Here is a 56520-nt window from a genome sequence, read left to right on the forward strand (position 1 = left end):
TTACGACTTCGAAAAACCGAAGATCCTGCCCGAAGGCGCGGTCAAGTCCGCGTTCATGCCGGATCTGGAAGACTACGACTACCCCGGCCGCTTCACCACCCGCGAGCGCGGCAAGCTGCTGTCGACCCGCGCCCTGGAGCGCCATCGCAGCGACTACACGCTGGTCGAGGGCAAGGGCGACGAGCCGACCCTGACCAGCGGCCACTTCATGACCCTGGCCGAACACCCGCGCGCCGAATGGAATGACCTGTGGCTGCTGCTCGAAGTCCTGCACGAAGGCAAGCAGCCGCAGGTGCTCGGCGAAAACGTCACCAGCGACGTCACCGACAACAAAAGCGACTTCCATCAGGGCTACCGCAACAGCTTCCTCGCCACCCCGTGGGATGCGCACTACCGCCCTGCCCTCGAACACCCGAAACCGAAAGTCCTCGGCAGTCAGACCGCCATCGTCACCGGCCCGGCCGGTGAAGAAATCCACTGCGACCAGTACGGCCGCATCAAAGTGCAGTTCCACTGGGACCGAGACGGCCAGGCCAACGACCAGACCACCTGCTGGCTGCGCGTCGCCAGCGGCTGGGCCGGCAGCGCCTACGGCGGCATCGCGATTCCGCGCATCGGCATGGAAGTCCTCGTCACCTTCCTCGAAGGCGACCCCGACCAGCCGCTGGTCACCGGCTGCCTGTACCACAAGGAAAACGTCGTCCCCTACGACCTTCCGGCAAACAAGACCCGCAGCACCTTCAAGACCCTGAGTTCACCGGGCGGCAAGGGCTACAACGAGTTCCGCATCGAGGACAGAAAAGGCGCGGAGCAGATCTACCTCCACGCCCAGCGCGACTGGGATGAAAACATCGAGCACGACCAGAAGATCCGCGTCGGCAACGAACGGCATGACACGGTCGAGGCCAATGTGCTCAGCGAATTCAAGGTGGAAGAACACCGGATTACCTACCTGGATCGCAAAAGCGAAATGCGCGCGGACGACCACCTGACGGTGGGCGTGACCCAGCATGTGAAGGTGGGGACGGCGCAGTTTGTCGAGGCCGGGACGGAGATTCATTACCACGCGGGCGAGAAGGTGGTGGTTGAGGGGGCCATGGAGCTGACGGCCAAGGCTGGTGGCAGCTTTGTGAAGGTTGATGCGGGTGGTGTGACCATCAGCGGGGCTGACGTCAAGATCAACACGGGCGGCGCCCCTGGCGTAGGTACAGGAATCGGCATTCTGCCGCCGGTGATTCCGTGGCTCGCCGCCAATGACAAGGCAGGCGCCGTCCTTGTCCCGGCTGCCGTACAAATGGCCATGGCCAAAGCGGCTCGTGCAACTGGCAATACTCGTTGCCCAATCTGTGAAGCCTGTCGTGAGGGCAAATGCGACATTGGAGCAACGGCATGAGCGATGCACTCAATAACTGGCTGGGCGAGCAATCACGCCTCAACCGCGTCCTGATCCTGGCCCTCGACAGCCTCGCCGAACCGAACCCGGTCACCTCGCTGTACAGCGCAGGCGTGATGCAACGCTCCGTGCAGCTCTACCGACGCACCGAATTCGTCCAGTTCGCCGCCATCAGCCCCTGGCTGACTGAACTACAAAACCCGGGCAATGACGCCTTCCGCCAACTGCTCGATGATCCACAGCGCAACTGGGGCTGGATCGGCAGCATGGACAAGGCCGACCTCGATAGCCTGACCCAACACTGGATCGACCGCATGGTCATCGACGAAGACGGCGACCGTTCCCTGTTCCGCTTCCAGGACAACCGCGTACTCGCCCGCTGCCTGGGCAACCTGAAGGAAACCGAGTGGCCATTGTTGCTTGGGCCGATCAGCAGCGTGCTGTATTGGGACGAAGAACAGTGGAAGAGCGCGGATAACAGCCGGCCAGGAATGTATCAAGTACCTACTCCTGAACCGTGGTTGCGCAATCCCGAGTCTGGCGAACAGGCCCGAAGCATTTTGCGTGAAAACCTGAAACGGTGGTTATTGACTTACCACCTTGAGGCAGCTGCTGTACTGGCTGAGACACGGACAGTCAGTGAGTGGCTGGAGGAGCAGCTCGATCTGCTTGATTCCTGGGGTTGGCAATTACCCGAACATAGAGAGTTGATGCTGAGTCGACGACTGTCAGAACAATGTATGCGGGAAGTCGCGTGGACTCCTTTAACAGGAGAAACACCTCAGGAGCATTTTGCAAGATGCCAGCAAGTGTTCGGTTGAGCCGAAGAGTTTTTATCAATTAAGTTAAGAATATTCTCTCAGGAAGCAATAAATGAGCAAGTTCAAGCTTTCACCCCACACAAAGCCATTATTGCTTCTAACGTTGTCTTTGCTGGGAGCCTGCACTTCAGCTGACCAAATCGTAAAAAGCAGCGTAGAAAGCGTGACCAACCATTACGGGGCTGACTCTTTCAATTTGATAGCGACTGCCCCTGCCAACTTTGGATTGACCTCTAAATCACAATACTCGCCACAGGCTGGGCAACAATGTAAAACCTACCTCGCAGGTCTGGGAGGTGAGGTCACAAGCCAGCATCAAAAAACAGATAGTATTGATGTGAAGAGCATAGAACAAACTGCCAAATTCAATATCCCGCTCAATTACCACGTAGCCGGATGCACTATGGAATTGACCCGGGTAGACGTCGCTATCGATGGTCACTATGGGACATCCCCATTGGATATTGGAGGCGATGTCGGCGGAATATCTGTTATAGCCGATACACTTACGGGGGGATTGACATCTTCTTCGTCTGCCAGCTCCGAATTTAGAGGCCTATGCACATGGATGTTTCAACTCAGCGTCGCACGCATCCAACAAGATGGAATCTCAAAAATATTATCATGCAACGCAGCTGATTCAGATTGGAGTGTGTCGTCTGACTACTTCGAGCGCAATAAACCCGGCGGGACAATTCCACGATCAAGCCTTAAAAACAAAGACGTAAAATTCACTTTTCGCCTATCAAAAGATGAAGAACCAAGTATGGACAATCGGTGGATTAAAACCGATAAAGGGTGGAAACCGTGTCAGGGAAGCGCAACATCTAATAGATGCCAAACACCTCCAGTTTTCAAGAAATTCAAAATGAACGGCCGCGAGTGCACGGTATATCCAACTTGCACTGAATAAGGATATTTCCTATGACGGACCCATACCTGTGTGATAAAAGCGTCTGCCCCGCCAGGGGTAGCTGGATAAGTTTTAGATTGGTGGATGAGTTCGGTGACGGCAAGCCATACGCTGGCTTGAGCTATGAGTTGACCGACGCTGAGGGCCAAAAATACGACGGCAGCCTGGACGGTGATGGCTATGCCAAAGTCACCAATAATTACAAAGGCCCGGTGACGTTGACGTTAGCAAAACCTTATGCAGGCGGAGATGCTTGGTATGAAAACCTGGTCGACCGAAAAGATTACCGAATACCCCTGACTGAGTTCCAGGTTGCTGCCGAAAAAACGCTACATCGCCCGATCGGCAGTACAGCTAAAAGTGGTGCTTATAGAGCATCTTCAGAAAAAGCTGAATATTACAATGTAGAAGTCGGACAGTTTGTGAAGTACAAGCGCCACTTGCCCTTTCCAGCAAAACTATCCAAACCCGTTCCTTATGGCTGGACAAAGCTTGCCTGTGACTTTGGCAAGGGGAAAATTCCAGACTATGGTACAGCGCTTCTACCAGATAAACATTACGTTCTAGAAGTACGTGCTTTAAGGGCGTTCAGACCATTAATCTCTCTGGCACCTTCGTTCAGCGCTGTAAACCTTTATAATCTTTCGCTATTTGCTACGCTGAGTTATGGTGAATTTGGTCAAACACCTGAAGATCCAAACGCCCCAAAAAAACCCGAAGATCCGAAATCGCCGGAACCTGGAGGCGAACTAAAATTCCCTATAGTAGGGACTATCGGTCATGTGATTCAAACTTGCCTGGCCTGCTACCAAGAACCCATGCGTTATGCAGATGCTAAAACCATAAACTATCCAGTTGTTGAAGACGTACCGTATTCAAGACGATTAGAAATAATTCCTTACGATCCTAAATCCTATAAAAACTCAAGCGAGCAGGAGACTCCATCGCAAGTTCACTTCTTTAATGATGAGCGTGGATATTCGTTAGACTCGAAGAAAACCGATACGCAAGCGTATGCAACTCACGACGATCGAATGATCCTGATTGCAATACGTGGAACGGCGGAAAAATGGGACGCCTTGCGTGACGGAGATGCGGAACAAGTCCCAATTAAAGACGGAACGGGGAAGGCTCACCAAGGATTTCACGATGCTTATGTAGTGTTACAACCTTTCATAATCAAATACCTCGAAAGATTTCGTACAAACAACCAGAGAGTTGTGGTTTGTGGCCACAGTCTGGGAGGCGCGATTGCACTGTTATTAGCTGAATGGATACGTCAAAACTATGATGATCAAGTAATTCTTTACACCTTCGGCTCCCCACGAGCAGGTGACGCGGACTTTGTCGAAAAAGCCAAACCTCTCGTTCATCATCGAATTGTGAACAACAATGATCCCGTACCTAGCGTACCCGCAGCCTGGATGGATACCAAAAAGGCAGTTTGGGTCACTGGTGTTGCCGCCACTGTCACTGGTGGGGTCGCTCCGATTGTAGGCGGAATTGTTTTCGGGGCCGGATTGAATCGATTCGGTGGAAAGCCATACCGTCATCACGGCATACAGCGTTATTTCACCCCGTTAAGGCTTCCAGGTAATCAGATGTCATCGGTTCTGTGGACTCCAGGTTGTGAAGGATATGAAGAGTCGGCAATGACACAGCTCTGTTATGCCAATGTCAAAAATAATGACACGCCGGAACGGAGCGGTTTCGGAGTACAAGTAATGAACGGAGCCGATCATACAATGCTCGGCGGATACATTCCTGCGTGCTGGGCGACATTACGTCGTTGGCAAGATACTCAAACTAGTGGTGGAAAAATCATTACTGCGCGCGAAGCGCTCAACTTACGGACTCAACTGAAATTCTACCGCTCTGAACTGGAAAAATGGCAGAGCAAACAACAAGTTGAATTTCCAGGCGGAACAATTGAAGGCAGACCTCAGGATCGCGCAACAGCTATTCAGAGAAGATCGACCATGTCTGATCTGCAATCCCGCCAGAAAGAAATCGACCTCGCAGTGAGCCACAATAAAAAAGAACTCGAAAGCATCGAGTCCACCCTGAGAAATATTGATTTATTGGAGCAAACCACCGTGGAGCTTTCCGATGTTTACGGCGATCGTGCCGAGTTGCCAGAACTGAAAGCTCAAATTGAACGATGGGCCAGTCACAAAGAAAACCAAGCCATTGTTCGAGTCGCCCAAATTCCACAAGGTGCGATGACGAGCACGGTGTGAGCGCTCCCGGTTCGAGCCTAGACCAAGAGCCATGGGTAGATTCTCTACCCTCGGCCACCTCTACTAATGAGGTCTGATCAAACCGGTGATCGATGATTTTGCAGCGACCGCCAAACAACCTTCACCAACCACCGAATGCAGACAAGGCATTCGCTGCCCCGCATCCCGAAGAAAACCACCCCGCTCCCTGACAGCCGGCGTTCAGTCTGCTTAACCATCGCTTAACGCCGCAGTCAAAGACTCTACTGAACCGCACGCCCTCAGCCCGTTGCTGACGCCCAGTGCGGCAGGTCTGGCGTGTTTCACGCCGGACTTTCTTTCCGTCGCACGGGAGTCACTCAATGAACATTCGCCCATTCCTGCTCACCATCGCCATCATCTGCACCGCGTTCACCGGACTGGCCCAGGCCAACGACAGCACAACCACCTCCAAAGCCGTGCCTTACGAGTACGGCATGCCGCTGCACGTGGCCAAGGTCATTTCGATGAGCGAACCACAAACGCAACAGTGCAAAGTGATTACCGCCGACATGAAGTACATCGACAACACCGGCAAACCCGAGGAAATCAGTTACCGGAAAATGTCTGACGCCTGTGACTTCCAGAACTGACAGAAAGCTCTGATTTGCGTGTTGGCGGTAGTCGTGTGAGGAGTGTCGGAGTTATTCTCAAGACCCTCCTCACTGCCGCAAGGATTCGCCATGCAGTTGTCGTTTCGCACGTTGTCGGGCATCACTTCTTCGCTGTGTTTTCTACTGGCCCTGATCTGGGGCTTTTTACCGGATGGGTTGCTGGCGATCTGGAGCATTGAATACTCCGAGGGGACAGGTTTCGTCGCGCGGCGCAGTGCGGTGCTGTTCGCGGCGCTGGGAGTGATGTTTTATCTGGTGCGCAACGCACCGCCGTCGATGGCGCGCAATGCGCTGAGCAGCGGTTTCATCGTCGGTTGCCTGGGCTTGGCCGTGCTGGGTTTCGGCGAATGGCTCAATGGCCACGCCGGACCGGGGATTCTGCTGGCGGTGGTGGTCGAGCTCGCGCTGGGTCTTGGTTTCGTGCAGGCCCGGCGCGTGACGGTCGAACTGAGTGAAACGGTCGGTTAAACGGCTTTAGATCGCGGTGTGAAATGATGCGACGCGGTATGTTGCGCCAGATCGGTACGCAGCCCGGCGATCAGATCGTTGATTTCGCGGCAGCCATTGAGCTGGCTCGCATCGATACCGCTGACCAGCAGATCAACCTGATCGGTCTGGTGATCGCCGAAAACCTTGACGGTCATCGACAGATCCGGGGACAGCGTGCATTGGCAGCGTTTCGGCAGAAAACTGCTTTCAATGATGTTACGAAGTTCCAAGGCAGACAAAAACATGGCGAATCCTCTCCTTTTTGTAAGACTGCCAATCAAGTATTCACATCGACCGCTTTAACTGACCCGCTACGGGTGTATCCCCGCTGTTCCCTGGGTGCGAAAAGTGGCTGTACTGCGAAATGCCCATTGGAGTGTAGGCGCCCAAACCCGGTGCGCCGCACCAAATAGACGCATAAAGCATGCCTTTCATCGGGTAGTTTCGGGCCTCATGAAATCAAGCACTTGGCGGCATGGCCAGTATTTGGCCAGTTGCAAAATGCAAGAATCGGCCGCTGTGGCACTGCATTCTGCAACCCGCCGCCGGTTTGCATTCGACGCCCACGACAGTAAGAATGCCCACTGACCACCCTACACCCGCCAGGAGGCTTTCATGGGTTCTTTACGCGTTTATGCGACCACCGGGCTGATGCTCGCCAGCCTCTGCACCCTCGCCAACGCGGCCAGGCTCGAAGACACCGCGCCTTATCCGAAGGCCGAAGCCGGTTTCACCCGCCAGGTCATTCACCTGCCGCAACAGGCTGAGGAAGAAAACTTCAAAGTCGAAATCCTCGCCGGCAAAACCCTTGAAGTCGATTGCAATCGCCAGCACCTGGGCGGAACGCTGGAAGAGAAAAACCTCGAAGGCTGGGGCTATCCGTTCTACCGACTGGAGAAAGTCAGCGGTCCGGTGAGCACGATGATGGCCTGCCCAGGCAACAAGAAAATCCGCAAATTCGTCCCCGTGACCGGCGACGGCTTCACGTTGCGCTACAACAGCAAACTGCCGGTGGTGATTTACGCGCCGCAGGACGTCGAAGTCCGCTACCGCATCTGGTCGGCTTCGGACAAGGTCGGCACCGCCATTACCGAGTAGTCGAACCACTTACGGCGCTTTTTTCAAAGCGCCGTTTCTTTTGCTGTTTCACGCCGGGACGCCGCACGCAGCGGCGCGCTCGGCGACATGGCGCAGGCTGTCGAAGTTGATATTCGCGCCTGAGTCGATTGCCACCAGGGTCTGCCCACGGACGCCGCTTCTCGCCACGTAGCGCCTGATGCCAGCAACCGCCAATGCCCCGGAAGGCTCGGTGATCGAGCGGGTATCGTCGTAGATATTCTTGATCGCGGCGCAGAGTTCGTCGTTGCTGACCGTGATCACTTCATCCACACAGAAGCGGCAGATTTCAAAACCGTACTCGCCGATCTGCGCCACCGCCACACCATCGGCGAACGTTCCGACGTCAGCCAATACCACGCGCTGTTCGGCCTGGATCGCGGCTTGAAGACAGGCCGAATGCTCCGATTCCACACCGATGATCCGCACTTCCGGCCGCAGGTATTTGACGTACGCCGCGATGCCGGCGATCAATCCGCCACCGCCCACCGGAACGAAAATCGCATCCAGCGCGCCTTGGTGCTGGCGCAGAATTTCCATCGCCACCGTACCCTGCCCGGCGATCACGTCCGGGTCATCGAATGGCGATACGAAGGTACGCCCGGTCTGTTCGGCCAGTTGCAGCGCATGGGCCAGGGCGAAGGGAAAACTGGCGCCGTGCAGCAGCGCCTCGCCCCCGCGACTTCGCACACCCAGCACCTTCAACTCCGGGGTGGTGGCGGGCATGACGATGGTCGCCGAGATCCCCAACTCGCGCGCCGCCAAGGCCACCCCTTGGGCATGATTGCCCGCCGATGCGGTGATCACCCCGCGTTCCTTTTGTGCGTCGCTCAGTTGCACCAGTTTGTTGTAGGCGCCACGGATCTTGAAGGAGAAGGTCGGTTGCAGGTCTTCGCGCTTGAGCAGAATCCGGCTGCCCAGCGCTTCGGACAGCGCCGGGGCCGACTGCAACGGCGTGCGCACCGCCAGGTCGTAGACCGGCGCGGCAAGAATCCTTTTCACGTATTGCTCAAGCAGGGCTTGCTGGTCGGGGCTGTACGGCATGATCGTCTCCTTGGCTTTGATCAAAACCCCGGAGACAGAAAGTGAAAACCCGCCTCTAGGGCGGGTTGGGTGCTGCAGTCGTGAGCTAGCCCGCCAAATGAGGAATGGCGGTAATAATGCTTGGCTGGCAGCGCAATACGGTGGAAGTCATGGGCTGGAAGTTAGCCCGGAGGTCAGGGGCAAGTCAATGGCGAATTTTGCGCCAGGTCTGTAGGCTGGCCATTCGCTCATCTGACCAAGGAAGGAATGCATGATGTCCATTGCCCTGCCCCTCACCGCGTTGATCGCATTCAGCGGCTACACCGCTGCCGTAATGCTTCAAGCCGAGCAATCACTGGTCGACTTCGGCATCAGTCTTATGTCGCGCCCTGATACCGCGCAGGTGGTGATCGATCTTTACCTGCTGGCGACTTTGGCCGGCATCTGGATGTACAAGGACGCACGCAAACGCGGGCAGTCAGGCTGGTCGGTGGTGCCGTATCTGTTGCTGACAGCAGTGTTTGTGTCCGTCGGGCCGTTGTTGTATCTGGTGACCCGAGGCCTGCAGGAGCGCAAACGCCCCGCGTCCGTCATTTCGCCAGACGCCTGAGCCCGAACAACATCCCCCCTGCCCCCAGCATCATTGCCGCCAGAAACAGCGGATACGACACCCACCACGGCGTGCCGGCGGTCATCATGCTGAATTCGGACATGCCGCCAATGCTCGCAATCAGGTTGAGCGGCAGAAACACCACGTTGATCAGCGTCAGTTTGCGCAGCAGGTTGTTCATGCTGTTGTTCATCAGGTTGCCGCGTGCGTCGATCAGGCCCGAGAACACCGTGGAATAGATTTCCGCCTGCTTGTAGCACTGGTTGTTTTCGATGATCAGGTCATCGATCTGCCCCAGCACCTCACCGCCAAAGCCCTGCTTTTGCGCGTGGTTGCGCAGTCGCGTGAGTACCGCGCCGTTGCTGTGCAGGGCGTTGATGTAATAGATCAGGCTTTCACTGAGGTTGAACATCTGCACCAGATGCTGGTTCTGCATCGAGGCGTTGAATTTTTGCTGCAACTCCCGGGCGACCAGTTTGATCACCTTCAAATGCCCGAGGTAGTGATGAATGTTGTGGAACAGCAGGTCGAGCAGCACATCCAGCGGTGTGTTCAGCGGCTGGCGGGTGCCGAGGCCGTGCAGCGGCGTGTCGTCGGTGGCGATCACCAGCAACTGCCCCGGTGAGAACAGCAGCCCGCAGGACGCCACTTCGAACGCCAGGTTGCCACCGCCGGAATAGTTTTCCGGACGTTTCCAGATCAGAAACAGGTGGTCGGGGTGGAATTCGATGCGCGACACCTCGTCCGGATCGAGCGCCGAGGCCAGCGCATGCTCATCGACCTTGAAATGGCTGTGCAGCACGTCGCGCTCGGCGACATCGGGATTGCTGAACAACATCACCTGCGCGTCGAGCCGCTCGACCCGCTGCAACCCGCCATCATTCAATGCAAAGCTGTGGATCATCGGCGCCTCACCAGGCCTGGCCGCGACGCTTGAGTTCCAGACGCCGCACGAACTCTTCCAGCACCAGCGAATACAGATCGTCCTGCAAGTACGCGTCTTCGATCCCGGCGTCGAGGTTCGGGTTGTCGTTGACTTCGATGACCACCACTTTGTCGCCCGCCTGCTTCAGGTCCACGCCGTAGAGGCCGTCGCCGATCAGGTTGGCGGTCTTCACCGCCAGTTCCACCACCGCGCGCGGCGCCTCGTGAACCGCCAGCGTGCGGCACTCGCCGTTGACATCCTGGCCTTTGGCCTTGTGGTTGTAGATCTGCCAATGGCCCTTGGACATGAAGTACTGGCAGGCGAAGATCGGTTTGCGGTTGAGCACGCCGATGCGCCAGTCGTAGTCGGTGTAGAAGAACTCCTGGGCCAGCAACAGCACCGAATGTTCGAACAGTTCGGCGGTGGCTTCGAGCAGCGCCTGCTGGCTTTCGACCTTGATGACCCCACGGGAAAAACAGCCATCGGGAATCTTCAGCACCAGCGGAAACCCGAGGCGCTCGCCGACGCGCTCGAAGTCTTCCGGTCGCTCCTTGTAGAGGATTTCGGTGGCGGGCATACCCAGTTGATGGCTGTTGAGCAGGTCGGTCAGGTAGACCTTGTTGGTGCAACGCAGGATCGACGCCGGGTCGTCCATCACCACCAGCCCTTCGCTTTCGGCCTTCTTGGCGAAGCGGTAGGTGTGGTTGTCGACGCTGGTGGTTTCGCGGATCAGCAAACCGTCGTACTCGGCCAGTCGCGCGTAATCCTTGCGCTCGATCAGTTCCACCTCGATGCCCATGCCTCTGCCGACCCGGATGAAGTTTTCCAGCGCCTGCGCGTTGGAGGGCGGCAGCGCTTCCTGCGGATCGTGGAGGATCGCCAGGTCGTAGCGCGCCATTCGCCGGGATCGCGGGACGCGCCAGACTTTACGGCTGAAACTGTCCAGGGCATTGGCGAACTGATCTTCCTGATCGTCGCGCAACTTGTGCAAGGCACCGGACTTGATGCCTTCGATGTGCCAGCCGTTAGTTCGACGAAACTCAACTAACAGGATCGGGCAGGGAAACACTTCAAACAACTGCCGTGCCAGATCCTGAAGCGGCTCTATATGGGTCTTGCCGAAATAAAGGGTCAGCGTGAAGCCTTCGGTATCGTTGTAAAGATGATGACTGAGGGCTTTTTCCAGGGTCTTGTCGAGGTCATCCAGCGCAAGACCGTAAAGTGCCTTGCGCGTCAGTTCGCTGATGGTGCGCACCGACGGAATCACCTTGTGCCCCCGTGCCTCGGCCAGCAGCGAACAATAGTAGCCATGGCCCAGATACTTGTAGCTGCGGCACAGATTGATCACCTGCACCCGCTTGCCCGACTCGCCGTCGCGGGTCTGTTCCAGGTATTCCTGGGCGCTGACGATGTCCTCGCTGGGAAAGTATGAGGCCCAATCTTCCTTGCGTTCGACGATGATCAAGACTTGACTGGAAGTGATTGCAACCGGGCTCAAACAGGTTGCTGCCGGTAAACTTTGTTTGGATACTTCGCGCCAATGACCCTGTACCGCTGACATAGAAATCGATCCGTTGGAGAACAAGACCTTTTCTATTAAGCACGGGATTTTCCAAAAGTCCCGTTTCGTTACGTAACTTTTACGGCGGTCATATGGATACTGTTTTTCGCTTGGCGGTAATGGATGATTTGCCGGCACTGCTCGCGCTGGAACTGCGTTGTTTCGCTACGGATCGCCTTAGCCGACGCAGCTTTCGCAGGATGATCGAGCGAGCGCACGGGCAGTTGCGGGTGATCGAAAGCGAGGGCCAATTGCTCGGTTATGCGCTGGTGCTGTTTCGACGCGGCACGTCATCGGCACGGCTGTATTCGATCGCGATTGCCGGCACGGCCCGTGGTGGTGGATGGGGAAAGCGGCTGCTGCAACACGTCGAGGCCTGTGCGGCCGAGCATGGCTGCACCCATCTGCGACTGGAGGTTCGCATCGACAACCCCGTCGCTATTGCCTTGTACGAGCGCAACGGCTATCGGCGCTTCGGGTTGATTCACGATTACTACGAAGACCACACCGATGCGTTGCGCATGCAGAAACCTCTTCCTTGAGAGGAGCGCGAGGGAGGCTGCCTCCCTCGCCCCCCGGCTATTTCAAGCCAACCTTGTACAACGAGCCATTGGACTCGTCCGTCAGCACATACAGATAGCCGTCCGGCCCCTGCCGTACGTCACGGATCCGCTGCTTGAGTTCGCCCAACAGACGTTCTTCATGCACGACCTTGTCGCCCTCGAACTGCAAGCGGATCAGCTCCTGACTCACCAGCGCGCCGATGAATACGTTGTGCTGCCAGGGCTTGAACCGGTCCGCATCGTAGAACGCCATGCCGCTGACGCCCGGTGATTTTTCCCACACATGATGGGGGCCGACAGTGCCCTCGGCGGTCTTGCCCTTGGCTTCCGGAATCGGCAGCAGGTTGTAGTTGATGCCATGAGTCGCCAGCGGCCAACCGTAGTTCTTGCCGCGTTCGATGATGTTCACCTCATCACCGCCGCGCGGGCCGTGTTCGTTTTCCCAGAGGGTGCCGGTCCACGGGTTGAGCGCCGCGCCCTGCGGGTTGCGATGGCCGTAGGACCAGATTTCCGGGCGTACCCCGGACTGACCGACAAAAGGGTTGTCGTCCGGCACCTTGCCGTCCGGGAAGATCCGCACGACTTTGCCTTGCAGCTTGTCCAGATCCTGCGCGGTCGGGCGGTCGTTGTTTTCGCCCAGAGTGATGAACAGATAGCCGTCGCGATCGAACACCAGCCGCGAGCCGAAGTGATTGCCGACCGACAGTTTCGGCTCCTGGCGAAAGATCACCTTGAAGTCCTTCAGGGTTTTCAGGTCATCCGCCAGACGCCCGCGTCCCACAGCCGTTCCGGCCTTGTCGCCAGCGCCCCCGCCCTCGGCGTAGGACAGGTACACCAACCGATCCTGTTTGAAGTCCGGTGACAGCGCCACATCGAGCAACCCACCCTGGCCCTCGGCCCAGACCTTCGGCACTCCGCTGATCGGTGCCGACAGCTTGCCGTCGACGCCCACCACCCGCAGATTGCCGGGGCGCTCGGTGACCAGCATGCCCTGGCGATCCGGCAGGAACGCCAAGGCCCACGGATGTTCCAGATCCTGGGCGAGAGTCGTGACTTCGAGCGTGCCTTGCTCGCTCTGCAATTCTTTGGGAGCCGCTGCAAAGCTCGGGGCGGTGAAACTGATCAGGGCGCCGGCACACAGGCTGGCCAGCAGGGTTTTACGCAACATGCACGATTCCTTTTGTTCGTTGAAAGAAAGCGACAACGCTCAACGGTTGCTGTCGGTACTGCGCGAAGGTGGATTGGGAATGAAGGTCGGCGGCGTACTCGGCACCGAACGTTGCGGCTGGCCATTGCCAATGCCGCGATTGTCCAGGGTCGGCGGGCGTGGCACCGGAACGGTGTTCGGCCCACGAATGGTCGGGGCACTGGGCTGAGTGCCCTGCATGCTGTTGGGGTTGGCCCGGCGGATCGGGCTGTTGTAGGGATTATTGCTGTTGCCGGTCGGACTTTGCGCCAGCAACAGAGCCGACGACGGCGACGCGCCATCCGCGTGCGCCAGGCCTCCACCGAGGATCAGGGCAACGATGCCAAGCAGGAAACGGTTCATGGACGGCCTCTCTCGATGCACGTGGAATTGAGCCTTCGAGTCCACGCTACGCCGAGGGTTCGGATTTGTTAACCGCTTATGTGTCCGCAAGATGTAACACGACTTGACCTGACGGCCTCTCCCCTCGACAAACAGGAAACTTTTGCGCCCGGCCATCAGTCACCTGAACATCACTCGGAGGACACCACCATGGCTCGGGCAATCTGGAAAGGCGCAATCAGTTTCGGGCTGGTTCACATCCCCGTCGCACTGGTTTCCGCCACATCGTCCCAAGGCGTGGACTTCGATTGGCTCGACAGCCGCAGCATGGATCCGGTGGGCTACAAACGGGTGAACAAGGTGACCGGCAAGGAAGTCACCAAGGAACACATCGTCAAAGGCGTGGCCTATGAAAAGGGTCGCTACGTAGTGCTCAGTGAAGAAGAAATTCGCTCGGCGCATCCGCTGTCGACCCAGACCATCGACATTTTCTCTTTCGTCGACAGCGAATCGATCCCCTTGCAGAACATCGACACGCCCTATTACCTGGCGCCGGACAAACGCGGCGGCAAGGTCTACGCCTTGCTGCGCGAAACCCTGAGCAAGACCAAAAAAGTTGCCCTCGCCCGGGTGGTCCTGCACACGCGGCAATATCTGGCCGCCTTGATGCCGCTCGAATCGGCGCTGGTACTGGTGAAATTACGCTGGCCCCAGGAGGTGCGCAGTCTCGATGAACTCGCGCTGGGCAGCGAAGTGACCAAGCCGCAACTGGCCAAGGGTGAGCTGGACATGGCCAGGCGTCTGGTAGAAGACATGAGCGCGGACTGGACGCCGGAGGACTACAACGACGAGTTCGAGAACAAGATCATGGCCCTGGTGGAGAAAAAGGCCCATGAAGGCAAGATCGAGGATGTCGAGACGGTGGGCGGCGAGGAAGCGCGCAAAACAGCGGATGTGATTGACTTGACCGAGTTGCTCAAGCGCAGCCTCGGCGGGAAAGCGCCGAGCAAGCCCAAAGCGAAAGCGGCCAGCAAATCGGCACCGGCCAGGAAGGCCAAAAAAGCTTCGGGGGAATGAGGTCGGTCAGACCGGTCCTCGGCTGGAGGTGCGGGCTTCTTGGAGGCAAGCCCGCGAAGGCGCCAATCCTGGCGCCACAAATCTCAGATCCAGATAAAGATCGCCAGCAAAGCCGCGAAGATCGCCCACTTCTCAAGGTAGTAGAGCTTGCGATTACGCTTCTTGAGCTCTTTGCCACGCAGACGGATCTTGTAGATTTTGGTGAACAACCGGTTGATGCCACCGGTGCGGTCCCCAGCATCGTTCGGCGCGCCCGCCGCCGACATCACGGTCCGGCTGAACCAGCCGTTGAACGCCGCCGCCCAGCGATACTTCATCGGACGCTCGACATCGCAGAACAGGATAATGCGGTTCTGGTCGGTGGTGTTTTCCGCGTAGTGAATGTACGTCTCGTCGAACATCACCGCTTCACCGTCGCGCCAGTGGTAGTTCTCGCCGTCGACGTTGATGTAGCAACCGGCGGCGTTTGGCGTTTCCAGGCCCAGGTGATAGCGGTACGAACCGGCGTACGGGTCGCGGTGGCGTACCAGTTTCGAACCCGGTGGCAGTTCAGCGAACATCGCCGCCTTGATCGAACCGATGCTCTGCACCAGTTCAGTGGTCCGCGGGCACAGTTTCATCGCCGACGGGTGGCTGTCGCCGTACCACTTCAGGTAGAAGCGCTTCCAGCCGGTCTTGAAGAACGAGTTGAAGCCGACATCGTCGTACTGGTTCGAGCGTTTGATCTCGCCGGCACGCAGCAGATTCTGGCCTTCTTCGCGGATTTCCTCCCAATGCGCCTGCAACGGGCTCAGATCCGGAAAGTCCGCCGGATTTAGGTACGGCTTGTTCGGAATCTTCGAGAACAGATAAAGGAAGCAGTTGATCGGCGCGAGAAACGTCGAGTGATCGCTCAGTTGGCGACCGAGCTTGTGGCGCACGCGACCGCGAAGGTGAACGTATGCAATGGAAATGACATAAATTGCGGCAATGATGAGTTTCACGGAAATCGTCACACGTCAGAAGTGAACAAACTGCGCGCCTGAAAGGCTAAAGCCAAAGGTGGGTGGCAGTGGTCTGATACAAAACAGCGTCCCGGTGGCGCATCCCTGAGCCCGCGCCGTACAAGGCGCTGGGTGAATGGATGGCATTTTAGCCACACTTTGTAACCAATAGTGAACCTTCATCTGTGAAAAACTGTCCGGCGTTTGCGCCAATCGGCAATCGGGATGTCAGCGCCCTATCGCTTAAAGAGCCAGACCAGTACAATCGCCGCCAAACTTTATGCGCCCCCCTTGGTTGATGACGGGAAAACCCGCTTCAGCGCGCTTCGACTTGGGTCAAGCGCTCCCAGCTGCACCCTCACCACCAGAATGCTTCACAGGATAACGCCAGCGCTACCGACACCTGCGGCGCCGCCAGCCGCCGATAACCGCATTCGACTTGCAGCCATAACGGCATTAGCGATCGTAGTCAGTAGTGGCAGCATTATTTGCCGCCACCAAGGATTTAGCGGGAGAGGCCGACCCAAGCCCGGAACCCAATACCCCAGGCATGGCGGCCAGTTGCTTATTAGCGAAGGTTTTGCTGGTCAAGGAATGATTGGTGATGCGTATCCAGATTTGATTTCAAGGTGCTGCTGATCTGGGATGGGTGGAAGGCTTGAGACCAGATCATCTGGCTCGGCGAGGGTTTGGAGGGCGCGCATGGGTGAACAGCGTGCCAAGCGCTGTAAGAGTTGGATATTTATGCCATGGATCCTTAGAATCACCTCCCTCACGGCAGGCAGCTTTCAAATTAACTAGGAACATTATGAGTAATCCGAATATTCAATACCGTCCGGATATTGATGGGCTGCGCGCCCTGGCCGTTCTGGGTGTTGTCATCTACCACGCGTTCCCGTCTTTGCTTCCAGGTGGGTTTGTTGGTGTCGATGTATTCTTCGTAATATCCGGCTACCTGATCGGTACGATACTATTAAAGAGCCTGGCAAAAGACACATTTAGCTTCAGCGACTTTTACTCACGTCGCATCCGTCGGATATTCCCCGCTCTATTCGTTGTTCTGGCTTTCTGTTTGATAACAGGCAAGCTGGTTCTGCTTGATGATGAGTATCGACAGCTTGGCAAACATGTCGCTGCCGGCGCCACTTTCATCGCAAACTTTGCCTTCTGGAGTGAAAGTGGTTACTTCGACACCGCCGCGGAGCTTAAACCACTGCTACACCTTTGGTCTCTGGCTATTGAAGAGCAGTTCTACCTGTTCTGGCCGCTAGTACTGTGGGGAGCATGGAAGCTGCGCGCAAACATGTTGGCCGTGACCATCGTTATCGCGATTGTTTCGTTTGCCATCAATATTACCCAAATCAATAGTAATCCCGTTGCAACATTCTTCCTGCTACCGAGTCGCGCATGGGAACTGCTTGCAGGCAGTATCCTGGCCTGGCTCGCTCTTCAAGGTGGCGGGGCAACAGAACGCACGCAGCTTCGCACGTTGCTTGATGATTTGGCTGGCATGCTTGGGTTGGCCCTAATCGTTTGGGCGATGTTTTTTGTCCATAAGTCTGACGCGTTCCCCGGTTGGTTTGCACTTGCGCCGGTTACCGGTGCTGTCCTTTTGATTGCTGCAGGCCCGCAAGCACGCGTCAACCGCTTTCTGCTGTCGAATAAGCCGGCAGTATTTATCGGTCTGATCAGCTTCCCGCTTTACCTGTGGCATTGGCCGCTACTGTCGTTTGCAAGGATTGTTCAGAGCGACGTCCTTAGCCGAGAAATCCGATTGGCAGCAGTCCTGCTTGCTATCGGACTTGCATGGCTCACATTCAAGTTCATTGAGCCCCCTTTTCGCAGTGGCAACCATAGATTAGGCAAAGTTGTCGCGCTGGTTTCAGTCATGGTTGTGGCTGGTGCCATTGGCTATAAAGGCCTCATCAGCCCAAAAGGCGTTGATGAGGCTGAAACCATGGCCCTGACAAAGAGTTATCAAACCATGGCCCTGTCAAAGGAAAACTGTGAAAAGCAATTCCCCGATTGGACCAGCATCACCGACAACGCCTGTCGCTTCCAAAAAGAGTCAGACAACTCCGTTGCCATTGTTGGCGACTCTCATGCTGGACAATTATTTCTTGGCATTAGTGAACAACTGAAACCAAGCGAAGGGGTTGCGGTGTTTTCAGCCAGCTGCGCGGCACCCTATATTGACATTGCAACTGCACAGAAAGACGAGAACGCACAGAAAGTCAGGAAAGGCGCATATAAGCTTATAAATCGTGCGTACGATTACATAATTGACGACCCAAAAATAAAAGTCGTTATTCTGGCTCACCTCCCAAACTGCTCTTATCAAGATGCCACCGACATGAGAAATCCTGCCAATGGCGACTACAAGACAGCTCTGAGTGATGGAATGAAGCGGACCTTCTCAGCACTGACTCAGGCGAACAAGAAAGTAATTGTGCTGCTGGATAATCCATACCTGCCTTACGACCCCGCAGCGTGTGCTGAACGCCCTTTCAGGCTTACAAAAAATGCGGACCACTGTTCCTTTCCGCGCGAGCAATTCGATAAAAACCAGCCTTTCACCGACTACAAATCGCTTGTAGTAGCGGCGACTAAAGACTTCCCGCAAGTTAAAATACTCGATCTTTCTACCAAGCTTTGCGATGAAAATCGCTGCTATCTCGCAAAGGATGGTCGTTTGCTTTATAGCGACAACAGTCACCTCAACTTTGATGGCTCTCGATATGTTGCACCTTACTTAATCGACGCAATTGAGAGTAATAATTAATTTTTAGATTCTGAGGGTGCTGCTGTCTGCTGACGCAGCACTCAACACTGGATCTCTTGCCCGCGCTAGCGGGCTTTTTATGCTCATCAGAAAGGTGCGACAGCCTTCACTTTATAATTTCGTCGTGAGCCTCAACTTGGCGACTCTCCCCGGAGAACGCCTCCTCTCTCGATATCACCGACTCGTCCTCCAGGAAAACCGGCACGTCCTGTTCAACGCCAACACATCAAGCAGACCTCTGACCCCACAAGCCGCGGAGGCCGGCTGGCGTCCTGGCGTTCGTTAGCGGTCGCCATACAACTGCCGTCATACTTATGCGACAATATGCAAAATGTCTGGCATGAATCCCGCCTTTATTGCCCAACAGCTTGGACACAGCGTCCGGATGCTGCTCTCGAACTACGCCCTCCGGCTGAACTCAGGGGGGTTAATGGGCAGAGATGGAAAAGCTCAAAATGCTTCAGGAATGGCCCAAGCGCCAATCGTGAGGCTTGCAACTCATTGATAGGTAAAGCAATTGATCTCCACAGCTAACATCACGATGCAGTTCGGCGCCAAGCCGCTGTTCGAAAACGTTTCGGTCAAATTCAACAACGGCAACCGTTATGGCTTGATCGGTGCCAACGGTTGCGGCAAGTCGACCTTCATGAAAATCCTCGGCGGCGACCTCGAGCCGTCCGGCGGTCAGGTCATGCTCGAGCCGAACGTGCGTCTGGGTAAATTGCGCCAGGATCAGTTCGCCTACGAAGAATTCACCGTGATCGACACCGTGATCATGGGTCATGAAGAGCTGTGGAAGGTCAAGGCCGAGCGGGATCGCATCTACTCGCTGCCGGAAATGAGCGAAGAAGACGGCATGGCCGTGGCCGAGCTGGAAACCGAGTTCGCCGAAATGGACGGCTACACCGCCGAATCCCGCGCCGGTGAACTGCTGCTGGGTCTGGGCATTCCGCTGGAACAGCATTTCGGCCCGATGACCGAAGTCGCGCCAGGCTGGAAGCTGCGTGTATTGCTGGCCCAGGCACTGTTTTCCGATCCGGAAGTGCTGCTGCTCGACGAACCGACCAACCACCTGGACATCAACACCATTCGTTGGCTGGAAACGATTCTAACGGCGCGTAACAGCACCATGATCATCATTTCCCACGACCGTCACTTCCTCAACAGCGTCTGCACCCACATGGCCGACCTGGACTACGGCGAACTGCGCCTGTTCCCGGGCAACTATGACGAGTACATGACGGCCGCGACTCAGTCCCGCGAGCAACTGCTGTCGGACAACGCCAAGAAGAAAGCGCAGATCGCCGAACTGCAAACGTTCGTCAGCCGCTTCTCGGCCAACGCCTCGAAAGCCAAGCAGGCCACTTCCCGCGCCAAGCAGATCGACAAGATCCAGCTGGCCGAGGTCAAGCCATCGAGCCGTGTCAGCCCGTTCATCCGTTTCGAGCAGACCAAAAAGCTGCACCGTCAGGCCGTGACCATCGAGCACATGTCCAAGGGCTTCGACGGCAAGACCCTGTTCAAGAACTTCAGCTTCACCGTCGAAGCCGGCGAGCGTGTCGCGATCATCGGCCCGAACGGTATCGGCAAGACCACCCTGCTGCGTACGTTGATGGGCGAACTGACCCCGGACGCCGGCTCGGTGAAGTGGACCGAAAGCGCCGAGCTGGGCTACTACGCTCAGGACCACGCCCATGACTTCGAAGACGACGTCACTCTGTTCGACTGGATGGGCCAGTGGACTCAGGGCGAGCAGATGATTCGTGGCACTCTGGGCCGCATGCTGTTCTCCAACGACGAAATCCTCAAGTCGGTCAAAGTCATCTCCGGTGGTGAACAGGGCCGCATGCTGTTCGGCAAGCTGATCCTGCAAAAGCCGAACGTGCTGGTGATGGACGAACCGACCAACCACCTGGACATGGAATCGATCGAGGCGCTCAACTTGGCGCTGGAAAACTATCCAGGCACGCTGCTTTTCGTCAGCCACGACCGTGAATTCGTATCGTCCCTGGCCACTCGCATCATCGAGCTGAGCCCGAACGGCGTGACCGACTTCAGCGGCACCTACGATGACTACCTGCGTAGTCAGGGTGTGGTGTTCTAAAAAGCAGCGTTGAGTTTTTAGCGACAAGCGGCAAGTGAAAGCCCCGTCCCTGGTGACGGGGCTTTTTGCATTCAGCGGCAAAAGACTTGTGGGATGAGGTCCTGCAAGTGGATTGCGCTTCGGAGGAGAAAAATAGTTAGCCTGCTTTCTTTTGTTGTGCACAAAAGCCATGATGCAGCTCTCCCACCGCCGCCCGCGAACGAGCCCTCATGTCTGCGCAGCAACAGCCACCGCAAAGCTCAATGGCGATCACCCTGCAGATCGTCTCCATCGTTTTCTATACCTTCATTGCCTTTCTCTGCATCGGTCTGCCAATCGCCGTACTGCCCGGTTACGTCCACGAGCAACTGGGGTTCAGCGCCGTCATCGCGGGGCTGGTGATCGGTTCGCAATACCTCGCCACCCTGCTCAGCCGGCCGATGGCCGGGCGCATGTCCGATACCGTCGGCACCAAACGGGCGATCATTTATGGTTTGTCGGGAATTGTCCTCAGCGGCGTGCTGACGCTGATGTCGACGTTGCTGCAAAGCGTTCCGCTGCTCAGTTTGCTGATCCTGATTGCCGGCCGTCTGCTGCTGGGGATCGCCCAAGGCCTGATCGGCGTCGGCACCATCAGTTGGTGCATGGGCCAGGTCGGCGCCGAACACACCGCGCGTTCGATCTCCTGGAACGGCATCGCGTCCTACGGCGCCATTGCCATCGGCGCACCGCTGGGGGTGGTGATGGTTGCCGACTATGGTTTCGAGAGTCTGGGCATCGTCCTCTCGCTGCTGGCCGGCGCGGCGCTGCTGCTGATCCGCAACAAGCCGTCGGTGCCGGTGGTGCGCGGCGAGCGCCTGCCGTTCTGGGCGGTGTTCGGGCGGATTGCCCCGTTTGGCGCCAGCCTGAGCCTGGCCTCGATCGGCTACGGCACGCTGACCACCTTTATTACCCTGTATTACCTGAATCGCGGCTGGACCGGAGCGGCGTACTGCCTGACGGTGTTCGGCGTGTGTTTCATTCTGTCGCGGCTGGTGTTCATTTCCGCGATCAGTCGCTTCGGCGGCTTCACCTCGGCCATCGCCTGCATGACCATCGAAACCGTTGGCCTGGCGCTGCTGTGGCTGGCCCCCTCGACCGGCTATGCGTTGATCGGTGCCGGGTTGACCGGGTTCGGCCTGTCGCTGGTGTATCCGGCGCTGGGCGTCGAGGCGATCAAGCAAGTGCCCAACTCCAGTCGTGGCGCGGGGTTGAGCGCTTATGCGGTGTTCTTCGACCTGGCGCTGGCGATTGCCGGGCCGCTGATGGGCGCCGTGGCGCTGAACCTGGGGTATTCGTGGATTTTCTTCTGCGCGGCGTTGCTGTCGGTGAGCGGGCTGGGGCTGACCTTGTTGCTCAAGCGCCGGGCGGTATAACCCCGGACAGATGACCTATTGATCCGCCGTCTGCATCCCCGCCCGATTCGGCTTGCCCAGCGCATGGGAGAAAAACCGCCCGGCCTCGGAAATCAGGTTGCGGTGAATGTCTTCACGATCCACCCCGTCGGCGTCGGTGCACAGTGCCGGCATCGCGCGGATCTGCTCTTCATTGCACGGCGCCATGAATACAAAGTGCCCTGCCCCGGCCAGCAATTTGAAGTCCGGCGCCGTCGGCAGTTTGCGCGCCAGAGCGGCGGCGTTTTTGTCGAAAGCCACCAGTTTGTCACCGTCGCCGCTGTACAGCAGAACCGGCACATGCACGTCGGCCAGGGTATGCCGGCCGAATTTCAGGCTCAGCGGCGCCATCAGCAACAGCGCATGCACACGGGGATCGGCCACCGGCTGCAGGTCATCGCGGTCGACGATCAATTCGCCCTGGGTGTTACAGGCGTCGCGGTCGTCCGGACGCTCCTGACAATACCGACGCAGGCGATCCAGATCCGGGGTCGCACCCGACAGGATCAGCGCCGTCTCGCCACCCGCCGAGTAACCGATGACACCCACCTGATCGGCGTTGACGAACGGCGCGAGCATGCGGTCGCCGAGGGTCGCGGTGATAGCTTCGGAAATCTGGATCGGCCGCCCGTACAGGTTGCTCAGCGTGCCGAGACGGCTGTGGTCCCGGGAGTTGTCGCCGGGATGGATCACCGCCACCACGACAAAGCCCTTGCGCGCCAGCGACGTGGCGAGGTCATGCAGTGCCAGCGGCGTGCCGGTGTTGCCGTGGGACAGCATCAGCATCGGAAAGCGGCCAATGGCGACCTTGGTGTCTTCGCCGGCTTCGACCGAATAGCCCTCGAGCAGGCTGACATGTTCGCGGTCGCTGGAAGGGTAAAAGGCGATGGCGCGCATCGGTTGCAGATCCAGCGGATCGAGGAACGTCATCTCGTGATAGCCGACGCTCCAGTGCTGATGCAGCCCGGGCGCAGCGTGCACTGAATTCAGGCTGCCGAGCAGGCAAATCAGTAACGTTGCACAAAGACGCATCATGGGATGCCCCACCCTGTTTGTTACTCAATCGAAAGATCCGTTTCACCGCGATGCCCGGAACGCGGCGCTTCGCGGGTCCGGTGCAGCGTTGCACTCAGACGTTGATCGTTTGACTGCATAACCCGGGCCAGATTATGTAACAGTCAGAAACAAAAAACTCCGTATCTGGCCCTTGCAGAACCAGAATACAGAGTTTTTTGGGGATTGCCTGAACGAGAGCTGTTCTTTACGCAAGCCTTACGCGGCGGCGAACAGTTGCTCGCTGATCTTCGCTTGAGCGCTGGTCAAAGCGTTATTGCGTACTTCTTCGCCATATCCAAGACCTTCGGCACGGACGATCTCGATGTCGGTGATGCCGAGGAAATTCAGAATCAGTTTCAGATAGTCTTCGTGAGCAATACCGCTGGCCTGACCGGCGTGGATGCCGCCGGCAGTAGACACGATTACCACTTTCTTGCCACCGCACAGGCCTTCAGGGCCGGCTTCGGTGTAACGGAATGTCTGGCCGGCAACGGAGATGCGGTCGATCCATGCCTTGAGTTGGGTTGGCACGGTGAAGTTGTACATCGGCGCAGCAATCACGATGGCATCGGCAGCGATGAACTCGGCCAGGGTGGTGGCGCTCAGTTCAGCTTCGTGCTGCTGTGCGGCGTTACGCAGTTCAGCGGAGGTGCCGGCAGCCACCAGGGTGGTGGACGAGAAGTGGCTGATGGCGTCGGCAGCCAGGTCGCGGTAGGTGACCACGGCGCTTGGCTCAGCGGCTTGCCAGGCTTTGGTGACCTGGCTGCTCAGCTGACGGGAAGCCGAGTTGTCGCCCAGAATGCTCGAATCGATGTGCAGCAGTTTCATGTGGAATCTCCTGGAATGAATCGCCGGCGGCGACGGAATGGAGGCAATCCTACCCATGAAACCAATAGCTGATTAGTCGGCTGAAATGCGATAGTTTGTCCCATTGATAGAACAGTCGGATTTTCCCCCCCATGCAGGACCTCAACGATCTCTACTATTTTGCCAAGGTGGTGGAGGCCGGCGGGTTCGCCGCCGCCGGCCGTTTGCTGGGCATTCCCAAGTCACGCCTGTCGCGGCGCATCGCCGAGCTGGAAGAACGTCTCGGCGCGCGTCTGCTGCAACGTACTACCCGGCAACTGAAACTCACCTCCGTCGGCGAACGTTATTTGCGCCACTGCCAGGCGATGATGCTGGAAGCGGAAATGGCCGACGAAGCCGTCGCCAGCATGTCCAGCGAACCTCGTGGGCGCCTGCGGGTGTCTTGCCCGACAGGATTGGCCCATCAGATACTGCCGACCGTGATCAGCACATTCCTCGGCAAATTCCCCCAGGTGCAACTGGAAATGGTCCTGCTCAATCGCCGGGTCGACCTTATTAATGAAGGCATCGACGTCGCCCTGCGGGTGCGCGAACATGGCGACGAAGACCCGATGCTGGTGACCCGCCGTCTGCGTCAGGCGCAAATGGTGGTGGTGGCGAGTCCGCGGTTTATCGAAGGCCATGAGATCAAGCATCCTCAGGACTTGAGAAACCTGCCGGTACTGGGTGCGCTTGAAGCTGATCGCCTGGTGCATGTGCGCCTGCTCGATCAGCAAGGCAAAAGCTGCGACCTGGCGCTGGAGGCCCGGTTGGGGATCGACGACTTCATCGTGCGCAAGGCCTGTGTGCTGGCCGGCCAGGGTTTCACCCTGCTGCCGATGATGTTTTGCGAAGCAGAACTGAACAACGGCACCATGGTGCAATTGCTGCCCGAGTGGTCACTGCCCGGCGGCTGGCTGCAAGCGGTGTATCCGCATCGGCGCGGGGTGATGCCGGCGGTGCGGGCGTGGATCGATCATCTGGTCGAATCCTTCAATGCGTGTGGGGAGCGGTTGTTATGAAACAAGGAAAGATGAACGAAGCGGACGTTGCGGCGTTCTGCCTGGCACTGCCGGGCGCTCGGGAAGACTACAAGTGGGGAGGCGTGCGGGTGTTTTCGATTGCCGCCAACAAGATGTTTGCCTTGCAGGGCCTGCGCGGCGACTCGCTGGCGTTCAAGGTCGACAAGGACCTGTTTCTCGGCCATTGCGACCGCCCGGGCATCCACCCGGCGCCGTATCTGGCCCGGGCGCAATGGATCATCATGCACCCGCCCTACCCCTTGGGCGCCGAGGAATTGCAGGGGTTGCTGCAACGGTCTCACCAGTTGGTGGTGAGCAAGTTGCCCAAACGCACGCAGGCGGGATTGTTGCTGTAACTGCAATCCGGTTTGGATGGTTTCAGAATAAGGCCAGCAGGTTCGCCCCCAGGAACAACTGATCGATCCAGAACACCTGATGCAGCACCACGATCATCCAGAACAGGATCTGGAACGACACCTTGCGCGTCTTGTGCCGGAACACCTGCTGGGCGATCAACGCGCCCGGCCAGCCACCGGCCAGTTCCACGGCGTGCAGGATGTTCTCCGGTGTACGCCAGGCGTCGGCGCGGGCCTTGCGCTTGTCGGCCCAATACATGAAGAACGCCAGCACGCTGACGAGGCCATAGGCCGCCAGCGGTATCAGCGAGATCCCGCGCAGCCACATCGACAGCGAGCCGAACAGCGGCAACGCGCAGACGATAACCAACACCACCAGCTTCAATTTCAGATTCTGAATATGGCCGCCGGCGGGGCCGCGATCCGGGCGGCGTGCGCGGGAATCACTCATGGCTTGGCCGCCGTCCAGTCGACCCAACCGAACTGCCAGGTCGCCAGAATCACCAGACCGAAGACGATCCGATACCAGGCGAACGCCGCGTAGCTGTGGCTGGCAATGAACTTGAGCAAGCCGCGCACAGCGATCATGGCGAAAATGAACGCCGTGACGAAGCCAATGGCAAACACCGGAACGTCGGCCGGCACGAAGATGTGGCGGTACTTGTAGCCCGAGTAAACCGCCGCCCCGACCATCGTCGGCATGGCCAGAAAGAACGAGAACTCGGTGGCCGTCTTGCGCGACAGGCCGAACAGCAGGCCGCCGATGATGGTCGAACCGGAACGCGAAGTACCCGGAATCATCGCCAGGCACTGGGCGAAGCCGATTTTCAGCGCGTCTTTCCAGGAGATGTCGTCCACCGTTTCGGCGTGCACTTCATGCTGGCGCTGTTCGGCCCACAACATGATGATGCCGCCCACCACCAGCGCAGCAGCAACGGTGATCGGGTTGAACAGATACTGGTGAATCAGATCGGCAAAAATCACCCCCAATACCACGGCAGGCAAGAATGCGATCAGCAGGTTGGCAGTGAAACGCCGCGCACCGGGCTGGGTCGGCAAGCCGACGACGACATCGAGGATCTTGCGGCGAAACTCCCAGACCACCGCGAGGATCGCGCCGAGCTGAATGATGATGTTGAACGCCATGGCCCGCTCGCCACCAAAGTCGAGCAAGTCCGCAACAATGATCTGGTGTCCTGTACTTGAAATGGGCAAAAACTCCGTCAGCCCTTCTACAACTCCTAGAATCAGCGCCTGCAAGGCGGTCCAAAGATCCATCAATCCCCCAAAGAAGCGATGCGTCTGCATGCCCCGATAGTATTTATATAGAGCGTTCACTGCGTTCAGCGTAGCTGACTTCCCGCGCGCACAGGATCCACACGGAACAGTCAAAATTCCGTGAAAAATCAAAACCGACTCAGGTTTTTGCGTGCGGGGCCGAAATCCTATCAGACAAGCCGAAATAGCGCTGCCGCGTTATACGACTTGCGTCGCGTATGCCTCAATGCCGAAACGTGGTTGGATGCTGGCGGCGACTTATTACAAGAAAAAGAATCTGGAGTGACAGCGTTATGAACAGCTTGCGCAGTGTGTCGATCAGCCGACGCTTGTGGCTCATCTTGATTGTGGCGGTGGTCATGTTGCTGACCTTGGGCGTATTGATGCTCAAGCAGATTCACGATGACCTGTATCACGCCAAGGCTCAGAAAACCCAACATGTGGTGCAGACCGCCAGCGGCATACTGGCCTATTACCAGGGCCTGGAAGCAGCCGGCACCCTGACCCGCGATGTCGCCCAGAAACAGGCGATGAGTGCGATTCGTGGCCTGCGCTATGACCAGAACGACTACTTCTGGATCAACGACCTCACTCCCGTGATGGTCATGCACCCGGCCAATCCCAAGCTCGAAGGTCAGAACCTCTCGGCGATCCGCGATCCGGACGGCTTCGCGGTGTTCAACGAGATGGTCGCCATCGCCAAGGCCAAAGGCGCGGGCATGGTCGATTACCGCTGGCCGAAGCCGGGCGCCAGCGAGCCGGTGGCCAAGACTTCCTACGTGAAACTGTTCGAACCCTGGGGCTGGATCATCGGCTCCGGCGTGTACGTCGACGATGTGCAGGCGGAGTTCCAGGGCCAAGTGATCAAGGCCTCGGTCGTCGGCCTGGTGATTGCGGTGATCATGGCCCTGCTGGTGATTCTGATTGCCCGCAGCATCGTGCGACCGTTGCAGGAAACCGTGAACGCCATGGCCAACATCGCCAGCGGCGAAAGCGACCTGACCCGCAGCCTGGACACCCACGGTCAGGATGAGGTCACCCAGTTGGCCCATCACTTCAACGGTTTCACCGCCAAACTGCGCCGGGTGATCGGTGACTTGCAGTTGTCCGCCAGTGCCCTCGGCCAGTCGTCGAGCGAACTGGGCAACGATGCGGCCCAGGCCCAGGAACGCAGCCAGCAGCAATCGCAGCAGATGGAACTGGTGGCGACCGCGATCAATGAAGTCACTTATGGCGTGCAGGACGTGGCGAAAAACGCCGAGCACGCCGCCAGTGAAATGCGCGATGCCGAAGCCCAGGCGCAACAGGGTCAGGTCAACATCGACAGCAGCCTGCAGCAGATCGACAAGCTGTCCGGCACCATCGATCAGGCCGTGGAAGTGATCCGCACCCTGGCCGCCGAAAGCACGCAGATCGGCAGCGTTCTGGAAGTGATCCGTTCGATTGCCGAGCAGACCAACCTGCTCGCGCTCAACGCCGCAATTGAAGCGGCGCGGGCCGGTGAACAGGGTCGCGGTTTTGCGGTGGTGGCCGACGAGGTTCGCTTGCTGGCCCAGCGCACGCAGAAGTCCACGGCGGAGATCCAGAGCATGATCGAACGCCTGCAAAACCACTCCGAGGCAGCGGTGAAAGTAATCGGCGACAGCAGCAAGGCGTCGCAGTTGACCATCGAGCAGGCCGGCCTCGCCGGGGCCAGCCTGAACGCCATCGGCCAGGCCTTGCGCAACCTCAATGGCCTGAACGCCTCGATTGCCAGCGCCACCCTGCAACAGGCGCACGTGGTCGAGGACATCAACCAGAACGTCACCCAGGCGGCAGGCCTGTCCCACAGCACTGCGCTGGCGGCCGAACAATCGAGCGCAGCCAGCGTGCGACTGGGTCAGTTGAGCGAACAGTTGAACGCTTTGCTGCGTCAGTTCCGCGTATAACGCAGTACCTGTGTGGGAGCGAGCCTGCTCCCACACAGGGGCTTGCTCAGGTTTCTTGCGCAAACCTCCCCGCCATCCCGAAAACTTGTCCGCGCCTCCTTTCCCGGTACAATCCGCCCCCTCTTCCCTTCTCAAGGATTGCGCATGTCCGGGCTCGAACTGTTTGCCGCCGCCCTCGGTGTGATCGCCGTCTGGCTGACGGTCAAACAGAATCCGTGGTGCTGGCCGATCGGGCTGGTCATGGTGCTGCTGTACAGCTGGATCTTCTTCGAGGTGAAGCTGTATTCGGACATGTTGCTGCAAGTGATTTATGCCGCGCTGCAAGTCTATGGCTGGTGGCAGTGGACCCGGCACGGTGCGACGCACGACGGGCGTCAGGTCAGCCGGCTCGATTCCCGATCGATTGCGCAGGCCCTGTCGGTCGGTGCTGTCGGCAGCCTGCTGCTCGGTGCGGCCATGGCCCACTGGACCGACGCCGCACAACCCTGGCTCGACGCGGCGCTGACCGGATTCAGTCTGGTCGCGCAATGGTGGATGGCGCAAAAGCGCTTGCAGTGCTGGGCACTGTGGATCGTGCTGGATGTGATCTTCGTCGGCCTGTTCCTTTATAAGGACCTCTACCTCACCGCTGCGCTGTACGCCCTGTTCACCCTGATCGCGGTGCAAGGCTGGCGGGAATGGCGGGCCGATCCGGCGCTGCAGCCATGAAAGTGGTTGTCCTGACCGGCCCGGAGTCCACCGGCAAAAGCTGGCTGGCTGCCGGCCTGCAGCAGCAATTCGGCGGCCTGCGCGTGGACGAGTACGTGCGTCGTTTCATCGAACTCAATCCCCGGGACACCTGTCTGGCGGATATTCCCGAGATCGCGCGCGGCCAGTTGCAGTGGGAAGATCAGGCACGGGCGCAACGTCCACCGTTGCTGATCCTCGACACCCACCTGCTGAGCAACATGCTGTGGAGCCAGACCCTGTTCGGCGACTGCCCGGCATGGCTGGAAACCGAGTTGCTGGCCCGGCATTACGACCTGCACCTGCTGCTCTCTCCGCAACAGGTCGAGTGGACGGACGACGGCCAGCGCTGCCAACCGGATCCGCGCGAACGCATGGATTTCTTCAACGCCACCCGAAACTGGCTGAATCAACACCGGCAACCGTTGCAGATCATCGAAGGCAATTGGCAGGAGCGACGCGACCAGGCGTTCAGCGCGGTGGCCGGGTTGCTGCGTACCTGACCCCGATTCGCGGGGCATTGGCCCCGGCCTTTCCCCTGTTTTGGGCCAAAAGTGTCCACTTCTGAAACACTCCCCCTACTGCAAAGTGCCCGTCTCAACGGGCTTCATCGCTTTGTCATGGCAGTTGTTAAGCGCTTGAAACAGTTCCGCGCAAACCCTTGTTCCAGAGCTTTGCAACGACTTTGGCCGGTTGCAGGGGGCAGTGCCTGTTTCAAGGTTGAAACAGATTTTGTATCACGGCTGCATCCTTTCCATCTAACCCATTGAAAATCCGGTCTTTTTAAAAAGCGGCACAGCTTTGGCTATCTCCTTCACAACGCTGAACAGGCTCAGCCCACTGAAGAAGGAATGGCCACCGTGGGAAACTTCAATAAAGCCTTTACCTGCCTTCTGCTGATCGGATCAGCGGCCAGCACACTCATCAGTTTCAACGTTCAGGCCGAAGGCAATGGCGTGATCGTCCTCAATCGTGACGTGCAACCGATCCCGATTGGCCGCAGCGGCGGCAAAGACCCCTACCCCACGACTGTGAACGCCAACCCGACCGGCCGGATCGACCAGGCGATGACCAGCACCGAACTCAATGACGGCGACTTTGCCAGTGTAGCCAGCGGATCGTCGATTCGGGGCAACATGGTCACGCCCGACTCGACCATGCCCGGAATGAACGTCCTGACCAATCAGAACGGTCTGCCCGGCATGAGCGCCGGTCATGGCGGCGGCGGTGGCGGCACGATCTCCAACACCATCAACCGTTCCATGGGCGCTGGCCTGGCTCCGCTGACTCGCATGGCTGGAGGCCAATGACATGAATCGTTCCCTGCTCCTGCTTGCCCTGATCGCCTGCACCAACGTCATGGCCGATCCCAGCTCTGTGAACAACGCGAACATTCAGGACACCGGCATCCAATACAAAGGCAACTACAACGTCAACCAGGCGGCCGGCGACCAGATGCAGCAGACCAACACCAAGGCCATCGCCATCGGCACCGAAGCCAGCGCAACCACCAGCGTCATCCAGCGCATCAATACACCGGCCGACCGCTCGACCAACGCGAGCGCCACCATCGGCGGCACCTCTTTCAGCAATGGCAACGGAATCCTGGGCGTGAACCAGGGCGCCGGGGCCAACAACCAGATGGCCAACGTGACGCGCGTCAGCATCAGTGCTGCCCCGCAGAGCGTTGACGATAGCGCCCTTTCCCAACAGAACGTGGCGTTGTTACCGAGCTCAGGAGCAACTGGCACCTCACCCGGCAGTCGCCAGGTCACGACAAGTGACCAGGCCTTCACCGGCAGCCGAGGGGTAATCCAGGTGAACCAGAGTGCCGGGGTGGGGAACCGCATGGCTAACACCCTGAGCATCCGGGTCGCAGACTGACCCAAACAAAAAGCAGTGCAATTAGAAAGTACCAACACTTAACCAACTAATAAGCACGACGGAGAAACACCATGAAACCTACAATGGCTCTCAAACCACTGGTTTTCGCACTCGCAGCAGTGATGGCAATCGCAGCACAGGCAGGCGGTCGTGATGATGATCACGGTCATGGTAACGGGCATGGCAATGGACACGGTCATGGCAACCATGATCCCAAAGGCCCTACCCTTGAAGAACTGCTGCAAATCGGTGCTGGCGCTGGGGCTGCCGTGATCGATGTGCAAAGCAGCTCGGGCAACCTGGTCGGCAACCAGGGCACCAAAAATGATGCCAGCGTCAGCAACTCGGCCAACGGCACCAACGGCAACGTCGGCATGAACAACACCGCCGGCGATGGCAACCAACAAGACAACGCCGCTGCACTGGCTACCGCCGACGAAAGCTTCATCTTCGGTTCTGCTGTCGCTGTTTCCAGCGCCACCCAGACCAACACCAACAACGCCGTGGCCAACTACTCCACCACCAACACGGCGAGCCTCAACAACGTGGGTAACGGCGGTTCCGGCAACATTGGCGTGAACAACAGTGCCGGCAACTTCAACCAACAGAAAAACAACCTGGCAATCGCTGTATCGGGTGGTCGTGTAGCTAACGCTGCCGCAGCCGCCAACCAAAGCTCCAGCGGTCTGACCGTCGCCAACAACGGCGTTCAAACCTACAAAAAAGATACCCTCACCGGCACTTTCGCCGCCGCTGGCGCGTTCTACGCCGAAGGCACCGCGAAAATCCAGGACGACGATCACGGTCACGGCGGTGGCGGCTATGGCAACAATGACAGAGGCCATGGCGGCAACGGTGGTGGCAAAGATCAGAAAGCTACCTTCGAAGCCCTGGGTGTCTTTGGCCTGGCTGGTGTGACCACTCAACAAGTGATGACCCCAGACGGCTGGAAAAACCCTGTCACCAACAACGCTACCATCAGCAACGTAGGCAACAACTTCTCCGGCAACGCTGGCTACAACAACGCCGCCGGTGTAGGCAACCAACAAAGCAACTCGCTGTCCATCGCCGCAGGTTGCAAAGCCTGCATGTAAACGCGATCGAAACGAAAGCCCCGGAAACGGGGCTTTTCCTCAGTCCGCATAGGCGTATCGATCATGCGTAAAACTGCCCTTATCGCTCTGCTTTGCCTGTCCGGCCTGACCCAGGCCGCCCAGATGCCAGTAGCCGCCCTGCCAGGTGGCGTGCTGGTTTATAAAAACGTGCAAAGCATTCGTGAGCGCAAGTTTGCCGACATCGTCGAGCAAAAAACCGATTTCAGCTGCGGCGCCGCCGCACTGGCCACGATTTTACGCCAGGCCTATTGGCTCAACGTCGATGAAGAGCACGTCATCAAAGGCATGCTGGTCAATGCCGACCAGGACCTTGTTCGCACTCAAGGTTTCTCCATGCTGGACATGAAGCGCTACGTAGAAAGCATCGGCATGCGCGCCAGGGGCTACAAGATTCCACGGGAAAAACTCGACGCGGTCACTATCCCGGTGGTGGTACTGATGGAAATTCGCGGATACAAGCATTTCGTGGTGATGCAGCGGGCGGATAAGGATTGGGTTTACATCGGAGACCCGGTTCTGGGACACAAACGCTACAGCCATGATGACTTTGTCAAAGGTTGGAACGGCATCGTTTTTGCCATCGTCGGCCCCGGATACGACAAGACCAATGCACTTCGCAGTCCTCCGGTTCCGCTGACCGCCAAGAACAAGCTCGATGCTTTCAACCCCGTCAAAGATGCTGAATTGATGGACTTCGGGTTCATACAGAGCGACTTCTTTTAATCGCCGATGATAAAGAGTGGGGCTGGATGTCCCGGGAGCAGCAGATGAAAACCTCATACTGGCTGGCCGCCGCCTGCCTGGCAGCGAGTGCATCGGGCTACGCCAATGCAGGATTCAAACCCATCGAAATCAAGGACCAGGAGCTCTCGGAGCTGCGCGGTCGCTACGTGATGCCGGGACGGATCATCAGTTTCGGCATTGTCATGAGCAGTACCTGGCGCAACGCCAGTGGTGATCTGATCGGGGCATCGGCCTCGATGCAACTTCAGGCAGCAACGATCAAACCCGAATTCTATGTCTCGACCATCAAGGAAACCGGCAATGGCAGCACCCCCGACACGGGGACTGGCAGTGTCGTGGGTGGCGCAGGCCTCAACACCTCGCAGGGCGTGACGCAGAGCGTGCGCGCCGCCGGCGACGGCAACAGCGCTTACAACAACGTTGCGATCAACGTCAAAGAGGCCAACCAGGCTCCGGCACTGGCACCGGTTCAAGGCCAGGCACTGATGGCCGGCCAGACCATCACCGGCAGCAATGCCGCCGGCAACGTCGCCGTTTCGGCCACCGGTGGTGGCGTGCAAATGGCGATCCAGGCCAGCGGCAATCAGGGCACCGCGCTGCAACAGGTCGCCCAGAGCGGGCTGCTGCAGAACACCCGGCTGCTGGGCAACGCCAACGTGGTCAACAACCTGACCCAACTCAACGTGGTCCTGAATAATAACGGCATGAGCGCCGGCGCACTGGACTGCAACCTGACTCAACTCAGGGCACTACGTAATATTGGATATTGAACTACGCTGAGTCTCGATCATTGGGCTTAAAGGGACGGCTTATTCATGTATCGATCAGTTTCACTGCGTGCCGCTGTTTGTTTGAGTACTCTTCTACCTGCGGCGATGCTGCAAGCAGCCCCCGACGCAGATGTAGAAGCCCTGAAACAGGAACTTCTGGAGCTTAAGCAACGATACGAAGTACAACAAAAGGCCCTGGCGGTACTCGAACAACGGGTTCGCCAGGTCGAGGATCAACCCGCCTCACCGCCCCCAAAACGCCTGGCCAAATCGCCTTCGGACATGAAAGGCAACCGGGTAGCCAACGGCACGGGGGCCGCTGCGGCATCAGGAGGCGCCGCCGGGGGCAGTGGCGCTTCCTATGGCCAGTCACTGGCCGATGATTCCCAACCGGCACAGAGCGTGTCCAACCTGTACGACGAGGCCAGCGGCTTCTTCGGCGGCGGCAAGTTCAGCTTCGAGACGGGTATCACCTACTCGCGCTACGACACCCGCCAACTGATCCTCAACGGCTTCCTGGCACTGGACTCGATCTTCCTGGGCAACATCAACCTCGACCGGATCAAGGCCGATACCTGGACCCTGGACCTCACCGGCCGCTACAACTTCGATAACCGCTGGCAGTTCGACCTGAACGTGCCGGTCGTGTATCGCGAATCGACGTACCAGTCCGGCGGCGGCAACGGTGGCGCCTCCAACGTCACCACCGAGCAGGACGTCTCTCGCGACCCGACCATCGGCGACGTCAACTTCGGGGTCGCCTACAAGTTCATGGACGAGTCGGTCAACACCCCGGATGCGGTGGTTTCCTTGCGGGTCAAGGCACCCACCGGCAAGGATCCGTTCGGTATCAAGCTGCGCCAGACCGACGCCAACTCGAACCTGTTCGTGCCTGACACCCTGCCGACGGGCAACGGCGTCTGGTCGATCACCCCGGGCATCTCGCTGGTCAAGACGTTCGACCCTGCGGTGTTGTTCGGCAGCTTGTCCTACACCCACAACTTCGAGGAGTCGTTCGACGACATCAGTTCGACCGTCAACCAGAAAAACCCGGGCAAGGTACGCATTGGCGACAGCTTCCAGATCGGTGCCGGTGTGGCTTTCGCTCTGAACGAGAAAATGAGTATGTCGTTCTCGGTGTCTGACCTTGTGCAACGCAAGAGCAAGCTGAAACAGGATGGCGGGGATTGGGAATCGGTGGTGTCCAGCGACGCCAACGCCGGTTACTTCAACGTCGGCATGACCATTGCGGCCACCGACAACCTGACCATCGTGCCCAACCTGTCCATCGGCATGACCGACGATGCCCCGGACTTCTCCTTCAGCCTGAAATTCCCGTACTACTTCTGATGCAAAAAGCCCCGCCGATGCGGGGCTTCTCTTTGCAACCGATCGCCGCCTTCGCCGGATCCTGAATGGAACGAGCGAAGGCGGCGATCTTTCGTTTCTAGCGGATCTGATGTTTGTGCAGCAAGCGGTAGAACGTCGGCCGGGATACCCCTAGCACTTTGGCCGCCACACTCAGGTTGTCGCTGTGCCGGTTCAGCACATCGCACAACGCCTGGCGTTCGGCGCGGTTCTTGTAGTCGTCGAGGGTGCCGATCGGCGCGGTGATCGATTGCTGGCTCATCAGCCCCAGGTCGCGGGCTTCGATCTGCCGCCCTTCGGCCAGCACCAGGCCACGGCGCACGCGGTTGGCCAGTTCACGGACGTTGCCCGGCCAGTCGTGCTTGCCCATGGCAATCAACGCGTCCTCGCTGAAACTGCGTGGACGGCGGCCGGTTTCATGGCTGTAGAAGTGGGAAAAATGGTTGGCCAGCATCGACAGATCGCCATGTCGCTCGCGCAACGGCGCGGTCACCACTTGCAGGACGTTGAGCCGGTAATACAAGTCTTCGCGGAAGCGTTTTTTCTCGATGGCCGCTTCCAGATCGACGTGGGTCGCCGCCAGCACCCGCACATCCACCGGGATCGGCTGGCTGCCGCCGACTCGCTCGATATGTTTCTCCTGGAGGAAACGCAGCAGGTTGGCTTGCAACTCCAGCGGCAGGTCGCCGATTTCGTCGAGAAACAGCGTGCCGCCGTTGGCCGCCTCGATGCGCCCGACCTTGCGTTGATGGGCGCCGGTGAAGGCGCCCTTTTCATGGCCGAACAGCTCGGACTGGATCAGGTGTTCGGGAATCGCCCCGCAGTTGATGGCGACAAACGGCTTGCTGTGGCGCTGGGACTGGAGGTGCAGCGTGCGCGCGACCAGTTCCTTACCGGTGCCGCTTTCACCGCGAATCAGCACTGGCGATTCGGTCGGCGCCAGTTTGCTCAGCAATTTGCGCAATTCGCGGATCGGTTTGCTGTCGCCGAGCAACTCGTGTTCACGCTGGTCGACATGAATATTGCCCTGCCCGCGCAGGCGCGCCATGCCGAAGGCGCGGCCCAGAGTGACCTGCACCCGGGAGACGTCGAACGGCAAGGTATGAAAGTCGAAAAACCATTCGCAGACGAAATCGCCGACATTCTGCAAACGCAGCATTTCCTGGTTCAGTACGGCGATCCATTCGGTGCCGCTGCGGCTGATCAACTCTTTGACGGCCTCGGGCCGATCCAGGTGAACAGGCTGCAATCGCAGCAACCCGACATCGCAACTGCGATCGGCGGCATTCTCCAGGTTACAGCTGTCGACATCCCAGCCTACCGCACGCAAACCGGGTAACAGGCGGTGGCAGTCATCGCAAGGATCGACCACCAGTAAACGTCGTAACGCAGGCGCTTCGCTCATGACTGTTCCTTGGCGCCAAATTATAGGAATTGGTTTTAAAAACAGTCATTTGGCAGACCTGACTGTAACGTTAGCAAGAATTTGACGGCGCCTTGTATCAATTGCTTATAGGCATGCAATACAACGAGTTATAAGAACAGGCTTGGTTAGTTGCCTATCGAATTGATTCTTTCACCAGGCTTTCAAAAACTGACGCAAAGCAATTCTTACGAAAGAAAGTTGAAATTTCTTTAAATCGTTTGTGACCCGCCACCCGGTTGCGTGCATCAGTACAAGTAACTCGCCGAACGGTAAGCCCAACCGACGGCACATCACTTGATTGGGCACTACAGAGAGAAGATCCCATGACCGCCCCGCTCCGTATCAACGAAGCTCTTTTGATTGCCAACCGCGCATTTGAACCCTTCCAATGCGTGGCCTGGGCGCCACAAGACGGCAATGGCGAACTCAGCCTGACCGTTATCGACCGCACCAATTCGCACATCGGCCGCACGCAGATTCCAAGCAGCGCCTATTCCGATCCGGCCCAGCTCGAATGCCTGCTGCAGCAGGCCCGCGCCGAGCTCAGCGAAGAAGGTTATGCCCTGCAATCGTGGTCGATGCCACATTGATAAAAAGGCGATGGAGATGACATTCAAATCATCTCCATCGCCTCTTTTATATTAGTTGCCAAACAGTCTTTTATCTTTGGCGCTTGTATAAGTTTTCGACAGTTTCCGGCCTTATTGCTTGGCAGGCTTGCGACTGGTTCCCAAAGACACTGTTCTGGCACAGTGCGACCCTCCACCTGTTAGTTCTGTCAGTTGTACTTGCACCCGTTCAGGGATTGAATGTTTCGCTGTGCAGTTACCCACCCGGCACCCGGGCATTGGTCGACTCGCAAGGAGAAGCGTGCATGCCCACTCAGAACGCTATTGCGCTACCGACGCTAGCGAATACCGCCGGATATCTCGATAAACAATTCGCCGCCCACGGCGTCGCGCAAGTGTATTTCGCCGACAGCCTGTCGAGCATGACTCAAGGGCTGGCGCTCGACCCGCAGGGCCGGATCCTCGTTGCCGCCAAGGTCGGCACGGTGCAAGGCAGTCGTTTCGGCCTGGCGCGCTTGCTCAGCGATGGTTCGGCCGACTTGAGCTTCGGTTATCAAGGCAGTGTGGTCGGCCAGTTTGCCGCCGGTTTCGAAGCCACGGCCGGCAAAGTCCAGGTGCTGCCCGACGGGCGGATTCTGCTGGCGGGCCTGCATTACGAAAACGCTCATCGCACCCTTCCCGCCCTGGCGCTGTTCGATGCCCAGGGGCGACCGGACCCGAGCTTCGGCGACAACGGCCGGCAAGTCGTGCGCCTGCCGGCCGACCTCTCCATGGGCACCCGCGATCCGTGGCTGCCACCCGGCGTGCCGGGGGCCGAAGCCTGCGATTTCGCCGTACAGGACGACGGTCACATCCTGTTGATCGCCAATCATCACTTCGAATTCTCCGACTACGCCGGCATGCTGATCCGCCTCACACCTGACGGTCATCTGGATGACACGTTCAACGGACGCGGTTTCGTGATGATCCGCCACTTGCTGCTGAATACGTGGCTCAGCAGCCTGCTGTTGCAAGAGGACGGACGCATCGTGGTGGCCGGTTCGATCGACTTTCCCCAGGAAGGCTTGCTCGCACGTTATCTGCCCGATGGCCGACTCGACGAACGCTTTGCCGAATATGGTTTCCTCGCGTTCAAGGCCCATGGGCAGAGCAGCCAGGTCAGCCAGGTCATCGAATCGGCAGGCCACCTCCATTGCTTTGGCAGCAGTCGCGACCCGATCCGCTGCGTGGCCTACACGGTCCACAACAATGGCCGCGCGGATTTGCACTGCAATGCCGGCCAGGCGCATTTGCTGGACATCGGCCACAGCGGTTGCCAATGGACCGCCGCGCAACGCATGGAAGACGGACGAATCATAGCGGTGGGCGCCACCATTGGCGGGTTCGAGGCCGATTTCATCGTCGCCCGCTATCGGGCCGACGGCAGCCTGGATCCGTCCTTCGCCGAGGGTGGCTGGCTGCGCACCCGGCTGGGCCGCAGCCTCGATACCGCCACGACCCTGGCGGTACAGGCGCAAGGTGACATCCTGGTAGGCGGCTATTCTCTCGACGGCAATTACCGTGCGGTTGTGGCGCGTTATCTGAATCAATAAACGGAAACTTCCCACACTTGATCTTCACGAACGCTTACGGCAACTTGCGCGCTTCTTAAAAACAAGGAGCAGCCGATGTCCGGCTCAATGGCCCAGGCGTTCGCGCACAACTTTCTCGGGCACTCGCCCCGCTGGTACAAGGCGTGCATCGTCGGGTTTCTGATCCTCAATGCCCTGGTGTTCTTCACGGTCGGCCCGGTCGCCGCCGGCTGGCTGTTGGTGATCGAATTCATTTTCACCCTGGCCATGGCGCTCAAGTGTTATCCGCTGATGCCCGGCGGCTTGCTGTTGATCGAAGCGCTGTTGCTGAAAATGACCACGCCGCAGGCGCTGTACGAGGAGTTGCAGCACAACTTCCCGGTGATTCTGCTGCTGATGTTCATGGTCGCCGGCATTTACTTCATGAAGGATCTGCTGCTGTTTCTGTTCTCGCGGCTGTTGCTGGGTGTGCGCTCGAAAGCCGCGCTGGCGTTGATGTTCTGCTTTCTCTCAGCCTTTCTTTCGGCGTTTCTCGATGCCTTGACCGTTACCGCTGTGATCATCAGCGCTGCCGTCGGCTTCTATGCGGTTTACCACCGCGTGGCGTCCGGCAACGATCCGCGTCAGGACAGCGAGTTCAGCGACGATCAACACATGCCCGCGCTGCACCACGAAGACCTGGAGCAATTCCGCGCCTTTCTGCGCAGCCTGTTGATGCATGGCGCCGTCGGCACCGCGCTGGGTGGCGTCTGCACGCTGGTGGGCGAACCACAGAATCTGTTGATCGGCCATGAGATGGGCTGGCACTTCGCTGAGTTCTTCCAGAAAGTCGCGCCGGTTTCCCTGCCGGTGCTGGTGGCCGGCCTGGTGACCTGCGTGCTGCTGGAGAAACTGCGCTGGTTCGGCTATGGCACCTTGCTGCCGGAGAATGTCCGCGCGGTGCTGGCCAACTACGCCGCCGAAGACAACGCCGAACGCACTCCACGCCAACGCGCCGCGCTGTTGGTGCAAGGCCTGGCGGCGCTGATCCTGATTGCCGGACTGGCGTTTCACATTGCCGAAGTCGGCCTGATCGGTTTGATGGTCATCGTGCTGATCACCGCCTTCACCGGCATCACCGACGAGCATCGCCTGGGCAACGCGTTCAAGGACGCCATGCCGTTCACTTCGCTGCTGGTGGTGTTCTTCGCCGTGGTGGCGGTGATCCACGATCAACAGTTGTTCGCACCGCTGATCCATTGGGTGCTGACCCTGCCGGCCGATCAGCAACCGGGGATGTTGTACATCGCCAACGGCCTGCTGTCGGCGATCAGCGACAACGTGTTTGTCGCGACCATTTACATCACCGAAGTGAAGCAGGCGTTCCTCGCCGGCCACATGAGCCGCGAGCATTTCGAGACGCTGGCGATCGCGATCAACACCGGCACCAACCTGCCGAGCGTGGCAACGCCGAATGGGCAGGCCGCGTTCCTGTTTCTGCTGACCTCGGCGATCGCACCGCTGGTGCGTCTGTCCTATGGGCGGATGGTGTGGATGGCGTTGCCGTACACCGTGGTGATGGGTGTGCTGGGCTGGTATGCGGTGAGTTACTGGCTCTGAGCCTGCCGCCTGAACACGGTGGGAGTGGGCAACCCTACTCCCACACTGGCTTTTCGGGTGTCAGCGCGCAAGGATGTATTTTTCGATGGCCTGCGCCGCGCCGTCCTCGGTATTCGCCCCGGTCACTACGTCAGCCTGACGCTTCACCGCGTCTTCTGCCTGACCCATGGCAATCGACAACCCGGCGCAATGGAACATCGCCGGATCATTGCCGCCGTCACCCATCGCAGCGGTCTGCTCCAGAGGCACGCCGAGGTATTCGGCGAGGGTCGCCAGCGCCGTGCCCTTGTTGGCCTCCACCGCCGTCACGTCGAGATAGACCGGTTGCGAGCGCGACACCTGCGCCAATCCCTCGACCTTTGGCAACAACTGCGCCTCCAGCTCGATCAGCAACTGTGTGTTGTTACTCGTGGCGACAATCTTGTCGATCCGCTCCAGATACGGCTCGAAGCTCTCCACCACTACCGGCGGATAACCGAGGCCCTGCTGCTCGCGCGGAACCATCGGCCCGTGGGGATCCTTGAGCAACCAGTCACCACCGCTGAACACCCAGATTTCGACTTCCGCCTGATCGGCGAACAGCGCCAGCGCGGTCAACGCCGCCGTGGCCGGCAGGTAATGGGCGACCAGCAAACTGCCGTCCGGTTTGACGAGGGTGCCGCCATTGAACGCCGCTGTCGGCAGATCGACGCCCAGGGCTTCGATCTGTTGCAGCATGGCCTTGGGCGGCCTGCCGGTAGCGAGACTGAACAGCACACCAGCCTCACGCAGGGAGCGAACGGCCTCGATGGTGCGCTGGCTCAGGCTGTGATCGGGCAGCAGCAAAGTGCCGTCCATGTCACTCAGCAAAAAACGGATGGGCTGTTGCGTCGGCTTACTCATCCCAGGCCATGCCAGACGCGACCATCGCGAGTCAGCAGGTCGTCGGCCGCTTGCGGGCCGTTTTCACCAGCGGCATAGGTCTGCACACTGGCATCCTGTTGCCAGGCGTCGAGGAACGGTTGCACCGCGCGCCAGCCGTTCTCGATGTTGTCGGCGCGCTGGAACAGCGTCTGATCGCCGGTCAGGCAGTCGTAGATCAGGGTTTCGTAGCCGGTCGACGGCTGCATTTCGAAGAAGTCCTTGTAGGCAAAACCCAGCTCGATGTTGGCCATGTTCAGCGCCGGCCCCGGCCGTTTGGCCAGCAGGTCGAACCACATGCCTTCATTGGGCTGGATCTGGATACGCAGATAGGTCGGTTGCAATTCGTCGACTTCGGTGTCGCGGAACTGCGCGTAAGGCGCCGGTTTGAAGCAGATGACGATTTCGGTGTCGCGCACGCTCATGCGCTTGCCGGTGCGCAGGTAGAACGGCACGCCGACCCAGCGCCAGTTGTCGATCATCACCTTGAGCGCCACGTAGGTTTCCGTGGTGCTGTCGGGCGAGACGTTGGCTTCCTCGCGATAGCCGGCCAGCGGCTTGCCATCAAGCTCGCCGGCGCGATACTGGCCGCGTACCGAGTTCTGCCGCGCCTCTTCGGTGGTCCAGGGGCGAATCGCCCCGACTACCTTGGCCTTCTCGCCACGTACCGCGTCGGCGCCAAAAGCGGCCGGCGGCTCCATCGCGACCATCGCCAGCAACTGGAACAGGTGATTGGGCACCATGTCGCGCAATGCGCCGGTGTGTTCGTAGAAACTGCCACGGGTTTCCACGCCGACGGTTTCGGCGGCGGTGATCTGTACGTGGTCGATGTAATGGTTGTTCCAGAAGGCTTCGAACAGGCTGTTGGAGAACCGGCTGACCAGGATGTTCTGCACGGTTTCCTTGCCCAGGTAGTGATCGATCCGGTAGATCTGCTTTTCCGTCATCACCTTGAGCAGGCAGGCGTTCAACGCCTCGGCGGTTTCCAGATCGGAGCCGAACGGCTTTTCGATCACCACCCTTCTGAACGCATCGGGGGATTCTTCGAGCAGGCCGGCGGCGCCGAGGCGACGCACCACTTCGCTGAAGAAACGCGGCGCGGTGGCGAGATAGAACACCGCATTGCCCGTACCGCTGCCGGCGATTTTCGCCGCCAGCGCTGAATAAGTGCTGTCGTCCAGGAAATCGCCCTGGACGTAGCTGATGCCTTTGGCGAGCTTGGCCCACAAGGCCGGATCAAGAATCTGATCGCCCTTGCCGACCTTCGCCGCCACTTCGGTACGGATGAAATCTTCGAGTTTTTGGGCGAAGGCTTCATCCGTGATGGCGTTGTGGTCAACGCCGACGATCCGCAGGCCATCATCCAGCAGGCCGTCGCGACTCAGGTTGTACAGCGCCGGCATGAGCAGGCGCTTGACCAGATCACCGTGGGCGCCGAACAGAAACAGCGTGGTCGGCGGCGCGGGTTCTGCCTTGGATTTCCTGCGGATCGTATGGGTCATTTCTTCGCAGTCTCCACATGGCCGCCGAAGCCGAAGCGCTGGGCCGAGAGAATCTTGTCGCCGAAGGTGCCCTGACCACGGGAGCGGTAGCGCGAGAACAGCGAGTTGGACAGCACCGGCACCGGCACCGCTTGTTCCATGGCCGCTTCGATGGTCCATTGACCTTCGCCGCTGTCGGCAACCGAACCGGAGAAGCCGTCGAGTTTCGGGTCGCTGGCCAGCGCGTCGGCGGTCAGGTCGAGCAGCCAGGACGACACCACGCTGCCGCGACGCCAGACTTCGGCGATATCGGCGACGTTCAGGTCGAAACGCTGATCTTCCGGCAGACGCTCGCTGTTTTTGGTCTTGAGGATGTCGAAGCCCTCGGCGAAGGCCTGCATCATGCCGTACTCGATGCCGTTGTGAATCATCTTCACGAAATGCCCGGCACCGGCGGGGCCGGCGTGAATGTAGCCGTGCTCGGCGCGCGGGTCATCGGACTTGCGATCCTTGGTACGCGGGATGTCGCCCATGCCTGGCGCCAGCGTCTTGAATAGCGGGTCGAGACGGCTGACGGTCTCGGCATCGCCGCCGATCATCATGCAGTAGCCGCGCTCCAGGCCCCAGACGCCGCCGGAGGTGCCGACGTCGATGTAATGCAGGCCCTTCTCGGCCAGGGTCTTGGCCCGACGGATGTCGTCCTTATAGTTGGTGTTGCCGCCGTCGATGATGGTGTCGCCGGCTTCGAGCAGGTTGCTCAGGGTTTCGATGGTGTCTTCGGTCGGTGCGCCGGCTGGCAGCATGACCCAGACCGCGCGCGGCTTGGCGAGGCCGGCGACCAGGGCTGGAAGGTCGGCGACGCCGGTGGAGCCTTCGGCTGCCAGGGCGTCGACAAAAGCGGTATTGCGGTCGTAAACAACGGTGGTGTGACCGTTGAGCATCAGGCGCCGCGCAATATTGCCGCCCATGCGGCCCAGTCCAATAATCCCGAGTTGCATGTGCTGATGCTCCTTACTACAAATAAAAGTGTGTCAAAGGTTATAGCCCAACGCGACTAATGGAGGTTAGTCCAGAGCGTCGGGTTGAAGTTTCCGGGCATTGTGCCCGATCCAGACTGATAACGTCGGGAAACGTGCCGAAGACACAACGACCATGAAAAATAAAAAAGTTCCATTAGCGGACAAAAGAAATCAAAATCCGCGCCGATAGTAAGTCAGCGTCCCGAACCGGGGCTGACCTACAGTTGAGACACGCCATTTGCGAGGTGAGCAATGGGCACAGTACACACAGCAATGCCGCCACAAACCCTGTATGTCACGATCCGTCGCGATGAACTGCGTCAGTTGAAAGACGAACGCGATCAACTGAAGCAGGAACTGGCGCAACTGCGCCTGATGCTCCAGGGCGCCCAGCCGCAGCCCTTGCCGGTCGTACAGCGTTCTCCCCACGCCTGATCCCCGCCCGTTTCGGGAGCGGCCTCTGTCGTTCCCGACATGATTCACCCTGTGCGCGTTCGCGCAACTAACAAAGTTTTCACACTCCCTTGTTGATACTCCGCCGATTCTGGCCGTGCGTGTCCGCGCGGCCCCCGTTCGTCGGTTTTCATGCTCTCTTTTCACGAAGCGTCCGGCGGTGGTTGCAATGATTGGCTGGAGTGCTGAATGGCAATGTTCAAGCGCAGCAAAACGTCTGCGGCAGGTTTTGATTGGGCCGGTTTCATCTGGCTGTTCGTGTTTTTCTGGTACTTCTCCGGCATTACCCAACTGCTGATTCAACTGACCGGCACTTCAGGCTTCACCGGTTTCCGCCAGGCGTTCGTGATGAGCGCGGTGTGGCTGGCGCCGATGCTGCTGTTTCCCCAGCGTACCCGCCTGCTCGCCGCATTGATCGGCGTGGTGCTGTGGGTCTGCTCGATGGCCAGCCTGGGCTATTTCTTCATTTATCAGCAGGAGTTTTCCCAGAGCGTCATCTTCATCATGTTCGAGTCGAACATCTCTGAAGCCGGCGAGTACATGACTCAATACTTTGCCTGGTGGATGATCCCGGCATTCCTCGCGCACACCGCTTTTGCCTACTTCCTGTGGACCCGCCTGCGCCCGGTGTACATGCCCCGTGGCCGCGCTCTGGTCGCGGCGATGGCGATTCTGGTGGCGGTGGTCGGTTACCCGCTGATCAAGCAGACCCAGCGCACCGGCAGCTTCGCCGGCGGCCTGGAGAAATTCGAAACCCGCATCGAACCCGCTGTGCCATGGCAGATGGTCGTGGCCTATCGCCGCTACCTCGAAACCCTGGGCGAAATGCAAGGCATGCTCGACAGCGCCAGCAAGATCCCGCCGCTGCATAACCTCAAGGATGCCGGCGCCAATCAGCCCCAGACCCTGGTACTCGTGATCGGTGAATCGACCAACCGTCAGCGCATGAGCCTCTACGGCTACCCGCGCAAGACCACCCCGGAACTGGACAAGCTCAAGGATCAACTGGCGGTCTTCGACAATGTCATCACCCCGCGCCCTTACACCATCGAGGCGCTGCAGCAGGTGCTGACTTTCGCCGACGAAGAGAACCCGGATCTGTACCTGTCCACGCCATCGCTGGTCAGCATGATGAAACAGGCCGGCTACAAGACCTTCTGGATCACCAACCAGCAGACCATGACCAAGCGCAACACCATGCTCACCACGTTTTCCGAACAGGCGGACGAGCAGGTGTACCTGAACAACAACCGCAACCAGAACGCCGCCCAGTACGACGGCGACGTGATCGAGCCGTTCAACAAGGCCCTGGCCGACGCGGCGCCGCGCAAGCTGATCGTCGTGCATCTGCTCGGTACACACATGAGCTACCAGTACCGCTATCCGCCGAGCTTCGACAAGTTCCAGGATCGCAACGGCGTACCGCCCGGCGTGCGTGACGACCAGGTGCCGACCTACAACAGCTACGACAACGCGGTGCTGTACAACGACTTCGTGGTGTCCAGCCTGATCAAGGACTACGCCAAGTCCGATCCGAACGGCTTCCTGCTGTACCTCTCCGACCACGGCGAAGACGTGTTCGACTCGGCGGGCCATGGCACCCTCGGCCGCAACGAGAACAAGCCGACGGCGCCGATGTACACCATTCCGTTCATGGCCTGGGCGTCGCCGAAATGGCGTGAAACCCACGACTGGAATTTTGCCGGCGATCTGAGCCGCCCCTACAGCAGCTCGCACCTGATCCACACCTGGGCCGACCTGGCCGGCTTGAGTTTCGACGAGCTCGACCGCAGCAAAAGCCTGGTCAGCAAAGACTTCGTCGCCCGTCCGCTGATGATCGGCAACCCTTACGAACGTGAGCAGCGGCCATTGATCGACTTCAGCCTGATGAAGCCGAAAAAACCCGCCGGTGCCACGGCCGAAGTGGTCCAGCACTGATGCGCACAAGGGGCCTGCAACGGCCCCTTTTTTGTGTCCGTCACATTTCCAAATAACAATATTTCTCGTTTGTTACTAAATCGCACTCCCCTGTTTCGTCTTTGAACCAACGGATTTTTTCCCCTCGAAGACAAGGAGTCGGCTGCGATGTTCGCGCCCTTTACCCGTTCCATGACCCTCACGCTGGGCCTGTGCAGTGTTGCCCTGAGCCCGGATCTGCTGGCTGAAACCGACGCCGAAAATCAGCCGGAACCCGCCGCTCCGGCGCTGGAACTGGCCTCGACCAGCGTCACCGCCCAAGGCCTGGGCAGCACCACCGAAAACACCCAGTCCTACACCACCGGCGCCATGAGCACCGCGACACGTCTGAACCTGTCGATCAAGGAAACCCCGCAATCGGTGTCGGTAGTCACCCGTCAGCAAATGGATGATTTCAAACTCGGTACATTGACCGAGGCGATGAGCCAGACCACTGGCGTGGTGGTCCAGCACAACGACTCGGACCGGGTGAGCTATTCGTCTCGCGGCTACACCATCGACAACTTCCAGATCGATGGCATGTTGAACACCTTCGACCGCATGAAGTCCGACTCGGACACCATCATCTACGACCGTATCGAAGTGGTGCGCGGCGCCACCGGCCTGACCACTGGTGCCGGCGATCCGTCAGCCACCATCAACATGGTGCGCAAGCGACCCACGGCCCAGTGGCAGGCGCAGGCCGGGGTCAGCGGTGGCAGCTATGACGATTACTACAGCTACGTGGACGTGGGCGGCCCGCTGGCGTTCGACGGGCGTCTGCGCGGGCGCAGTGTGCTGGCGTATCGCGACAGTCAGTCATTCCGCGACAAATATGCGCTTCAACGGGAAGTCGGTTACGGGATTCTCGAGGCGGACCTGACCGAATCCACCGTGCTGGCGGTCGGCTACGACTATCAGGACAAACAGGTCCAGGGCTCGTCCTGGGGCACCGTGCCGTACTGGAACGCCGATGGCAGCAAGGCCGGCCTCGGACGCTCGACCAACATGGCGACGTCCTGGAGTTCCTGGCCGCTGCGGGATAAAACCGCGTTCGCCACCCTCGATCAGCAGCTGGCCGGCGGCTGGCATTTGAAGGCCGCATACACCCATCGCAAGAGCGATACCGACGGCAAGGTCTACTACGGCGGCGCCGGCTTCCCCGAGGCCAACCGCAGCGGCATGATCGCCTACACCAGCCACATGATCGGCGAACAGACCATGAAGGCTTATGACTTCAACCTTTCCGGTCCCTACTCGCTGTTTGGCCGCGAACACGAAATGATGGTCGGCTACGGCGAAGCCGAACGCCGTTCGGACTCGCCCTACACCGTCGACGGCCAGGTCCCCGCCGACTACGCCAACATCCGCGACTGGAAGTACATGGGCGACATCGGCAAATTCCCGGACACCGTGACCAGCCTCACCGGCAGCAAGGACAGCACCCGGCAAAAGGCCGGATACATCGCCACGCGCCTGAGTCTGACCGACGACCTGCATGCCGTGCTGGGCAGCCGTTACGGCAGCTGGAAGGCCTCCAGCACCTCCAACACCTACAACAGCAACCTGCAATTGAGTGCAGTAGACGCCAGCAGCCAGCAACACAACGACATGTGGACGCCGTACGCCGGTCTGCTCTACGACCTGACGCCGGAATACACCGCCTATGTCAGCTACACCGACATCTTCAAACCACAGAGCAATCGTGACGCCAGCCGCAACTACCTCGATCCGGTGGTCGGCAGCAACTACGAACTGGGGCTCAAGGGCAGCTTGCTCGACGAGCGCCTGAACCTGTCCACGGCGCTGTTCTGGAGCAAGCAGGACAACGTTGCCGAAGTCGACGACTCGGTGCCGCCGGATCCGGTGACCGGCGAGGAGTTCTACAAATCCGGTGGCAAGGGCAACAAGGTCAACGGTTTTGAAGCCGAAGTGTCCGGCGAGATCCTTGACGGCTGGAACATGACCGCCGGCTACACCTACACCCATTCGGCCAACGGCGAGAAACAACGCAACAACACCAATCAGCCGCTGAACATGTTCCGCCTCTCCACCGCCTATCGCCTGCCGGGCAACTGGCATGCCCTGACGGTGGGCGGCGCGCTGAACTGGCAGAGCGACATCTACCGCAGCGCCAACCGCCCGGTTGCCGGCGGCACCCAGCGCACGCGCATCAACCAGGAGGCCTACTCGGTGGTCAAGCTGATGTCGCGCTATGAGTTCGACCAGCATCTGTCGGCGTCGCTGAACGTCGATAACCTGTTCGACAAGAAGTATTACGACAACGTCGGCTTCTACAACGGCGTGTTCTGGGGCGATCCGCGCACCGTCACCCTGAGCCTCGACTGGAAGCTCTGACACCCGCGCAGCCACCTCCTGTGGCGGGAGAGCAATGCTCTCGTCACAGCTCTGCGGCCAATCATCGATAGCGCGTTAACCCTTGGTTAATGCCCTCGGCGGACACTGCGCCCCGAGGCCCTGATTCATGGACGAAAGGCTCCGACATTTCTAGTGGGAGGCACCATGAAAACCGCAACTGCATTGCTTGCAGGTCTGTTCACCCTGGCATCCGCCAGCGCCTTTGCCGAAGGCGGCGCCGAGCGCATGCGCCATTACTGGGAGAACTTCCCGGTACACCACGCCCAAAGCCAGCAACAGGCTCAGGCAAAGACTCAGGAACTGCGCGTTCCAGACGACCAGACCGCCCAGGTGACCGAGTCCTACCGACCCTGATCCCCCCGATACCGATGGACCTGCGACGACCCGCTCCGGCGTTGCAGATGACAGTTGGGCGCCCCCGCCGGGCGCCTTTTTTTATGCCTTGAGTTCCTTGATCCAGAACAACATGCGCCCGTGATCCGGGTTGAACATGCCCGCCGCGAAGCCGAACTTTGCGTAGGACGCCTGCGCCACGCTGTTGCCTTCGAGCACTTCCAGGGTGATCTTGCAGCAACCGCGCTGACGGGCAATGTCCTCGACCTTGCGCAGCATCTTCTGGCTCAGCCCCAGCCCACGAAACTTCGTCACCACCGACACGTCGTGGACGTTGACCAGCGGCTTGCAGGCGAACGTCGAGAAACCTTCGAAACAGTTCACCAGCCCGGCCGGCTCGCCGCCGACAAACGCCAGAACACTGAATGCATAAGGCCGTTTGGCCAACTCTTCAGGCAAGCGCTGCAACAGCTCGGGAGCAATCGACTGGCCGCCACCCATCGGGTCTTCGGCGTAATGATTGAGCACCACGCCAATGGCCTCGGCGTGCAGCGGATTGGTGTAACTGGCTTGAAGCACAAGAATTTCTGCGGAATCCATTTCCATCCCCGATGACAACGCCCCGGCGCGCAAAGTACGAACTGAAAGGCCCTGTGACCTTAACGCCAATGGTCTGCACCAGTCACTCAACAAATCTCAACATTGTGGATGACGGCTCAGTGCCCCCAGACCAACTCTTCGGTCCAGCCCAGTTGCGCGAAGTCCTCGGCTCGCAACCCGGCCTCTCCGGCGCAGAAAAACTCGTCCAGTTGCGGCGGCTGCACCGAAGTGCCGCTGAGCATGGCGTGGACTTGTCCGCGATGGTGAATCTGGTGCTCGAACAGATGCGACAACATGCGCAGACGACTGTCGTGCTGCGGGGTATCGCGGGCGATGGTGACGAGGCGCCCAAGATCGGCATCGCGCAATTGCTCGCAGTAAGCGATCAGGCGGCGGTCAACCTGAGCCTGCTCCTCGCGCAGTGGCAGGGCCTCGATGAACGGCTCATCGGCGTTGAAAAACACGTAGCAGTCGGGGTGCGGCTCATCACCGCGCAGCTCGCGCTCCAGCGCGTCGACGTAGAACCAGTCGCAGGTCAGGATGTGATTGAGGGTCAGGCGGATGCTCGGGAAGAAACTCACCCGGGGCGCCGCCAGGTCCATGGCGTCGAGCTGAGTCCAGGCCTTGGCCAGACGATGGTTGGCCCACGCATTCTGATAGGCCATGGTCAGCAGATGATGGGACAGCGGCTGAGTCATGGTGCGTCCTCCTTGCTTCAGGTTTCGGCAAAGCGTTGCAGCTGCATCTCCCGCAGGCGGCTGAGGGTGCGGCGGAACGGAAATTCCAGGTAGCCCTCGGTGTACAACGCGTCCATCGGCACCTGCGCCTCGATGAACAGCGGCACCTTGCGGTCGTAGCACTCGTCGACCAATGCAATGAAGCGCCGCACGCCATCATCGTGAACCGACAGTTGCGGCAGTTCACGATCACCCGCCACCACCCGCTCGGCGCCGTCTTCGGTGCCTCGGGCGATACGCCCTTCACGCTTGCGGGCGCTGAGGTTCGGCACCTCGCTCATCAGCATAGCCCGGTAGGTGTCGCACAGGGCGATGAAATCCATGGCGGCAAACGGTTGCTCGCAGAGGTCGGCATAACGGCACCAGAGCACCGATGCGCCGGCCCGCTGCACGTTCAGGGTGCGATGGCCGACCGGCACCGGTTCGACGCTGGCGGCTTGCCCGGCCGTCAATGCCGCGAACACCTGCTCCAAGGCACTGCCCTGCGCGGGGTTCGCCACGAAGTAGCGTTGCTCGATGGCCCCGGGATGCAGCCGATGGTCTTCGGCGCCGTTCACCGCCACCACCTGCATGTGCGCCTGTATCGCGGCGATGGCGGGCAGGAAGCGGTCACGGTTGAAGCCGTCGGCGTACAACTGCTCCGGCGGCAGGTTGGAGGTGCAGACCACCACCACGCCCTCCTCGAACATCACCTGAAACAGGCGCCCGAGGATGATCGCATCGCCGATGTCGTTGACGAACAACTCGTCGAAACACAGCACCCGCACTTCGGCCGCCAGCTCCCGGGCCAGCGCCCGCAGCGGATCGGCGATCCCGGTCAGTTGAAAGGAGCGCTGGTGAACCCAGCCCATGAAGTGATGAAAGTGCTGACGCCGGGCCGGCACGCGCAGGCTCTGATGGAACTGGTCCATCAGCCAGGTCTTGCCGCGCCCGACCGGCCCCCACAAATACACGCCGGGCACCGAACGGGCACCGGCGTGCAAGGCCTCGTGGCATTTTTGCAAGGCCCACACCGCGTGTTCCTGGGCTTCATCCTGGATGAAGCCCTTGTGGTCGACGGCGTATTGCCAGGCACTGAGGGGGGAGTCGAAAGTCATGCGCGGCAGTATGCCACGACCGCTACAGGGAAATATCCAGCCGCGCGATTTTGCCCTGTTCGTTGAGCCGGAACGTGTAGCGCAGCTCCAGCGGACTGCCGGGGAACGTCCCGGAAATCAGCCCTTGCACCAGCACCTTGCCGGTGCGCTGCTGCACACCGAGGACTTCGACCCGTGGCTGGTAGCGTCGGGCGGTGTCTTGCATCCAGTGCGCGATGGCCTGCGGACCGATCTGATGACGGCCTTCGTCGAACACGTTGGCATCCTCGGCAAAAAAACTGGCGACCTGGGTCGTGTCGCGAGCGTTGGCCGCGTCGATGTAGGCCACGATGGCCGGGGCCAGTGTTGAGGCGGGATGGGACATGATTGCAGCTCCTTTTTGTCTGGTTCTGTCGCCATCGTAAAACAGCCCTGCGTCAGTTTTTGTCAGGAGTGAAGCGTCCGTTTTCGTCCAGTTGCATGTGCTTGTGCCAGGCCCGCAACAGGTCGCTGCGACGCCCCGGATAGCGCTCGCCCGCAAGGCTCGCGGCGGCGATCCGGTCGGTGCGAAAGGTTCGGTAGGCCTCACGCAATTCGCACCAGGCGACAATGATCCGCACCTCATTGAGAAACCCCAGCGCCAAGGGCCAGATCAGGCGTTGACTCGGCACCTGTTGGGCGTCGGCGTAATCGATGTGCAATTTGGCCTGATCGCGGATCGCGTGGCGGAATACATTCAGCGGCACGGCGTTCTGCGGGAAGCCGTAACCGGGCGGGCCGGGCATCAGGGTCGGATTGCGCATCGCCTCCTGAGCCTGCGGGTCAAGCACGGCGGCAATCTTCGCCAGCGCATCCGCCGCCGCTTTGCTCAACACCTCATCGCCACGCTGATCGACATAACGCAGGCCCAGGACGATCGCCTCGGTTTCGTCGGCATTGAGCATCAACGGCGGCAGAAACAAGCCACTGCGCAGCACATAACCAATCCCCGCCTCGCCATGGATCGGCGCACCGAGGGCGGTCAATTCGGCGATATCGCGGTAGAGCGTGCGCTCGGAGGTTTCCAGCTCGGCGGCCAGGGTCGCCGCCGTGACCGGCCGCTTCTTGCCGCGCAGTACCTGGAGCAAAGTCAGTAGACGAGTGGTACGCGACACGATAGGCAGGCCCTGTGCTGAAAAGTCGCCGGAGCTTAGCAGAGGCTGCTGTCAGAAACTGTCAGGAGGGCCGCCCTCATCGGAACATCGCCCCTCGCCCCCTCCCGAAGGAGAGGTCCGTTCCGATGAGGGGAAGCAAGTACACAACCCCTCAAACATCGACCTTGTGCCGCGCCGCATAGAGGCAAAGCATCTCCATCGCCAGCGTCGCCGCTGCCAGGGAGGTCACGTCGGCGTGGTCATAGGCCGGCGCGACTTCCACCACGTCCATGCCCACCAGATTGATCCCGCGCAACCCGCCAAGGATTTCCAGCGCCTGCACGGTGCTCAACCCGCCGCAAACCGGGGTTCCGGTGCCCGGTGCGAACGCCGGGTCAAGACAATCGATATCGAACGTCAGGTACACCGGGTTATCGCCGACCCGCGCGCGGATCGCCTCGACAATCGCCTCGCAGCCACGCCGATGCACCTGCCGCGCGTCCAGCACCTGAAAGCCCTGATGATCGTCATTGGTGGTGCGCAAACCGATCTGTACCGAGCGGGCCGGGTCCACCAGTCCCTCCCGCGCTGCGTGCCAGAACATCGTGCCGTGATCGACCCGCTTGCCCGCCTCGTCCGGCCAAGTGTCGCTGTGCGCATCGAAGTGGATCAGCGACAGCGTGCCGTGCTTGCGCGCATGGGCCTTGAGCAGCGGGTAACTGATGAAGTGGTCGCCGCCGAACGTGAGCATGGCGCTGCCGGCATTGAGGATGTGTTCGGCGTGGGCCTCGATGCTTTCCGGGATGCTGTGCGGCGCGCCGTAATCGAAGTCGCAATCGCCAAAATCAACCACCGCCAGATGATCGAACGGGTCGAACGCCCAAGGCCAGTGGCGTTCCCAGGCAATCCCGGTGGACGCCGCGCGAATCCCCCGAGGCCCGAAACGTGCGCCCGGACGGTTGCTGGTGGCGGTGTCGAACGGCACGCCGCTGACTGCCACATCGACACCGCGCAGGTCGCGGCTGTAGCGGCGGCGCATGAAACTGGTGATCCCGGCATAGGTGCTTTCGGCGGCGGTGCCGTAAAGGCTGTCGCGGGTCATGGCCTGATCGTTTTGCATTGGCACGTCCATCGATGTGCTCCCGGTCGTTATCAAGGTTGTTGTCACGGTTTATTGGCGGCTGCGGAAAGTCGTCCACAAGCGCGTGCGCTGGCGCATGTCCTTGAGGCTCATGCTGCGGTCGGCGTACAGCCGCTCGCGCACCTCGGGCTTCGGGTAGATATCCGGATCGTTGCGCACCGCTTCATCCACCAGCGGCGTGGCCGCCTGGTTGGCGGTGGCAAAAAACAGTGTGTTGGTCAGCGCCGCCACGGACTCCGGCCGCAACATGAACTCGACGAACGCCCGCGCGGCCTCGGGATGCGGCGCGTCCTTGGGGATCGCCAGGTTGTCCTGCCAGACCAGCGTGCCCTCTTTCGGAATGCGGTAAGCGACTTCGAACGGCTTGTTGGCCTTGCGCGCCTGATCGGCGGCCATGCTCGCGTCGCCGTTGTAGGTCAGGGCCAGGCATACACTGCCGTTGGCCAGGTCATTGATCTGGCGGCCCGTGGCGACGTAGAGCACCGAAGGCTGAAGTTTCTGCAACAAGGCTTCAGCGGCGGCCAGATCCTGCTTGTCGGTGCTGTAGGGGTCCTTGCCCAGGTAATGCAGCGCCAGGCCGATCACTTCCTGGGGCGAGTCGAGGATCGCGATCCCGCAATCCTTGAGCTGGCTGGCATATTCCGGCTTGAACAGCAGATCCAGGCTGTTGAGCGGTACATCGGGCAAGCGCTGCTTCACCGCCTCGACATTCATTCCCAGGCCGAGCGTGCCCCAGGTGTAAGGCACGCCGTAGCGGTTGCCGGGGTCGACGGCGGCGAGTTTTTCCAGCAAATCCGGATCGAGATTGGCGTAGCCCTTTAACCCCTCGTGGGGAATTTCCTTCAGGGCACCCGCCGCCAATCCCCGGGCCAGCACGCTGGAGGACGGCACCACCACGTCATAACCGCTACCGCCGGTGAGCAATTTGGTTTCCAGCACCTCCGAGGTGTCGAAGGTGTCGTAGCGCACATGAATGCCGGTTTCCTGCTCGAAGCGTTGCAGGGTTTGCGGCGCCACGTAATCGGCCCAACTGTAGAGATTGAGGGTTTGCTCCTCGGCCTGGGCGGCCAGGGAGGCACTGAGCAACAACGCGGGGAAACACAGCTTGAAAGCGGGAGCCATGACGTACACCTGACCGGAGGAAGTGGTTGCAGGATGCGCCGTGGTTTACATTGCAAAAATATCAAGTTTGTTAACCTGACTTTATCCGAAGGTAATGTGATGCTCGGCCAACTCCACGATGTCGATCTGCAACTGCTGCGCCTGTTCGTCAGCGTGGTCGAGGCTGGCGGCTTCAGCGCCGCCCAAGGCGATCTGGGCCTGAGCCAATCGAGCATCAGTCAGCAAATGGCCAGGCTGGAAACCCGCCTCGGCTATCGCCTGTGCAGTCGCGGCAAAGGTGGGTTCAGCGTGACGCCCAAGGGCGAGCAACTGCTGATTGCCATCCGCAGCCTGTTCCAATCCATCGAAACCTTCCGCCATCAGTCCAACGGCGTCGCCGGGCGTCTGATCGGCGAAGTGCGGCTGGGGTTGTCGGAAGCGGTCGACCAATCGGTGCTGCAACGGGTCGCCGAAGCCATCCGCCACTTTCGCGAGCGCGACGAGTCGGTGCGCATCGAATTGATCAGCGCCATGCCCGGCGAGATGGAGCGACTGCTGTTGCAACAACGGCTGGACCTGGCGATCGGGTATTTTTCCCTGGCGCAAAGTGCCTTCGATTACCGCGAACTGTTCCGCGAAACCCAGCACCTGTATTGCGCCGCCGGCCATCCGCTGTTTACCGACGAGGCCCCGGACGATGCCGCGTTGCAGGCCTGCGACCGGGTCGACCATCCGTACCGGTTCCTGCGCACTGACGAGCCGTTTCAGGGCAAGGTCTGCTCGGCGCGCTCGGAGCAGGTCGAGGGGACACTGGCGTTCATTCTGTCGGGCAAGCACGTCGGCTATTTGCCCAGCCATTACGCGCGCCGATGGCAAGACAGAGGGTTGCTGCGGCCGGTGCGCGAGGGTGAATTGAGTTTCGAGGTGGCATTCCACCTGGCGCGGCATCGGGCACAGGTGCCGGGGGACGCGCAGATGGCGTTCGAAGAGGATCTGTTGTCATCCTTTAGTCGAAGCGGATGGCATTGATCGGCGGCTGCGTTCCCACGCTGGCGTGCGGGAGCGATCATCGCCCATAAAAGCTGACCTTTCAGGCAATTTTATTGCGTTGCCCTCGCCGCCCTCTTCCGGCATCCTGCGCCTCCATTTTCTGACCCGGCCCCGCTTTGCGGCACGCACACCACCATGACCGTCTCTGAAAAAGTCTCGCGCAACAACGATCTGCTCTACGGCCTCAACGACCGCCCGCACTTCACCGCCACCGTATTTGCAGCCCTGCAACACGTACTGGCCAGCTTCGTCGGCATCATCACCCCGACCCTGATCATGGGCGGCGCCCTTGGCCTGCAGAGTGAAATCCCGTACCTGATCAGCATGGCGCTGTTCGTTTCCGGCCTCGGCACCTTTGTTCAGGCCCGACGCTTCGGCCCCATCGGCTCCGGTCTGTTGTGTCTGCAAGGCACCAGTTTTTCCTTTATCAGCGTGATTCTCAGTGCCGGGTTCATGGTCAAGGCCCGGGGCGGCGGCACCGATGAGATCCTTTCGACGATCTTCGGCGTGTGCTTTTTCGCCGCCTTCATTGAAGTGGTGCTGAGTCAGTTCATCGGCAAACTGCGCATGCTGATCACCCCGGTGGTGACCGGCACCATCATCACCCTGATGGGACTGTCGCTGATCAAGGTCGCCATGACCGACATCGCCGGCGGCTTCGGTGCGGCGGATCTGGGTGCGGCCAGTCATGTGTTCCTGGCGGCGCTGGTGCTGGGCACCATCGTGGTGTT

General features: G+C 59.4%; 53 protein-coding genes and 3 pseudogenes (1 of these 56 only partly in view). 34 read left to right on the forward strand and 22 right to left on the reverse strand.

Annotation, left to right across the window (positions count from 1 at the left end; translation table 11 throughout):
• The 6 genes from tssI to KVQ74_RS17445 all read left to right on the forward strand — a co-directional run.
• Window positions 1–1393 (forward strand): type VI secretion system tip protein TssI/VgrG (gene tssI / locus KVQ74_RS17420; protein ID WP_217832412.1); only part of this gene is annotated, 1393 nt, incomplete at its 5' end.
• Window positions 1390–2214, forward strand: a complete 825-nt coding sequence (locus KVQ74_RS17425) for a DUF4123 domain-containing protein (protein ID WP_217832413.1) — start codon at window positions 1390–1392, stop codon at window positions 2212–2214. The genes tssI and KVQ74_RS17425, both read left to right, overlap by 4 nt.
• A 52-nt stretch (window positions 2215–2266) precedes the next feature.
• On the forward strand, window positions 2267–3127 hold the full coding sequence (locus KVQ74_RS17430; RefSeq protein ID WP_217832414.1) for a hypothetical protein: 861 nt from the start codon (window positions 2267–2269) through the stop codon (window positions 3125–3127).
• 80 nt (window positions 3128–3207) lie between these two features.
• Window positions 3208–5367: a lipase family protein gene (locus KVQ74_RS17435; RefSeq protein ID WP_318837840.1), complete on the forward strand. Its 2160-nt coding sequence runs from the start codon at window positions 3208–3210 to the stop codon at window positions 5365–5367.
• 341 nt (window positions 5368–5708) lie between these two features.
• Window positions 5709–5978, forward strand: coding sequence for a DUF2790 domain-containing protein (locus KVQ74_RS17440; protein ID WP_217832416.1), 270 nt, complete (start codon window positions 5709–5711; stop codon window positions 5976–5978).
• 90 nt (window positions 5979–6068) lie between these two features.
• Complete coding sequence (locus tag KVQ74_RS17445) at window positions 6069–6467, forward strand: hypothetical protein (protein WP_217832417.1); 399 nt, start codon at window positions 6069–6071, stop codon at window positions 6465–6467.
• Here the strand turns inward: KVQ74_RS17445 and KVQ74_RS17450 are convergent.
• Window positions 6464–6733, reverse strand: coding sequence for a DUF1652 domain-containing protein (locus KVQ74_RS17450; protein WP_217832418.1), 270 nt, complete (start codon window positions 6731–6733; stop codon window positions 6464–6466). The genes KVQ74_RS17445 and KVQ74_RS17450 overlap by 4 nt on opposite strands.
• A gap of 370 nt (window positions 6734–7103) precedes the next feature.
• Between KVQ74_RS17450 and eco the strand changes: the two genes are divergently transcribed.
• On the forward strand, window positions 7104–7586 hold the full coding sequence (gene eco / locus KVQ74_RS17455) for a serine protease inhibitor ecotin (RefSeq protein ID WP_217832419.1): 483 nt from the start codon (window positions 7104–7106) through the stop codon (window positions 7584–7586).
• 72 nt (window positions 7587–7658) lie between these two features.
• On the opposite strand, the pseudogene ilvA reads toward eco, so the two are convergent.
• A pseudogene (gene ilvA / locus KVQ74_RS17460) lies at window positions 7659–8617 on the reverse strand (threonine ammonia-lyase, biosynthetic); the annotation flags it as partial.
• Between the two features lie 281 nt (window positions 8618–8898).
• On the opposite strand from ilvA, the gene KVQ74_RS17465 reads away from it, so the two are divergent.
• The gene (locus tag KVQ74_RS17465) at window positions 8899–9237 is read left to right on the forward strand and encodes a DUF2834 domain-containing protein (RefSeq protein ID WP_217832421.1); all 339 of its coding nucleotides are present in this window, start codon (window positions 8899–8901) and stop codon (window positions 9235–9237) included.
• Here KVQ74_RS17465 and KVQ74_RS17470 read toward each other — a convergent pair.
• Both KVQ74_RS17470 and KVQ74_RS17475 read right to left on the reverse strand, forming a co-directional pair.
• Window positions 9218–10141 carry a magnesium transporter CorA family protein gene (locus KVQ74_RS17470; protein ID WP_217832422.1) on the reverse strand — a complete coding sequence of 308 codons (924 nt, stop codon included), beginning with the start codon at window positions 10139–10141 and terminating at the stop codon, window positions 9218–9220. The two genes, KVQ74_RS17465 and KVQ74_RS17470, sit on opposite strands and share 20 nt — an antisense overlap.
• Before the next feature lie 7 nt (window positions 10142–10148).
• Complete coding sequence (locus KVQ74_RS17475; protein ID WP_225930074.1) at window positions 10149–11723, reverse strand: RimK family protein; 1575 nt, start codon at window positions 11721–11723, stop codon at window positions 10149–10151.
• 92 nt (window positions 11724–11815) lie between these two features.
• Here KVQ74_RS17475 and KVQ74_RS17480 point away from each other — a divergent pair.
• A pseudogene (locus KVQ74_RS17480) lies at window positions 11816–12253 on the forward strand (GNAT family N-acetyltransferase); the annotation flags it as partial.
• A gap of 49 nt (window positions 12254–12302) precedes the next feature.
• Here KVQ74_RS17480 and KVQ74_RS17485 read toward each other — a convergent pair.
• Together KVQ74_RS17485 and KVQ74_RS17490 are read right to left on the reverse strand one after the other, a co-directional pair.
• Window positions 12303–13454 (reverse strand): PQQ-dependent sugar dehydrogenase, encoded by a 1152-nt coding sequence (locus KVQ74_RS17485; RefSeq protein ID WP_217832424.1) that lies wholly within the window; start codon window positions 13452–13454, stop codon window positions 12303–12305.
• A 39-nt stretch (window positions 13455–13493) separates the two neighbouring features.
• A complete protein-coding gene (locus KVQ74_RS17490) occupies window positions 13494–13835 on the reverse strand; it encodes a hypothetical protein (protein ID WP_217832425.1) in 342 nt (113 codons plus the stop codon).
• A gap of 189 nt (window positions 13836–14024) precedes the next feature.
• On the opposite strand from KVQ74_RS17490, the gene ku reads away from it, so the two are divergent.
• Window positions 14025–14891 (forward strand): non-homologous end joining protein Ku, encoded by an 867-nt coding sequence (gene ku / locus KVQ74_RS17495; RefSeq protein WP_217832426.1) that lies wholly within the window; start codon window positions 14025–14027, stop codon window positions 14889–14891.
• Window positions 14892–14974: 83 nt separating this feature from the next.
• Here ku and lpxO read toward each other — a convergent pair whose 3' ends face one another.
• Complete coding sequence (gene lpxO / locus KVQ74_RS17500; RefSeq protein WP_217832427.1) at window positions 14975–15874, reverse strand: lipid A hydroxylase LpxO; 900 nt, start codon at window positions 15872–15874, stop codon at window positions 14975–14977.
• An 808-nt stretch (window positions 15875–16682) separates the two neighbouring features.
• Here lpxO and KVQ74_RS17505 point away from each other — a divergent pair.
• The 4 genes and pseudogenes from KVQ74_RS17505 (at window position 16683) to KVQ74_RS17515 (ending at window position 22154) form a co-directional block, all read left to right on the forward strand.
• Window positions 16683–18656 carry an acyltransferase family protein gene (locus tag KVQ74_RS17505; RefSeq protein WP_217832428.1) on the forward strand — a complete coding sequence of 658 codons (1974 nt, stop codon included), beginning with the start codon at window positions 16683–16685 and terminating at the stop codon, window positions 18654–18656.
• Between the two features lie 286 nt (window positions 18657–18942).
• A pseudogene (locus KVQ74_RS29310) lies at window positions 18943–19144 on the forward strand (hypothetical protein); the annotation flags it as partial.
• 29 nt (window positions 19145–19173) lie between these two features.
• On the forward strand, window positions 19174–20760 hold the full coding sequence (locus tag KVQ74_RS17510) for an ABC-F family ATPase (RefSeq protein ID WP_217832429.1): 1587 nt from the start codon (window positions 19174–19176) through the stop codon (window positions 20758–20760).
• 209 nt (window positions 20761–20969) lie between these two features.
• Window positions 20970–22154 carry an MFS transporter gene (locus KVQ74_RS17515; RefSeq protein WP_217832430.1) on the forward strand — a complete coding sequence of 395 codons (1185 nt, stop codon included), beginning with the start codon at window positions 20970–20972 and terminating at the stop codon, window positions 22152–22154.
• 15 nt (window positions 22155–22169) lie between these two features.
• On the opposite strand, the gene KVQ74_RS17520 is transcribed toward KVQ74_RS17515, so the two are convergent.
• Complete coding sequence (locus KVQ74_RS17520) at window positions 22170–23207, reverse strand: alpha/beta hydrolase family protein (protein ID WP_217832431.1); 1038 nt, start codon at window positions 23205–23207, stop codon at window positions 22170–22172.
• 237 nt (window positions 23208–23444) lie between these two features.
• Entirely contained in the window at window positions 23445–24056 is a 612-nt protein-coding gene (locus KVQ74_RS17525) for an FMN-dependent NADH-azoreductase (protein WP_217832432.1), read from the reverse strand.
• Window positions 24057–24187: 131 nt separating this feature from the next.
• On the opposite strand from KVQ74_RS17525, the gene KVQ74_RS17530 reads away from it, so the two are divergent.
• Window positions 24188–25096: a LysR substrate-binding domain-containing protein gene (locus tag KVQ74_RS17530; RefSeq protein ID WP_217832433.1), complete on the forward strand. Its 909-nt coding sequence runs from the start codon at window positions 24188–24190 to the stop codon at window positions 25094–25096.
• Window positions 25093–25452 (forward strand): MmcQ/YjbR family DNA-binding protein, encoded by a 360-nt coding sequence (locus tag KVQ74_RS17535; protein WP_217832434.1) that lies wholly within the window; start codon window positions 25093–25095, stop codon window positions 25450–25452. Before KVQ74_RS17530 ends, KVQ74_RS17535 begins: the two co-directional genes overlap by 4 nt.
• A 22-nt stretch (window positions 25453–25474) precedes the next feature.
• Here KVQ74_RS17535 and KVQ74_RS17540 read toward each other — a convergent pair whose 3' ends face one another.
• Together KVQ74_RS17540 and KVQ74_RS17545 are read right to left on the reverse strand one after the other, a co-directional pair.
• Window positions 25475–25903, reverse strand: a complete 429-nt coding sequence (locus KVQ74_RS17540) for a DUF1294 domain-containing protein (RefSeq protein ID WP_217832435.1) — start codon at window positions 25901–25903, stop codon at window positions 25475–25477.
• Window positions 25900–26730, reverse strand: coding sequence for an undecaprenyl-diphosphate phosphatase (locus KVQ74_RS17545; protein WP_217832436.1), 831 nt, complete (start codon window positions 26728–26730; stop codon window positions 25900–25902). The genes KVQ74_RS17540 and KVQ74_RS17545 overlap by 4 nt, the downstream gene beginning before the upstream one ends.
• 293 nt (window positions 26731–27023) lie before the next feature.
• Here KVQ74_RS17545 and KVQ74_RS17550 point away from each other — a divergent pair, with 293 nt between their 5' ends.
• The 9 genes from KVQ74_RS17550 (at window position 27024) to KVQ74_RS17590 (ending at window position 35247) form a co-directional block, all read left to right on the forward strand.
• Window positions 27024–28658 carry a methyl-accepting chemotaxis protein gene (locus tag KVQ74_RS17550; protein WP_217832437.1) on the forward strand — a complete coding sequence of 545 codons (1635 nt, stop codon included), beginning with the start codon at window positions 27024–27026 and terminating at the stop codon, window positions 28656–28658.
• Window positions 28659–28802: 144 nt separating this feature from the next.
• Window positions 28803–29366 carry a nicotinamide riboside transporter PnuC gene (pnuC, locus tag KVQ74_RS17555; protein WP_217832438.1) on the forward strand — a complete coding sequence of 188 codons (564 nt, stop codon included), beginning with the start codon at window positions 28803–28805 and terminating at the stop codon, window positions 29364–29366.
• Window positions 29363–29887 (forward strand): AAA family ATPase, encoded by a 525-nt coding sequence (locus KVQ74_RS17560; RefSeq protein WP_217832439.1) that lies wholly within the window; start codon window positions 29363–29365, stop codon window positions 29885–29887. The genes pnuC and KVQ74_RS17560 overlap by 4 nt, the downstream gene beginning before the upstream one ends.
• A gap of 357 nt (window positions 29888–30244) precedes the next feature.
• Window positions 30245–30694 (forward strand): hypothetical protein, encoded by a 450-nt coding sequence (locus KVQ74_RS17565; RefSeq protein ID WP_217832440.1) that lies wholly within the window; start codon window positions 30245–30247, stop codon window positions 30692–30694.
• Between the two features lies 1 nt (window position 30695).
• Window positions 30696–31268, forward strand: a complete 573-nt coding sequence (locus KVQ74_RS17570) for an adhesin (protein ID WP_217832441.1) — start codon at window positions 30696–30698, stop codon at window positions 31266–31268.
• A gap of 71 nt (window positions 31269–31339) precedes the next feature.
• Window positions 31340–32362 carry a heme utilization protein gene (locus KVQ74_RS17575; protein WP_217832442.1) on the forward strand — a complete coding sequence of 341 codons (1023 nt, stop codon included), beginning with the start codon at window positions 31340–31342 and terminating at the stop codon, window positions 32360–32362.
• Window positions 32363–32425: 63 nt separating this feature from the next.
• A complete protein-coding gene (locus KVQ74_RS17580) occupies window positions 32426–33106 on the forward strand; it encodes a C39 family peptidase (RefSeq protein WP_217832443.1) in 681 nt (226 codons plus the stop codon).
• Between the two features lie 44 nt (window positions 33107–33150).
• Entirely contained in the window at window positions 33151–33897 is a 747-nt protein-coding gene (locus KVQ74_RS17585) for a hypothetical protein (RefSeq protein WP_217832444.1), read from the forward strand.
• Window positions 33898–33942: 45 nt separating this feature from the next.
• The gene (locus tag KVQ74_RS17590; RefSeq protein ID WP_217832445.1) at window positions 33943–35247 is read left to right on the forward strand and encodes an autotransporter outer membrane beta-barrel domain-containing protein; all 1305 of its coding nucleotides are present in this window, start codon (window positions 33943–33945) and stop codon (window positions 35245–35247) included.
• A 97-nt stretch (window positions 35248–35344) separates the two neighbouring features.
• Here KVQ74_RS17590 and KVQ74_RS17595 read toward each other — a convergent pair whose 3' ends face one another.
• A complete protein-coding gene (locus tag KVQ74_RS17595; protein WP_217832446.1) occupies window positions 35345–36670 on the reverse strand; it encodes a sigma-54 dependent transcriptional regulator in 1326 nt (441 codons plus the stop codon).
• Between the two features lie 344 nt (window positions 36671–37014).
• On the opposite strand from KVQ74_RS17595, the gene KVQ74_RS17600 reads away from it, so the two are divergent.
• From KVQ74_RS17600 to nhaB, 3 genes are all read left to right on the forward strand, one after another.
• Complete coding sequence (locus tag KVQ74_RS17600; RefSeq protein WP_217832447.1) at window positions 37015–37281, forward strand: hypothetical protein; 267 nt, start codon at window positions 37015–37017, stop codon at window positions 37279–37281.
• Between the two features lie 284 nt (window positions 37282–37565).
• The gene (locus KVQ74_RS17605) at window positions 37566–38852 is read left to right on the forward strand and encodes a hypothetical protein (RefSeq protein ID WP_217832448.1); all 1287 of its coding nucleotides are present in this window, start codon (window positions 37566–37568) and stop codon (window positions 38850–38852) included.
• A 75-nt stretch (window positions 38853–38927) separates the two neighbouring features.
• Window positions 38928–40430, forward strand: coding sequence for a sodium/proton antiporter NhaB (gene nhaB / locus KVQ74_RS17610; RefSeq protein WP_217832449.1), 1503 nt, complete (start codon window positions 38928–38930; stop codon window positions 40428–40430).
• Between the two features lie 60 nt (window positions 40431–40490).
• Here the strand turns inward: nhaB and KVQ74_RS17615 are convergent, their stop codons facing one another.
• From KVQ74_RS17615 to gnd, 3 genes are read right to left on the reverse strand one after another with little or no spacing between them, the layout of a single operon-like run.
• Window positions 40491–41312 (reverse strand): HAD family hydrolase, encoded by an 822-nt coding sequence (locus KVQ74_RS17615; protein ID WP_217832450.1) that lies wholly within the window; start codon window positions 41310–41312, stop codon window positions 40491–40493.
• Entirely contained in the window at window positions 41309–42832 is a 1524-nt protein-coding gene (zwf, locus tag KVQ74_RS17620; RefSeq protein WP_217832451.1) for a glucose-6-phosphate dehydrogenase, read from the reverse strand. The genes KVQ74_RS17615 and zwf overlap by 4 nt, the downstream gene beginning before the upstream one ends.
• Window positions 42829–43809, reverse strand: a complete 981-nt coding sequence (gnd, locus tag KVQ74_RS17625) for a phosphogluconate dehydrogenase (NAD(+)-dependent, decarboxylating) (RefSeq protein ID WP_217832452.1) — start codon at window positions 43807–43809, stop codon at window positions 42829–42831. Before gnd ends, zwf begins: the two co-directional genes overlap by 4 nt.
• A gap of 273 nt (window positions 43810–44082) precedes the next feature.
• Between gnd and KVQ74_RS17630 the strand changes: the two genes are divergently transcribed.
• From KVQ74_RS17630 to KVQ74_RS17645, 4 genes are all read left to right on the forward strand, one after another.
• The gene (locus KVQ74_RS17630) at window positions 44083–44265 is read left to right on the forward strand and encodes a DUF6026 family protein (RefSeq protein WP_217832453.1); all 183 of its coding nucleotides are present in this window, start codon (window positions 44083–44085) and stop codon (window positions 44263–44265) included.
• 207 nt (window positions 44266–44472) lie between these two features.
• Window positions 44473–46221: a phosphoethanolamine transferase CptA gene (locus KVQ74_RS17635; RefSeq protein WP_217832454.1), complete on the forward strand. Its 1749-nt coding sequence runs from the start codon at window positions 44473–44475 to the stop codon at window positions 46219–46221.
• A gap of 147 nt (window positions 46222–46368) precedes the next feature.
• Window positions 46369–48597, forward strand: a complete 2229-nt coding sequence (locus KVQ74_RS17640) for a TonB-dependent siderophore receptor (protein WP_217832455.1) — start codon at window positions 46369–46371, stop codon at window positions 48595–48597.
• A 165-nt stretch (window positions 48598–48762) separates the two neighbouring features.
• A complete protein-coding gene (locus KVQ74_RS17645) occupies window positions 48763–48972 on the forward strand; it encodes a hypothetical protein (protein ID WP_217832456.1) in 210 nt (69 codons plus the stop codon).
• 81 nt (window positions 48973–49053) lie between these two features.
• Here KVQ74_RS17645 and KVQ74_RS17650 read toward each other — a convergent pair whose 3' ends face one another.
• From KVQ74_RS17650 to KVQ74_RS17680, 7 genes are all read right to left on the reverse strand, one after another.
• Window positions 49054–49551 carry a GNAT family N-acetyltransferase gene (locus KVQ74_RS17650; RefSeq protein ID WP_217832457.1) on the reverse strand — a complete coding sequence of 166 codons (498 nt, stop codon included), beginning with the start codon at window positions 49549–49551 and terminating at the stop codon, window positions 49054–49056.
• Between the two features lie 116 nt (window positions 49552–49667).
• Window positions 49668–50249 (reverse strand): DinB family protein, encoded by a 582-nt coding sequence (locus tag KVQ74_RS17655; protein ID WP_217832458.1) that lies wholly within the window; start codon window positions 50247–50249, stop codon window positions 49668–49670.
• Between the two features lie 17 nt (window positions 50250–50266).
• Window positions 50267–51385 carry a cell division protein ZapE gene (gene zapE / locus KVQ74_RS17660; RefSeq protein ID WP_217832459.1) on the reverse strand — a complete coding sequence of 373 codons (1119 nt, stop codon included), beginning with the start codon at window positions 51383–51385 and terminating at the stop codon, window positions 50267–50269.
• 22 nt (window positions 51386–51407) lie between these two features.
• Window positions 51408–51749 carry a nuclear transport factor 2 family protein gene (locus KVQ74_RS17665; RefSeq protein ID WP_217832460.1) on the reverse strand — a complete coding sequence of 114 codons (342 nt, stop codon included), beginning with the start codon at window positions 51747–51749 and terminating at the stop codon, window positions 51408–51410.
• A 52-nt stretch (window positions 51750–51801) separates the two neighbouring features.
• Entirely contained in the window at window positions 51802–52518 is a 717-nt protein-coding gene (locus KVQ74_RS17670; RefSeq protein ID WP_217832461.1) for a helix-turn-helix transcriptional regulator, read from the reverse strand.
• 151 nt (window positions 52519–52669) lie between these two features.
• Entirely contained in the window at window positions 52670–53629 is a 960-nt protein-coding gene (speB, locus tag KVQ74_RS17675; RefSeq protein WP_217832462.1) for an agmatinase, read from the reverse strand.
• A gap of 39 nt (window positions 53630–53668) precedes the next feature.
• Window positions 53669–54760: a polyamine ABC transporter substrate-binding protein gene (locus KVQ74_RS17680; protein WP_217832463.1), complete on the reverse strand. Its 1092-nt coding sequence runs from the start codon at window positions 54758–54760 to the stop codon at window positions 53669–53671.
• Window positions 54761–54859: 99 nt separating this feature from the next.
• On the opposite strand from KVQ74_RS17680, the gene KVQ74_RS17685 reads away from it, so the two are divergent.
• Both KVQ74_RS17685 and KVQ74_RS17690 read left to right on the forward strand, forming a co-directional pair.
• Window positions 54860–55768 carry a LysR family transcriptional regulator gene (locus KVQ74_RS17685; RefSeq protein WP_217832464.1) on the forward strand — a complete coding sequence of 303 codons (909 nt, stop codon included), beginning with the start codon at window positions 54860–54862 and terminating at the stop codon, window positions 55766–55768.
• Between the two features lie 156 nt (window positions 55769–55924).
• On the forward strand, window positions 55925–56520 hold the start of the coding sequence (locus tag KVQ74_RS17690; protein ID WP_217832465.1) for a nucleobase:cation symporter-2 family protein. It continues 871 nt past the right edge of the window; 596 of the gene's 1467 nt are visible here — the first part of the coding sequence; the start codon lies at window positions 55925–55927; its stop codon lies beyond the right edge, outside the window.

Origin of the sequence: Pseudomonas botevensis (assembly GCF_019145475.1) — a bacterium.
Lineage (GTDB): Bacteria > Pseudomonadota > Gammaproteobacteria > Pseudomonadales > Pseudomonadaceae > Aquipseudomonas > Aquipseudomonas botevensis.

What these genes read in the sequence shown, in the direction of transcription:
- KVQ74_RS17425 (WP_217832413.1), top strand. Translation starts at nt 1,390, where the DNA reads ATGAGCGATGCACTCAATAACTGGCTGGGCGAGCAATCACGCCTCAAC.
- KVQ74_RS17430 (WP_217832414.1), top strand. Translation starts at nt 2,267, where the DNA reads ATGAGCAAGTTCAAGCTTTCACCCCACACAAAGCCATTATTGCTTCTA.
- KVQ74_RS17440 (WP_217832416.1), top strand. Translation starts at nt 5,709, where the DNA reads ATGAACATTCGCCCATTCCTGCTCACCATCGCCATCATCTGCACCGCG.
- KVQ74_RS17445 (WP_217832417.1), top strand. Translation starts at nt 6,069, where the DNA reads ATGCAGTTGTCGTTTCGCACGTTGTCGGGCATCACTTCTTCGCTGTGT.
- KVQ74_RS17450 (WP_217832418.1), bottom strand. Translation starts at nt 6,733, where the DNA reads ATGTTTTTGTCTGCCTTGGAACTTCGTAACATCATTGAAAGCAGTTTT.
- eco (WP_217832419.1), top strand. Translation starts at nt 7,104, where the DNA reads ATGGGTTCTTTACGCGTTTATGCGACCACCGGGCTGATGCTCGCCAGC.
- KVQ74_RS17465 (WP_217832421.1), top strand. Translation starts at nt 8,899, where the DNA reads ATGATGTCCATTGCCCTGCCCCTCACCGCGTTGATCGCATTCAGCGGC.
- KVQ74_RS17470 (WP_217832422.1), bottom strand. Translation starts at nt 10,141, where the DNA reads ATGATCCACAGCTTTGCATTGAATGATGGCGGGTTGCAGCGGGTCGAG.
- KVQ74_RS17475 (WP_225930074.1), bottom strand. Translation starts at nt 11,723, where the DNA reads ATGTCAGCGGTACAGGGTCATTGGCGCGAAGTATCCAAACAAAGTTTA.
- KVQ74_RS17485 (WP_217832424.1), bottom strand. Translation starts at nt 13,454, where the DNA reads ATGTTGCGTAAAACCCTGCTGGCCAGCCTGTGTGCCGGCGCCCTGATC.
- KVQ74_RS17490 (WP_217832425.1), bottom strand. Translation starts at nt 13,835, where the DNA reads ATGAACCGTTTCCTGCTTGGCATCGTTGCCCTGATCCTCGGTGGAGGC.
- ku (WP_217832426.1), top strand. Translation starts at nt 14,025, where the DNA reads ATGGCTCGGGCAATCTGGAAAGGCGCAATCAGTTTCGGGCTGGTTCAC.
- KVQ74_RS17505 (WP_217832428.1), top strand. Translation starts at nt 16,683, where the DNA reads ATGAGTAATCCGAATATTCAATACCGTCCGGATATTGATGGGCTGCGC.
- KVQ74_RS17515 (WP_217832430.1), top strand. Translation starts at nt 20,970, where the DNA reads ATGTCTGCGCAGCAACAGCCACCGCAAAGCTCAATGGCGATCACCCTG.
- KVQ74_RS17520 (WP_217832431.1), bottom strand. Translation starts at nt 23,207, where the DNA reads ATGATGCGTCTTTGTGCAACGTTACTGATTTGCCTGCTCGGCAGCCTG.
- KVQ74_RS17525 (WP_217832432.1), bottom strand. Translation starts at nt 24,056, where the DNA reads ATGAAACTGCTGCACATCGATTCGAGCATTCTGGGCGACAACTCGGCT.
- KVQ74_RS17530 (WP_217832433.1), top strand. Translation starts at nt 24,188, where the DNA reads ATGCAGGACCTCAACGATCTCTACTATTTTGCCAAGGTGGTGGAGGCC.
- KVQ74_RS17535 (WP_217832434.1), top strand. Translation starts at nt 25,093, where the DNA reads ATGAAACAAGGAAAGATGAACGAAGCGGACGTTGCGGCGTTCTGCCTG.
- KVQ74_RS17540 (WP_217832435.1), bottom strand. Translation starts at nt 25,903, where the DNA reads ATGAGTGATTCCCGCGCACGCCGCCCGGATCGCGGCCCCGCCGGCGGC.
- KVQ74_RS17545 (WP_217832436.1), bottom strand. Translation starts at nt 26,730, where the DNA reads ATGGATCTTTGGACCGCCTTGCAGGCGCTGATTCTAGGAGTTGTAGAA.
- KVQ74_RS17550 (WP_217832437.1), top strand. Translation starts at nt 27,024, where the DNA reads ATGAACAGCTTGCGCAGTGTGTCGATCAGCCGACGCTTGTGGCTCATC.
- pnuC (WP_217832438.1), top strand. Translation starts at nt 28,803, where the DNA reads ATGTCCGGGCTCGAACTGTTTGCCGCCGCCCTCGGTGTGATCGCCGTC.
- KVQ74_RS17560 (WP_217832439.1), top strand. Translation starts at nt 29,363, where the DNA reads ATGAAAGTGGTTGTCCTGACCGGCCCGGAGTCCACCGGCAAAAGCTGG.
- KVQ74_RS17570 (WP_217832441.1), top strand. Translation starts at nt 30,696, where the DNA reads ATGAATCGTTCCCTGCTCCTGCTTGCCCTGATCGCCTGCACCAACGTC.
- KVQ74_RS17575 (WP_217832442.1), top strand. Translation starts at nt 31,340, where the DNA reads ATGAAACCTACAATGGCTCTCAAACCACTGGTTTTCGCACTCGCAGCA.
- KVQ74_RS17580 (WP_217832443.1), top strand. Translation starts at nt 32,426, where the DNA reads ATGCGTAAAACTGCCCTTATCGCTCTGCTTTGCCTGTCCGGCCTGACC.
- KVQ74_RS17585 (WP_217832444.1), top strand. Translation starts at nt 33,151, where the DNA reads ATGAAAACCTCATACTGGCTGGCCGCCGCCTGCCTGGCAGCGAGTGCA.
- KVQ74_RS17590 (WP_217832445.1), top strand. Translation starts at nt 33,943, where the DNA reads ATGTATCGATCAGTTTCACTGCGTGCCGCTGTTTGTTTGAGTACTCTT.
- KVQ74_RS17595 (WP_217832446.1), bottom strand. Translation starts at nt 36,670, where the DNA reads ATGAGCGAAGCGCCTGCGTTACGACGTTTACTGGTGGTCGATCCTTGC.
- KVQ74_RS17600 (WP_217832447.1), top strand. Translation starts at nt 37,015, where the DNA reads ATGACCGCCCCGCTCCGTATCAACGAAGCTCTTTTGATTGCCAACCGC.
- KVQ74_RS17605 (WP_217832448.1), top strand. Translation starts at nt 37,566, where the DNA reads ATGCCCACTCAGAACGCTATTGCGCTACCGACGCTAGCGAATACCGCC.
- nhaB (WP_217832449.1), top strand. Translation starts at nt 38,928, where the DNA reads ATGTCCGGCTCAATGGCCCAGGCGTTCGCGCACAACTTTCTCGGGCAC.
- KVQ74_RS17615 (WP_217832450.1), bottom strand. Translation starts at nt 41,312, where the DNA reads ATGAGTAAGCCGACGCAACAGCCCATCCGTTTTTTGCTGAGTGACATG.
- zwf (WP_217832451.1), bottom strand. Translation starts at nt 42,832, where the DNA reads ATGACCCATACGATCCGCAGGAAATCCAAGGCAGAACCCGCGCCGCCG.
- gnd (WP_217832452.1), bottom strand. Translation starts at nt 43,809, where the DNA reads ATGCAACTCGGGATTATTGGACTGGGCCGCATGGGCGGCAATATTGCG.
- KVQ74_RS17630 (WP_217832453.1), top strand. Translation starts at nt 44,083, where the DNA reads ATGGGCACAGTACACACAGCAATGCCGCCACAAACCCTGTATGTCACG.
- KVQ74_RS17635 (WP_217832454.1), top strand. Translation starts at nt 44,473, where the DNA reads ATGGCAATGTTCAAGCGCAGCAAAACGTCTGCGGCAGGTTTTGATTGG.
- KVQ74_RS17640 (WP_217832455.1), top strand. Translation starts at nt 46,369, where the DNA reads ATGTTCGCGCCCTTTACCCGTTCCATGACCCTCACGCTGGGCCTGTGC.
- KVQ74_RS17645 (WP_217832456.1), top strand. Translation starts at nt 48,763, where the DNA reads ATGAAAACCGCAACTGCATTGCTTGCAGGTCTGTTCACCCTGGCATCC.
- KVQ74_RS17650 (WP_217832457.1), bottom strand. Translation starts at nt 49,551, where the DNA reads ATGGATTCCGCAGAAATTCTTGTGCTTCAAGCCAGTTACACCAATCCG.
- KVQ74_RS17655 (WP_217832458.1), bottom strand. Translation starts at nt 50,249, where the DNA reads ATGACTCAGCCGCTGTCCCATCATCTGCTGACCATGGCCTATCAGAAT.
- zapE (WP_217832459.1), bottom strand. Translation starts at nt 51,385, where the DNA reads ATGACTTTCGACTCCCCCCTCAGTGCCTGGCAATACGCCGTCGACCAC.
- KVQ74_RS17665 (WP_217832460.1), bottom strand. Translation starts at nt 51,749, where the DNA reads ATGTCCCATCCCGCCTCAACACTGGCCCCGGCCATCGTGGCCTACATC.
- speB (WP_217832462.1), bottom strand. Translation starts at nt 53,629, where the DNA reads ATGGACGTGCCAATGCAAAACGATCAGGCCATGACCCGCGACAGCCTT.
- KVQ74_RS17680 (WP_217832463.1), bottom strand. Translation starts at nt 54,760, where the DNA reads ATGGCTCCCGCTTTCAAGCTGTGTTTCCCCGCGTTGTTGCTCAGTGCC.
- KVQ74_RS17685 (WP_217832464.1), top strand. Translation starts at nt 54,860, where the DNA reads ATGCTCGGCCAACTCCACGATGTCGATCTGCAACTGCTGCGCCTGTTC.